This window comes from Marinomonas aquimarina (genome assembly GCF_900089755.1).
GTDB classification, from domain to species: Bacteria; Pseudomonadota; Gammaproteobacteria; order Pseudomonadales; family Marinomonadaceae; genus Marinomonas; species Marinomonas aquimarina.
In genome coordinates this window covers 1-56889 of the sequence record NZ_FLOC01000001.1, presented here as the reverse complement: position 1 = coordinate 56889, position 56889 = coordinate 1, and the positions used below count along the sequence as shown (strand labels likewise).

Below are 56889 nucleotides of genomic sequence, written 5' to 3'. Positions count from 1 at the left end.
GGTGTCTAACGCGCAGGCAAAAGAAGCCGTGATCGTGTCGACTTGTAACCGTACCGAACTGTATTGCGCAGTGGAGGACGGTGCCGGTGAAGAACAAATTATCCGTTGGCTCGGTCAATACCATAAAGTGGCCCCTGAAGAACTGGGGCGCTTTTGTTATGCCCATCGTGGCGACGAGGGGGTGCGTCATGTGATGCGTGTCGCAGCCGGGCTGGACTCGCTGATTTTGGGTGAGCCGCAGATTCTTGGTCAAGTGAAATCTGCTTACGCCGTCTCCCAAGAAGGGTGCTGCATCGGTTCAGAGTTGCAATCCCTGTTTCAGCAAACCTTCTCCGTTGCCAAACGTGTCCGTACCGACACCGCCATTGGCGAAAACCCAGTATCCATCGCGTTCGCAGCGGTCAGCTTAGCGCAGCGTATTTTTGCTGATGTAAAACGCAGTACGGCGCTGTTAATCGGTGCAGGACAAACCATTGAACTGGTTGCTAGGCATTTAAAAGAGGCAGGCATTAAGCGCATTATCGTGGCCAACCGTACCCTCGAACGTGCCCAGATATTAGCCGATGAACTGGGCTCGGAAGCCATCTTGCTAGGCGATATTACCGATTATTTGCATCAAGCAGACATTGTCATTTCTTCAACTGCCAGCCAATTACCGATCATTGGTAAGGGGATGGTGGAACGCGCCACCAGTAAGCGTCGTCATAAGCCGATGTTGCTGGTGGACATTGCCGTGCCACGCGACATTGAGCCGGAAGTGCAAGAAGTGGAAGACGCGTACTTGTATACCGTGGACGATTTGCATTCGGTGATCGAAGAAAATGTGCGTGCCCGCCAAGAAGCGGCGGAAGCCGCAGAAAAGATCATTGAACAGGGCATCGCAGAGTTCAAGCGTAAACAAGAGTCTCGCAAAGTTGCCGATCTAATTGTAAGCTACCGCGCCCAAGCAGAATTAATCAAGCAGTCCGAGCTAGAGCGAGCGCTCAAAGGTCTCGAATCTGGTCAGACACCTGAACAGGTAATGGCCAAATTAGCACATGGATTGATGAACAAACTGATCCATTCCCCAACCCAGTTTTTGCGCCAAGCCGGAGCAGAAGCTGATCAAACAGCCCTACAACAAGCGGCTGAGGTGTTGGGCATAACCGATACGAAAGAATCCCAGAATGAAAGAATCGATTAAATTTAAGTTAGAGAGTCTAGCTGAGCGTTACGAAGAACTAGCGGCGCTGCTAAGTGATGCCGATGTCATCATGGACCAAGACCTGTTCCGTAATTACAGCAAAGAGTACGCAGAGCTTGAGCCGGTGGTGAAATGTTTTGAAGAGTACCAACAGGTACTGGAAAACATTGAAGAAGCAGAGCTGATGCTGAGTGATTCCGATCCAGATATCAAAGAAATGGGTCAAGAAGAGCTGAAATCGGGCAATGAGCAGAAAGAAGAGCTGCTTCTTGATCTGCAAAAGCTATTGCTACCAAAAGATCCGAACGACTCGAAAAACGTTTTCTTGGAAATTCGTGCCGGAACCGGTGGTGATGAAGCCTCTATCTTCTCTGGTGACCTGTTCCGTATGTACTCGCGTTATGCCGAGACACAGCGTTGGAAGGTAGAAGTGGTCAGCGCCAGCGAAGGCGAGCACGGTGGCTACAAAGAAGTCATCGCACGAATCGTAGGGGATGGCGCTTACTCGAAACTGAAATTCGAATCTGGTGCGCACCGCGTGCAACGCGTACCAGCGACCGAATCACAGGGCCGTATTCATACTTCGGCTTGTACAGTAGCGATCCTGCCAGAAATGGACGAAGTGGAAGCGGTTAATATCAACAAAGCCGATCTGCGTATTGATACCTTCCGTGCTTCGGGTGCCGGTGGTCAGCACGTCAACAAAACTGACTCGGCGATCCGTATCCTACACATCCCAACGGGTGTCGTTGTAGAGTGTCAGGACGAGCGTTCGCAGCATAAAAACCGTGCCAAAGCGATGGCACTGTTAGCGTCTCGTCTGCAAGCGGCGGAAGAAGAAAAGGCCGCTTCTGAGCAATCGGAAGCGCGTCGCTCTTTGGTCGGTAGTGGTGATCGTTCGGAGCGTATCCGTACCTACAACTACCCACAGGGTCGTGTGACGGATCACCGTATCAACCTAACCTTGTACAAGTTGGATGAAATTGTACAAGGCGACCTAGATGTGCTGGTGAACCCTCTGGTAAACGAATACCAGGCTGAGCAATTAGCAGCCTTGAGCGGCGATAACTAAGCGCCACTTCCTATCATTAAGCGTGACCGTCCATGACCATTGAATCGTTATTAAAACAGGCCTATGGGCGGCTCTCCGCGCTGTCCGATACCGCGCAGCTGGATGCCCAGCTGCTGCTGGCACATGTACTTGATGTTTCTACCACCTATTTCTTTACTTGGCCCGATAAAGACGTCTCTGAAGTACACCAAGCTCGCTTTGAAGCCTTCCTTAAACGCCGTGAAAACGGTGAACCGATCGCCTATATCTTAGGTGAGCAGGATTTTTGGAGTCTGTCCCTGGAAACATCTCCGACGACACTGATTCCACGGGCTGACACCGAGCGCTTGGTGGAGGTGGCACTGGAGTTGATGCCCCATGGCGCCCGTAAGCTGGTGGATTTGGGGACAGGTACGGGAGCGATTGCCTTGGCGCTGGCGAAAGAGTGGCCTGCCGCTATGGTAATCGGCGTGGATTATCAAAGTGAAGCCGTTGCCTTGGCTGAGCGTAATGCGGTACGCAACGGGGTTGCGAATGCTTCGTTTTGCCAAAGTAACTGGTTTTCAGCTTTAAAAGACGACGCGCCCTTTGATCTGATTATCTCCAATCCGCCTTATATCGACCCTGAAGACGAACACTTGTCGCAAGGCGATGTGCGCTTTGAACCTTTGACTGCCTTGATTGCTGAGGAGCAGGGCTTAGCTGATATTCGTCATATCACCGAGCAAGCCAAGCAGTACCTGACGGAGCAAGGCTGGTTGATGTTCGAGCATGGCTACGATCAAGGGCAAGCAGTGCGAACGCTGCTACAAGAAAGAGGCTTTGGCGACGTTGCCACCTATCAAGATCTAGGTGGCAACGACCGCGTGACGGTGGGGCGCTTAGCGAGTTATTGAGCCGATTCAGGGCGGATAAACACTGGCTCCAATGGTTTGGAACGCTCCGCATCGTAGCGGTAACCCGCTAGGTTAAAGCCTTTGATGTCGTCAATGGATTCTGCGCCGCTCTCAATGAGGTAGCGTACCATCAAGCCACGTGCTTTTTTGGCGTAAAAACTGATGACCTTGTACTGACCGTTTTTCTCATCCAAGAAATTTGGGGTGACAATGGTGTTGTTAATGGCTTTTTTGTCGACCGCCTTGAAATACTCTGTCGATGCTAGGTTCACCAGTAGCTCATCTTCTGCCAATTCTTCATTCAACGCCGGAGCAATGGTGTCAGCCCAAAAGTGGTAGAGATTATCCCCTTTGGGGTTTCCAAGCTTAGTGCCCATTTCCAAGCGGTAAGGCTGCATTAAGTCCAACGGCTTTAGCAAACCATACAAGCCACTTAGAATACGCAGATGGGATTGTGCGTATTGAATTTGTGCCTCGCTCAGTGAGTAAGCATCCAGCCCAGTGTAAACATCCCCCATAAAAGTAAACATGGCAGGGCGACTGTTTTGAGCGGTATGATTTTTCTGCCACGCTTGGTAGCGCTCAACATTCAATGTGGCCAACTTATCACTCAGTTTCATCAGCGAAGCAATATCGGCCGGTGAGTACGGCTTAATGGTGTCAATAAGGGTTTGTGCCTGATCGAGAAAGCTTGGCTCTGAAGCATCGGCAACAGGAAGCTGGCTGTCTAAATCCAGAGTTTTCGCGGGTGAAATCAAATATTTCATTATCTTACCTTGGCATATCGTTGCGTTTTCATAGGATTATCCATAGAGTGTTCATAGATATCTACTCATTGTCTTAATAGAGAAACTGTATGAAAGACAACATTATTCCATTTCCAGTAGCATCCAAAGCACGCGGTGATGATACGGCTGTGGAACAAACAGTGGATACCACTTCAGTAAAACGCCTGCATGAATTGCGTCACGCATTTGATGAAGCGCGTAAACTTTGGCCGCTCGAATTGTCAGAGCTGCCAGAGCAAAATCGTAAACAGGTTGCCTCTCGCAAGAGATAGTAAAACTCAAGGAAGACCATTCTGTGCTAGCGTTTCTGGTCAAGCATTCTCTTATTGGTATGTTTGTTTGTGCTCTGCTTGGCTTTGCCTTTCCAGTGGCATCGAACACCTTATTTCCGTTTTTACCTTACGTGCTGTTCACGCTAATGTTGCTGACTTTGGTCGGTATGCCCATGGAGCAACTGGTGAAGCGTTTATGTCATGGGGCGCTATGGTTGTATGCCTTGTGGCACAGTGCGGTTTACATGCTTGTTTTCAGTGTCGCTGGCTGGCTGCTGGGGGTGTCCGACGCGCTATTGTTGGCCATTTTAGGCGTTGCCGCGACGGGCTCTTTGTTTGCCACCCCAGCCATTGTTCGGGCCCTTGGATTTGATGCCCTAGAAGCCATGGCAATGACCATTGCCACGACCCTATTACTGCCGCTGGCCTTATATATTCCGATTCACTTCTTACCCATGAGCCAAGGTAGCTTGGATTTCGTGACCTATGGCTTGCGTTTGTTGATCTTTATTGTCGGGCCGATTTTGATCTCCTTTAGCTTGCATAAGCTAGTGCCGAAAGAGCGGTTACAAAGAGCCTTACTGAAGATTTCACCGTACACGATTTTGTTGGTGTTTGCCTTTCCCTTCGGCTTGATTGGCAGCTATCGTAACCTATTTGATCAAAGCGTCACACAGGCCCTAGTGTACTTGCTGATTGCTGTCCTGTTGGTGGCCCTGTTTTTCTGCGGTACTTTTTTATGTTATCGCAAACAAGGGGTTCAAGAAGCCTTAACGGCTGCCATTACTTCGGGAAATCGTAATGTATTGTTGACCTATTCTATTGCTGGGGCCTTGCTCGGTCCCGCCTTCCTGCCGCTTGCTGGGGCCATGCAAGTGCCGACTTACATTCTCCCTGTGGTCACGCGCCGGCTCGCTCATTATCTTAGTAAGACGCCATAAAAACCTCTGCTATATGCAAACTGTCTAACCTTTGACTAAGCTTCATTCGAGTGTTTCCAAAAAAACGGTCTTGATTAGGCTGTTCAAACCGTAGGTTATTGATGACTTTTAACGGATGAACATGAGGGAGCTATGAGAAAAAATCTGCCTGTAACGACAGTGGAAAGAGTGGTCCCTAAAGATGTTCGTTTGGTTACCACTACGGATTTAAAAGGGAAAATTTCCTATTGTAACCAAGCGTTTATTGATATCAGTGGCTTCGCTTATGAGGAGTTGCTGGGGGCGCCGCATAACTTGGTGCGCCACCCTGATATGCCATCAGAAGCTTTTGATATCATGTGGTCCCATTTGAAGGCGGGGAAGCCTTGGATGGGGCTGGTTAAAAACCGTAGTAAAAATGGGGATTACTATTGGGTGGATGCCTACGTCACTCCGATCACAGAGAACGGTCAAGTAGTGGGCTACGAGTCGGTTCGTTCTACACCGAATCGCAAAGCGGTAGAGCGTGCTGAAAAGCTGTACCGGAATATTCGTGAACAACGAAAGTCATTCACCATCCCCATGCATGTGGCGGTGCCTGCCATCGTGATGTTAGCTTGGTTGGCCTCGCTATTGATGTACTTATTGGGGGTCGATTACGCCGCCACACCAGCCTTATTATCTTCTTTGTTACTGGCGGGATATTGCAGTACCCAGCAGCGTAATATGCGTCTCGCGCTGGAAAAATCCTTAGGCAATGCTTTTACCCACCCTTTGGCAGCGAAAACCTACTCCGATCACAGTCTTGCCTTGGCCAAGCTGGAAGTGGCCGTCAAAAGTCAAAATATGCACATTGATACCATTTTGACTCGCATTGAGGCCGAGTCAAAAGAGGTCTCCAATAAATCCGCCTATGGCCTAAAGCAGACCCAGAATGCGGCGGATAAAATTCAGCAACAGCTGTACGAAACTCAAGAGGTCGCTGCCGCCATGCAGCAGATGACGACCACCGTCTCAGACGTTTCCAAGCATGTACAGCAAACCGCATTGAGTGCCGAAGAATCTAAGGACCTTGCTGGGCAAGGTAAGCAGACGATTGAGCAGACCATGCAGGCCATTACCGAGCTGGCGGACTTGGTTGAGCAGATCACTCAATCGGTCACTAACCTATCGGCCCAATCAGAAAGCATTGCTGAGGTCGCAGTGATGATAGACCAGATTGCCGAGCAGACTAACTTGCTGGCGTTGAATGCGGCGATTGAGGCGGCACGGGCGGGTGAGCATGGTCGAGGGTTTGCGGTGGTGGCCGACGAGGTGCGCCAGTTAGCACAGCGCACTCAAGGCTCGACCCAAGAAATCCACAGTATCATTGAGCGGTTACGCAATGGGGCACAGGAAGCGGTTCATGTGGCAAGCGATGGTCGTGAGAGTGCTAAGGTGGGGTTGAATAAGATGTCAGATGCGCAGCAGTCACTGGATACGATCGTTTCATCGGTCAGTGATATTTCGCAGATGTCGATGCAAATGGCTACGGCAGTAGAACAACAGGCTCATGTTTCAGAAGACATTAATCAGCAATTGGTACGGATTTCGAATTTGGCCAATGCCAGCAAAGATGGTGCGGAGGAAGCGATGCAAAGTTTGGTTACCTTGCGTGGTGTTGCATCGGATATGCATGAATTGGTGGTGCGCTTTAAAACATAAGCAAAGCGTTTGTCAGAATGAAAAATGCCGAGCAATTGCTCGGCATTTTGGTTTTCTCTAGCTGTTAGCGTGGCAGCGGTAGCGCTTTGACCGCTTGGCTTTCATGGCGCAAGCGTTTGACGATAAGCTGCTGTGCTTCCTCTAGGTCGCCCATGGATTCAAGTAATAAGCTGAGTTCCACGATGGCTTCCGAAGATGAGTCAATGCGTAGGGCTTTTTCGTAGTAATCACGAGCCTTACCCCATAGTTGCAAGCGCTGACAGATACGTCCGGCGGTTAGGTAAAGTGGAGCGCTGTCTGGGTGGCGACGGATCCAAGTTTCAGCATTGCCTAACGACTTCTGCATCGATACATTGGTTAATTGGCCATAGACGCCGGCAAGCGCATCCGACCACTGGTCGTTAAGAGACGTGCGCATAAAGGCTTCTGCTTTATCTTCACTGCCGAATTCCATCAGCGTGGTCGCGTAAAGTACCTGCATCTGCTCGTCTTTCGCCAAGCCATCTAGCTTTTTCCAGATGCCTTGTAGCTCGTCTAGCAGTACTTCTTTGCTAAGGCCGGTTTTCTCACGGAAACGCAGCTTTTCCAATAGCGCTAAGAAGGAATTCTTTTCCAGTTCAAGCAAGTTGCTCTCGTCGAAGATACCTTGCTTTTTCAGAACCGGCGTCAGCTCTTGTAGGGCTTCCCAGTCTTTTAGTTGCGTGTAAGCATTGACCAGCATCTTCAAGGTTTGGCGGTGCTTTGGCTTCATATCGTGCAGACGCTTCAATGTCGCTAGGGCACCTTCGTAATGGCCTTGCTTAAGTTGCAGTTGGCTCTGTACAAAGCTAATCGCGAACTCAGCATCAGGTGAGGTTTGATGCGCTTTGCGTAGCAGCTCTTTAGAGCGCTCATGCTCTTCTTGCTCGCTCGCAGCATAAGCCGCACCGATGTAATTAAGCAAAGGGTAAGAGACTTTGTTGGCCGAAGTGGTCAGTAGCTTTTCAGCTTTGCCCCAGTTGCCGCCCGCCAGTTCCAGCATACCTCTAATGGTCGATTTCAAGGCACGTTTATGTGACATGGTGCCTGTCAGTCTGGATAGGGACGAGTTTGGATGCATTAAAATCCAAACCAGTCTTAAAGCGATCATAATGGCGGCATAGCCAAGTGCCATAAATAGCAACATCACCCAAAGGCTCATTTCAATGGTGACTTCTTTAAAAGAAATCATCACATAGCCTGGGTCTTGTTTCATGATCAAACCAATGGCGCCGCCGATGAGCAGCACAATGATGATGGAGAGGAGAACTTTTCTCATAGAGCTTGTTCTCCTTGGTTGTTGCTAGGTGCTGTTGGGGCGCCGCTTTTCCAGTTTTGCATCAAATTGCGCATGGCTTGTAAAGACGCACGCGGCATCGGCACATCTGGATTTGGGTTCACTTGCTGCAATGACGTGAGTGTGGTCATAAACGCAATGGTTGACTGAGCGGTGGTGTCAAAGTGTTGATTAACTGCTGTCGCTACACGGCTTAAAGATTTTTCGTAGATTGCTGGCTCAGCTTTCAGTAGAGCCACTTGTGCTACGTCGAGCTGAAGCTGGATGCCGGTCACCAATTCTTGATATTCGGCTGGCGGCAGCAACGGTTTGATTGGCTTTTGGTTGTAGTTGATGACCACCAAAGATTTCAGACCTTGCCATGCTTCATTAAATAGTTGTTTAAGAGCTGATCGGCTAGTTTGTGGTACTTCAGGCTCAGCGTCTTGTTGCTCTTGCCATTGTTTAGATGGCTCACGCTGCGGCAGTTCCGCTACTTGGTTGTAGAGTGCAGACAGTTGCAGGTAACGACCTTCTAGGTCAAAGCTTGCCACCGATTTAAGAGCTTGCATGTCTTGCGCAATGGCTTTACGGGTGTCGAACATCAGTGGGTCTTCAAGGCCCGCTAGGATGTTGTCTGCGCTGGCCAGCAATGACAGACTGCTCTTAGTGTCTTTCTCAAGTAGTAGACGCTGGTTGGCTAGGCGAATCAGGTACTCGGCTTCCGCCAACAGCCAATCGTCTTTGTCAGCATTGTTGAGTTTGTTAAGTTTGCTAGACAAGTCGACCAAGGCTTGTTCAGTGTTTGCTTTGAGCTCGTCGGATTGGCTCTTGGCGGCAGCCAGAATGCTGTCCATTTCGCTCAGTTGGTTGGCGGCAGCAGCATTGCTTTCCACGGTGCCAGACAATTGGCTCACTTGCTGTTCCAAGGCGATGACTTTGTTTTGCGCCTCAGTCAATGCTTGGTTATCAGGGCTAGCGTATTGATTTTGGTAGAATTGCCAACCACTTAAGCCTAAGGCTGCCACACCAAATAGGATAGCGACGGCAGGTAAGGTTTTGTTGCCTGAAGAAGAGTCTTTGCTCTCTGGGGCTACCTTGGCGGTGTTTACTGCTTCACCTGTTGGCGCGGAAGCGCTTTCTTTAGCGGACTCTAAGGACGTAGTGTCTACGCTGTTTTCCGTGTTGTCGGTTAAAGCCTTGTCGTTTTTGTCAGTCATGTTGTCGTCCTAAATGCTGCTGTGTGGCTGCGATTAAACGTTGGTCGTCAGCACCTTGTGCACAGATTACCTGATTCCAGCGAAGGGACTTTGCTAGTTGCGCCACTCTTTCGCTTGGAACAAATAAGGCAGTGTTTTTTAGATCTGGGTCAAACTGATCAACATAGGTTGTCAGATTTGTCACGCTTTCACCACTTGTCGCCCATATTACGTCAGGACGCTCTAAGAATAAAAAAGTTTGTGCCGTATATTCTGGAGTATGTCGCTTATAGAGTTCTAAATAGTCGACAATCGCACCACGTTGCTGCAATCCTTTGGCCAAATCTGGCCGGCCCCCAGCGCCCCGCACAATCAAGACTTTTTGATCGCGCATTTTCACGGGTTTAAGCCAGTCTAGCATGGCCTCGGTATTGTTGCCGGGGTTGCTGATCGCTGGGATATGCAATTCATTTAGAGTTTGTGTGGTGCCTTGGCCGATACCGAGCCAATGCATACCCACCGGCAGCATAGGCCAACACTCATCGATTAACTCGACCGCCAGCCGTGCGGCATTTTTACTGACGAAGATAACAAACTGGTACAGATCAAGGTTGTACAGCTGTGAGCGCAGTGCAGCTAGCTCCGCGTCACTAGAAAGTGGGCGAATGTCTAGCATTGGTAATGAGATGGGCGTTGCCCCAAGCGCAGACAGCGCTTGGCAGGTCAACGTATTTTCGGGTTCTGGTCGAGTGACCAAGACTTTTACACCTTGCATGGTGAGAGCATTCCCCATCAGGTCGTCAGATTAGTGTTGGTAGACTTCATCTAGCAGCGCTTGCGCACCATCGGCCAGTAATTGATCCGCCAATTGGATGCCTAGCGCTTCGGCGTTGGCTTTATCGCCACGGATCTCACCACGTACCATGCGTTTGCCGTCGGTGCTGCCGACTAAACCGCGCACAAACAGCTCATCACCTTCGAGCAGAGCAAAACAGGCAATAGGGGCCTGGCAGCCACCGTTTAGGCGCTTGTTCACTGCACGCTCGGCAACCACGCGGTAAGCGGTTTCTTGGTGCTGCAGGGGTGCAAGCAGCTCAATCAACTCAGCATCGTCGCTGCGACACTCAATGCCCATGGCCCCTTGACCGCCTGCTGGCAATGAGAAAGTATCGCTGATGCGTGCTTTGATGCGATCAGCCATCTCAAGACGCACAAGGCCTGCTGTCGCAAGGATGATGGCATCGTATTCGCCATCGTCTAGCTTGCGTAGGCGAGTATTAACGTTGCCACGCAGGTTTTTAATGACCAGATCAGGGCGGTGCATTTGCAACTGGCACGAGCGGCGTAAGCTTGATGTGCCGACTACTGCGCCTTGAGGTAATTCGTCGATGCTGTTGTAGGTGTTGGAAACAAAGGCATCGCTTGGGTCTTCACGTTCACAAATGACGCTCAAGCCTAGGCCTTCAGGAAACTCCATTGGTACATCTTTCATCGAGTGCACAGCAATATCGGCGACGCCATCAAGTAGAGCTTTTTCGAGCTCTTTTACAAACAGACCTTTACCGCCAATTTTCGACAGGGGCGAATCTAAGATTTGATCGCCTTTGGTGGTCATGCCCATCAGTTCAACATTGATCTCTGGGTAGAGCGCTTCCAGTGAGGCTTTGACATTGTTAGCTTGCCAAAGGGCAAGTTGGCTTTCACGGGTTGCAATGACGATTTTATTTCTCACATTCTCTCCTAGAGTGACATCAAGCACGAAAATAACGATAAAATTTCGCTATATCATACTCCCTTGCCTAGTAAGCGTCATCCCAGAGCCCTTTATAAAGGGCGCGTCATCAGGTAATCTTGCCGCAACATTGATCTCACACTGGGAAATGAAGAAATGACTGATACCAACAAAACCACTAACCAGCAATGGGGTGGCCGTTTTTCTGAGCCTGTTGATGCGTTTGTCGCACGTTTTACGGCGTCTGTTGAATTTGACCAGCGTATGGCGAAGCAGGACATTCAAGGTTCGATCGCACATGCCACCATGCTTGCAAAAGTGGGCGTTTTGACAGAAGACGAGCGTGACCAAATCATCCTAGGTCTAACGGAAATCGAGCAAGAGATCGCTCGTGGTGAGTTTGAGTGGTCAGTTGAACTTGAAGACGTGCACATGAACATCGAAGCGCGCCTGACGCAAAAGATCGGTATCACGGGTAAGAAACTGCACACGGGCCGTTCACGTAACGACCAGGTGGCAACGGATATCCGTCTGTACATGCGTGACGAAATCGACTTCCTACTAGAAGAAGTAACACGCCTACAACAAGGCATCTTGTCTCTTGCTGAGCGTAATACTGATACCATCATGCCAGGCTTCACACACTTACAAACGGCGCAGCCAGTGACCTTTGGACACCACCTAATGGCGTGGTACGAAATGGCACAACGTGATTACGAGCGTCTTGCTGACTGCCGTAAGCGTGTCAACATCCTACCGTTGGGTGCGGCGGCGCTTGCCGGTACCACTTACCCAATCGACCGTAACATGACCGCTGATCTACTGGGTTTTGAGCGTCCTACTTATAACTCGCTAGATTCTGTGAGTGATCGTGACTTTGCGATTGAATTCACAGCAGCAGCATCGATCACCATGATGCACTTGTCACGTTGGGCTGAAGAACTGGTAATGTGGACGTCGGCACAATTTAACTTCATCTTCCTTCCTGATCGTTTCTGTACTGGCTCTTCGATCATGCCACAGAAGAAAAACCCAGACGTACCTGAGTTAGTGCGTGGTAAGACCGGCCGAGTGTATGGCCATCTAATAGGTTTGCTAACGCTGATGAAGTCTCAGTGTTTGGCGTACAACAAGGACAACCAAGAAGACAAAGAGCCTCTGTTTGATACCGTGGATACGCTACGCGGTTCTTTGCGTGCCTTCGCCGATATGATCCCTGCCATCGAAGCACGTGGTGAGTACATGTACGAAGCAGCACGTCGTGGTTTCAGTACCGCCACTGACCTTGCGGATTACCTAGTGCGTAAAGGTGTTGCCTTCCGTGATGCCCACGAAATCGTTGGTAAAGCAGTAGGCTTTGGTGTGCAAGAAGGTCGTGACCTTTCTGAAATGTCACTAGAAGAGCTACAAGGCTTTGGTGATATGATCGAACAAGACGTGTTTGAAGTGCTGACACTGGAAGGTTCGGTTGCGGCTCGTGATCACATTGGTGGTACTGCGCCGGCACAAGTGAAAGCGGCCATTGAACGCGCTAAAACAGAGTTAGCTGCTCGCTAATCGCGCTGGCATAGTGTTTTTTAAAGGCCCGCTTTTAAAGCGGGCCTTTTTTATTCGTGTGAACCAAAGTGTAAATCTTCGAACAGGTCACTCTGCAAAATATCGGTGGTGATATTCAACTCAAAACGAAACGTCTGTTTTTGCCCCGAGCAACCCGATAGCACCACTTGCCATTCCTCGCGTGAGCCAGGCTTCGGCAGCTTCCAGCAAATTCCCTTGATGTTGACATAGCGAGTGCCGTCCGCGTCTTCGGTGATGGGGTATTCGGTTGCTTCGATAATACCCTTGGCGTATTCATCTTGGACGCGCTTGGCTTGGCGGATCGCTTGGCGAAATTTGGGCGAAAACGGGTCCTTGCTCGGGTCGAGTTTAGGGCGTTCAGTGGTTACCTGCCCGATGTCCAGTAAGCCGTTGTTTTTCCATTGATTGGAGTCCTCTGTGGTGCTGATCACCTCTGTGATTTCAGATAGTGAGAAAGCCTGAGTCACAGGCGGACTTGAAGTCGTCGCCGTAGCTGTCGGAACTGCCTCTTCGGTTGTTGCTGGTTGAGCCTTGCTAGGGGCGATCGCCGCTGGCTGTGTGGATGGCTCAGCAATAGTGGCGGGTGCTGGCGTCTGCGCTGTTTGCGGCTCGGGCTTAGAAGGCGTGGTGCTTAACTTCTCAGGCAGTAACGACACTTCAAAATTGGGGGCTTGGGCAGGCGGCGTGATCGTTGACCAGTGACGATCCTTAAACCATAGAAAGACGCCAGCGTGAAGGCAAAACGCTGCAATCAAAGCAAATATCCATGGTTTGAGCAGGCGTCTCATTGTTTCGATTACAACCTTTTTTGCACAACAGTAGCCGAGCGACACTTCGCATTCTTATGGCTTCACTATAGCAAAATCAGAAATTTTAAATACAGCTCGAAAGTAAAGATTTTTGGTCAAAGTGGGTAGTGGGGGTGGGAATAAAATAGGGGATCAGTATACTGTCAACAAATTGTATTAATGGATGGTCGTCACTGTGTCTAAGCTTGTTTTAATGTTGCTTGCCACTCTTACATTGGTGGGGTGTGGCAACAAAGGTCCACTTTATTTACCTGATCAAGCACTACCGAGCGACACGGTGACATCTTCCGCGGAATATTGAGGAATACCCCTTGGATTTTTTTAACTACTCTGGCCACCAGCTACATGCCGAAAACGTCTCTTTAACAGACATTGCTGAGCAATATGGCACGCCAACTTACGTATACTCTCGTGCGACATTTGAGCGTCACTACAAGGCCTATGCGGATGCCTTCGCAGCGCACCCAACATTGATTTGTTACGCTGTAAAAGCGTGTTCAAATATTGCCATTTTGAACGTCTTAGCACGTCTTGGTTCAGGCTTCGATATTGTCTCTGTGGGCGAACTTGAGCGTGTGCTACGTGCCGGTGGTGATCCAAGCAAAGTCATGTTCTCAGGTGTTGCAAAACAAGAACACGAAATGCGTCGTGCGCTGGAAGTGGGCATTCACTGCTTCAACGTTGAGTCTGAGTCTGAGCTGTACCGTCTAAACAAGGTGGCGGGTGAAATGGGCAAAGTCGCGCCTGTATCTTTGCGTGTGAACCCAGACGTGGATGCGAAAACGCATCCATACATTTCAACGGGTCTGAAAGACAATAAATTCGGTATCGACATTCAAGATGCAGTGCGCATTTACGGTGTGGCTCACTCACTGGAAAACCTAAACGTGATGGGGGTTGACTGTCACATTGGTTCGCAGCTGACAGAACTGCAGCCGTTCTTGGATACCTTTGATCGTCTAACCGCTTTGATCGATCAGCTGGCCGAGCAAGGCATCGAAATCAAACACCTAGATTTAGGTGGTGGTTTGGGTGTGCGCTACCGTGACGAAGTGCCACCAGAGCCAAAAGATTATGCAGAATTGATTTTGGAAAAAGTCAAAGGCCGCAACTTGTCGTTGGCTTTTGAGCCAGGTCGATCGATCGCTGCCAATGCCGGCATTTTGATGACTAAAGTTGAGTTCCTAAAGTGCACGCCGCATAAAAACTTCGCCATCATCGACGGTGCTATGAACGATATGATTCGTCCATCTTTGTACGGTGCTTGGATGGATATCGTACCGGTGAGCTTAGAGCCGACGTCTGAAGGCAAGCGAGTGTACGATCTAGTTGGTCCAATTTGTGAAACAGGTGACTTCCTAGGCAAAGAGCGTGAGCTGGACATTCAGCCAGGTGATTTGTTGGCGCTGCGCTCAGCTGGGGCTTACGGCTTCACGATGGCGTCAAACTACAACAGCCGCGGTCGTGCCGCAGAAATCATGGTCGATGGCGATAAAACATACTTGATCCGTGAGCGTGAAGACATTGATCACCAGTTAGCTGGTGAGCAATTGTTACCTGCTTAAGGAGCGCTGGGTATGTTGTTAAAATTTACTAAGATGCATGGCCTAGGCAATGACTTTGTAGTGGTCGACGCCGTGTCTCGTAAGGTCTATTTCAACAAGGCGCAAATTGAGCGCCTTGGTGACCGTAACCGTGGTATTGGTTTTGATCAGCTGCTAATCGTTGAGCCACCGTCCAACCCAGATATGGATTTCCGTTACCGTATTTATAACTGTGACGGTTCGGAAGTTGAGCACTGTGGTAACGGTGCGCGCTGCTTTGCCAAGTTTGTACTGGATCGTGAGTTAACGCATAAGCGTGTGATCGATGTGGAAACTAAGCGTGGCCAGATTCAATTGAAAGTGCAAGACGATGGCCAAGTGTGTGTCGACATGGGTGAGCCAAGCTTTGTGCCTGAGGACTTGCCATTCGTTGCCCCGGGGTTAGCAGATCTGTACCCGATCGATGTGGCCGGTGAAACGTATGAGTTGACGCCAGTGTCGGTGGGGAATCCACATGCGGTGATTCGTGTTGATGACTTAAACGATGACATCGTAGAAGGTGTGGGACCCATCGTTGAAGGTCATGAGCGTTTCCCGAACAACGTCAATGTTGGTTTTCTGCAGGTGCTGTCTGCGGATGAAGTCAACCTACGTGTATACGAGCGTGGTGTGGGAGAAACTCAAGCGTGCGGTACGGGTGCCTGCGCCGCAGTGGTCGCGGGTATTAAGCAAGGTTGGTTAGCCGAAGAGGTATTAGTGCATCTACCGGGAGGCGATCTACGTATTGCATGGCAAGGCCCTGGTCACTCCATCCAAATGACTGGCCCTGCAGAAAAAGTCTTTGAAGGCCAAATCTACCTATAAGAGAGGTACCATGACGGAAGAGGAAGTAGTCCAATACCTGAAATCGACGCCTGATTTCTTCGAGCGAAATCCTGCGTTACTGGAAGAGTTGAGGATTCCTCATCCTGTTCATGGTGGCGCGATTTCGTTGCTTGAGCGGCAGGTATTACAGTTGCGCAAATCAAGCGCCGATTACCGTGGTGAGTTTGACCGTCTCGTGGCCGTTGCCCGAGAAAACGAAGCCATCATGAAAAAAAGCCGTCGCCTGGTGCTCAAGTGCCTCAGCTGTGAATCGTTAGACGATTTTGCTGGGGTGGTCGAGGAAGTCATGCGTGAAGACTTTGCCGTTAACTATCTGTCGATGGTGCTGTTTACTGAGCAGGACCTTGATACCTCGATCCGTACGGCCAGCTGGGAACAGGCTGAGCCTATCTTAAAAGAAATGCTGGCGCAGTCTGGTTGTTATTGTGGCGTGTTGTCGGTCGCTGAGTCGGAATTCTTATTCCAATCCCAAAGCGATTCGGTGATGTCCTCTGCGATCATGCCGTTGGTATCACGTGAAGGCGGTCAGGTGGTGTATCACGGTGTGTTGGCATTAGGTTCCAGCCGTTTAAGCCATTTTGATAAAGAAAAAGGCCTGTTGTTTTTAGACTTCTTGTCAGACCTGCTGAGCACGTTACTACTTAGGTTATTACCATGAAAACCCTTATTTCGTTCGATCTCGATAACACCCTTTGGGATGTGGATCCGACTCTCACGCGTGCTGAGCATGCTATGGAAAAGTGGTTCGAGGACAACTTCCCAGGATTTGCTGAGCGTTTTTACACGCCGACCATGGATCCGATCAAATACGAGATCTACGAGCTGTACCCAGACATCAAACACGATGTGACGAAAGTACGTTTGGCGCAATACAAATTGGCGTTACAGCGTTATGGCTTGCCCGCGGAAGAAGCGGCAGAGCGCGCTGAACAAGCGTTTAATGTGTTTTACGATTGGCGCCAACGTATTGACCTATACCCAGATGTGCACCCAACGCTGACTAAGCTGGCTGAGCGCTATGAGTTGGCGGCGCTGACCAATGGCAATGCCGATGTCTATCACCCTTATATTGCCCTAGAGCACTACTTTGGTACTGTGATTCGTGCCGATAAAGAAGGCATCGCCAAGCCAGATCCAGAGATTTTTACGCGTTTATCTGAGCGTACCAAGACGCCTATGGATCGTATTATCCATGTGGGTGATCACCCCATCGATGATGTGCAAGGGGCCGTCAATGCTGGCGCGCGTGCGGTGTGGTTTAACCGTCATGGTGCCCGTCGTTGGCGCTCAGAGTGGGCCACGACACCAGACGCTGAAGTGCATTCGTTACCTGAGCTGATTACATTAATTGAGAACATGAACTTATAGCGTTTTGCTATCGTTCTAGTTAAGTATTCTGATTTTGCCGTTACGAGATTAGTGTTACACTAGCTCTATTAACTGAATAACCGAATTTAAGGAAATTGCGATGAGCGAAAATATTATCAACGTAACAGATGCTCAGTTTGAAGAAGAAGTTCTAAAATCTGATCTTCCAGTGATCGTAGACTTTTGGGCGCCATGGTGTGGTCCTTGTAAAATGATCGCCCCAGTGCTTGAAGACGTAGCGGAAGAGTTCGCTGGCCGTGTAAAAGTGGTTAAGATCAACGTTGATGAAAACACTGAAACAGCACCAAAATACAACGTTCGTGGTATCCCAACACTGCTTGTTATTAAAGGCGGTGAAGTGGCAGCAACGAAAGTAGGCGCGGTATCTAAGTCTCAGCTAGTAGAATTCGTTGTTAGCGCGCTTTAATTAGCTGCGAACAACATTAAAAAGGCCGCTATGCGGCCTTTTTTTGTTTTTGTACTTGTCCAAGTTCAGCGATCTAAACGAGCTAAGTACTCAGAGAAGCCGCGTGAGTGCGAGCCTCTTAGTCGCTTTGACAGGATTTGTGCGTAGGGCAAAAAGGCCATTAGCTCCTCTTTACTCATGGGGCTATCGTAAGGGATGTCCACCGTCTCGGGGTTCTTGTAAGCGCCGTTAATGCGAAACTCATAATGCAGGTGAGGTCCAGTGGCCCAGCCGGTTTGTCCAACATAGGCGATGGTTTCCCCTTGGGATACGTTGCGGCCTGCGATCAGGTTGTCCGTAAAGCCGTTAAGGTGGGCGTAAAGCGTGGTGTAGCCTTGGCCATGATCGATGATCACCGTATTGCCATAGCCTTTCATTTCGCCAACGAAAGAAACCTTACCGTCCCCAGCACTTTGGACAGGTGTATTGGTCGGCGCGGCGTAATCGACACCTTGGTGCGGGCGTGTGGTTTTAAAGATCGGATGCAATCGGTTCGGGTTAAACTGCGACGAGACCCGAGTGAAATCGACGGGGGAACGAATAAAAGCACGGCGCAGTGATAAACCATCGCGGGTAAAGTAGTCGGTGCGCTCTCCAGCTTGGTAGCGGATGGCTTCAAACACACGGCCATTGTTGACGAATTGCGCCGCGATGATGTTGCCCGTAGCGACTTTTTCACCATCAATGTATTTCTCTTCGAATAACAAAGCAAAGCGGTCGCCTTTACGTACATCTAGGGCAAAGTCGATATCCCAACGAAAAATGTCCGTTACCTGTGCCAGCAACTTATCGCTTAGGCCAGCATTCACTCCGTCGACAAATAATGAATTTTGAATGACAACTTCTTTATAAGCCAACAGGGTTTCCATGGGCGTAATCTGGAGTTGGTAGCGAAAGCCTTGATCCGTTTGGGTGAACACATGGGACTGTTCGCGAGTTTCCGATAGCGTTAGGCGTTGCAGATCGTTGGCTGGCGTCAGAATTTCTGCAGTCAGTCGTTGCCCGGGTTTTAGGCTGCTCAGTACCTGTTCCTCATCCACCTGTAGTAACTCGGCAATCTGGCGATTGTTCACCCCTAAGCGATTTAAGGTACGCGACAGAGAATCCCCTGCCTGTAACAGAGCCGTAGTGGATTGCAGTGTTTGCGGCTGATTTCTTTCTTGTAAATGCTCAGGGGATGGCACATCGGCTTTGTCGGCAATGGGGCCAGCAGATTGGCGCGTAGGGCTGCTCTGCGCGACTGGGGCGTTGCTCTGCCATGAGGTTGGCCAAAGCAGGAGACCAGCGCCAACGACTAATAATGTGAATGAAGCCCCAAGCAGGCTTTTAGAAAGCAACGATTTGTCCAATATACAGGTCCAATTTTCAACAGAAAGCCGTGTAATCCTATCAACTAAGTGGCTATAATTGAACGCCAATTTATTTTCACTCAATTAGGATTTGGATCGTAAAAATGACACAACAAAACATCGACCTATTAGCTGACTTACAGGCTCGTGGGCTTATCGCTCAAATGACAGCAGAAGAGGAGCTTCGCGCTCACTTGTCATCCGGTCGTCGTACTTTGTATTGTGGCTTCGATCCAACCGCCGACAGCTTACACCTTGGTCACCTTGTACCACTATTGGTGCTAAAGCGTTGCCAAGACGCAGGCCATAACCCAATTGCCCTAGTGGGTGGTGCAACGGGCATGATCGGTGACCCAAGCTTTAAAGCCGCGGAGCGTTCACTGAACACTTCTGATGTGGTGGCTGGCTGGGCCGACAAAATCAAAGGCCAAGTAAGCCAGTTCGTAGCATTCGAAGGGGTTGATAACCCTGCGCGTGTGGTCAACAACCTAGACTGGACCGGCAACATGAACGTGATCGATTTCCTACGTGAAATCGGTAAGCACTTCTCTGTTAATGCCATGATCAACAAAGAGTCGGTACAGCAGCGTTTGAACCGTGAAGGCGCAGGTATCTCTTTCACTGAGTTCTCTTACGCCTTGCTACAAGGTATGGACTTCGCTGAGCTGAACCGTCAGTACGACTGTACGCTGCAAGTGGGCGGTAGTGACCAATGGGGCAACATTGTTGGTGGTATCGACCTTTCTCGTCGTCAAAACCAAGCACAGGTATTCGGTCTAACGGTACCGCTAGTAACGAAGTCGGACGGTACGAAATTTGGTAAGACAGAATCCGGTGCGGTATGGCTTGATCCTAAAAAGACCAGTCAGTACTCGTTCTACCAGTTCTGGTTGGGTACCGCGGATGCGGACGTGTACAAGTTCCTTAAGTACTTTACTTTCTTGTCTGTGGAAGAAATCGAAGCGATTGAAAAAGCCGACCAAGAAAACGGTGGTAAGCCACAAGCACAAGCGATCCTTGCCCGTGAAGCAACGCGTCTAGTGCACAGTGAAGAAGGTCTAGCGGCAGCTGAACGTATCACTCAAGCATTATTCAGTGGCGAAACTGACCAGCTAAGCGAGCAAGACTTAGAGCAAATCCAACTAGACGGCCTGCCAAGCAGTTCTCTAGCAGGTATTGATCTGGCAGAAACACCACTGACTTCTTTACTAGCAGATGCAGGTCTTGCGGCCAGCGGTAAGCAAGTAAAAGACGCGCTACAGCGTAACTCTGTATTCGTAAACGGTGTTGCCAAAGGCATGGAAGATAACATGGCTGCGGCGGATATCTTCACAGCGGAGAACGGCTACTACGGTAAATACTTCCTAGTGAAACTGGGTAAGAAAAAACACCACTTGTTTGCACTGTAAGCCATCCGGTTTATTCTTCTAAAGGCGCTTCGGCGCCTTTTCTGTTTTCTAAAATGGCAAATATTTCAGAGAATCGTGCATGATTGGCATTGATTGGCAACGACTAGAAAGCTTGCTCGGTGAGCAGGGGAAAGTGTGGCTAGCGCTCAGTGGCGGCATGGATTCTATCGTGCTGCTGCATTTGCTCAGATATCAGGCACCAGCGTCAATTTATCAACGGCTGGCAGCACTGCATGTCCATCATGGGTTAAGCGTTAATGCAGATCAGTGGCTGAGGCATTGCCAAGCGGTTTGCCAAGAATGGGATGTGCCGTTTTATTGTGAACGGGTACAGATTGATCAAACGGCTTCCATTGAGGACCAGGCACGGCAAAAACGCTATCAAGTGTTTGCGTCTTATCTTGCAGCTGGGGATGTTTTGCTGCAAGGGCATCATGCGAATGATCAAGCAGAGACCTTGTTGTTTCGCTTAGAACGTGGCTGTGGTTGGCGCGGTATACAGGGGATTCCTGAAGCTCGAGCATTGGGCCTAGCCAATATTTATCGACCGTTGCTTAAAACCTCACGAGCTGAGATTGAGGCCTATGCGCAGCGGCATCAACTGAACTGGCTAGAAGATGAGTCCAATCAAGATGTGCATTTTCGACGTAACTTTTTACGCCATCAAGTGATCGCTCCTTGGCAGAAAAATACGGCTAATATCGCTAAGCAAATTGCCCAAAGTGCAGAGCGCATCCAGGCGGAAAGTCGTGTCTTGGGGCGGTTAGTAGAAGAGGCGCTGGCGAGCTATATTCATGCAGATGGTGGTCTATTGTTAAGCGGGCTACCTGAGTCCGAACGGGGCTTTTGGTTGTCGGCTTTTCTAAATCAGCAAGGGATTTCATTGACTCAGCAGCAGCAAACGGCGCTGGTTGAGATGTTCTTTAGTGCACAAGATAAGCAGCCAGAATACCGCAGCCAAGGCTATCGTTTGGTGCGCTTTAAAGAGGTGCTGTATCGCTTGCCCCAGGTGCCACCCGTGATGGAACAGTGCGTGTCTGCTGGTGTTTGGCTAGAGCGGGCGTTTGATCGTATTTGGTGTGACCAAGAGGTGGTTGTGAAGTCTCGCCCAGAAAATACGCAACTGCGCTTGAGTAACGGGAAGCATCGCTGGTTGAAAAAATGGCTGCAAGGTCAGCAAGTGCCTAGTTGGTGGCGTGAGCAATTGCCGTATTTGTATGCAGAGGGGGAGTTGGTGGCGATTGGCGACCTTTGGCAACACCCAGATTGGCCTGGTCAAATCAGATGGCAACGTAACACCCAGTTACCTTGGCCCAGTAGCCAAACCGTCAAATAAAAATGCCCAGCGCCAGCTGGGCATGTGTATCCTACTCAGTGCTTAGAATGAACGGCTGTACTGCAGTCCCAGTAACAGTGCATCCGCATGGGTTGTGCCGCTGATACTGGAAGCGCTGTTGCTCTCCATCACCGCCACGTCTTCCCCAATTAAGTAGGTGGCACCAAAATCGATGCTGCTCTGGTCATCAGGTTTATAGGTCACCCCTGCCGACAACCATTGACGGTCGGAATCCGGAACCGAGATGGAGCGTCGTTGTGCTTGAGCACTGGTGTCGTACAGGTAGCCAGCGCGCAGCTCCCATTGATTGTCCATATAGTAGGTGCCGCCGATAGAGTAGTGCCAGGCATCTTGCCAGTTATAAGTGTTGATGGTGCCGGCATTGTTGGCGCTGAGTGTTTTGAACTCAGACCAGCGAATAAACTGAATGCTGTAATGTAAGGCATATTCTGGTGCCAAGCGATGATAGCCCGAAAACTCTGCAATGTCCGGTAAGGGCATGATCACTGTGTCTGACTGTTTTGTGGCGGTGGCCCCAAAGCGATAGACTTCACCGTCGGCATCAATGTCTGGGCTAAAGTGATAATCTAGACCAAAGCGATGCTGCTGATCCAGTTCAAACAATAGCCCTAAATTGTAACCAAAGCCCCAGCCATCGGCTTCGATTTCGAGTACATTGTCAATGCCATACACGCCAGCAATGGCCGGATTCGCAGGACGGGTAAAGGTGCCTTCGCCATAGACGGCATCAATACCAGCGCCCAATGTTAACTGCTCACTGACTTTATAGGAGCCTACCACGCCAAAATTAGCGCTGGTGACATCGGTTTTACCACCATATTCGTAGCCCGCATAACCGTTATCAAACTTTGTTTTAGTGCCGAAGTTTGAGTAAGCGTTCACCCCCCAAGCAAATTTATCGTTAACGGGGTGAATGTAATAAAAGCTTGGTACGACGGAGGTGTCGCCAATATTGTCAGTGTTTGCTGAGGCACTGCTGGCGCTCAGATTATTAACATAGGTGGCGTCTTTCACTTCTATGTCGGTAGTGATGGTTTCTACGCCAACCGATAGGGCTGGGCGATCGAACAGTGACATGCCGGCAGGGTTACGGGCAATGATCGAAGCGTTGTCGCCAATGGCGGCATCCCCCGCAAAGGCACGTCCTAGCCCTGTGGCAGACTGTGCATTGAGCTGGAAGCCAGCGGCATGAAGTTGAATAGCAGATAAGGCGATGGTTGAGGCAATGAGGGTTCTCTTGTATAGAAAAGACACGATCATAAATTGCTGTTCCTTCTTGTTATAATTGGGTGGATAGGCCTTGGCATGCAGTGCCACAGAATGAATGTTACTAGACCATAGTCCGATCCCAAATGAGATTCCATGTAATATTGTCGCGATTTCGCTGGCAAAAACGCTCACCCAACACGAATGATATGGTCAGCAAAGACTCGGCTTTGATCGGCAATTTGGGCGTTCAGCGCATCATTTTGTGCAATGCGTTGCCGTGCCTCGGTTTCGCTTATCCCCCATGCTTGCTGGTGGCGTTTTGCTAATTGTAGCATGGCCGTGTCAATGTCTAGGTCGATATACCAGCTCTCATCGATCCATGCTTGTGCCTTTTCAAAGCCATGCTTCTGATGCAGTACATATAGCCCCTCAACAATTAAAACCTTGGTATCGCTGGTAATGCGAATATCATTTTCAATAGGGTCCCCATGGCTATGATCAAAGCTTGGCCAATACAGCGTTTGCTGTGGCTGTTGTTTGAACTGGGCTAGGCGCAGACAGAATTGTGCGCTGTCGAAGGTCCAGGGAGCACCACGGCGAGCAAACGCCGCTTCAGGGTCGGCAAAGCGTTTTAACTGAGCTTTACTATAATGAAAGCCGTCTAGGCTTACACTGATCACCTGCTCGCAATGCTGTTGCTTAAGGCGTTGGCTGATGTAATCTGCCATAGTCGATTTGCCGGAGCCTGGAAGACCTGCAATAGCAATGATTAAACGGTCGCTGTGTTGCTCAATGAGTTGCTCTACCTTCTTCAGCAGTGTCTGATAAGAAGGAGATTGGTCGAGTTGATTCAGTAATTTTTCTGGGATCATCTTAAAAGTCCACATCCGGCCAGCGAATTGTTGCGTATTAACAATGGGCTAATGATAGGAGGTTAGCGAAATGACTTTGTCCGAGCTAGCAAAAATATCGACCATTGAGAAAGTCTGTATTCATTCTCTTGAGTCAAATCTATACCAGTTATCGATCATATCTAATGGCGAGGAACACTACATTACCGATCAAAAGGGTAAGTTCGTTACCAGTCACAATAAGCTCGATTTGCAGCACATGTTCGATGATAAACACGTCGATGAAATGGTGTTATGTCATCAAAGTGCTTACGACGAAATGGTGGGGCAACCGATCGGGGAAACCAATGTCTTGGAAGTACCGTTAGGAGAGCCCTTTAATTAGTCGCTAAACGAGGGGGTGAATGCCTTCCACCAGCAAGGGGCTTTATATTAAGCTCGATGGTAAAGATTTAGGGAAGGAGATCGTGTGAAGGCTGTTACCTTGGATTTGATAGTAAATCGCATCATTCAAGAAACCGATGATGTGATTCGTTTAGAGTTGGTCAAGGAGGATGGTTCTCCTTTACCAATTTATCAGGCGGGGGCGCACATTGAGTTGCAGCTACCTAGTGGTAAGTTACGCCATTACTCATTGTGCCGACTGGCAAAGAGTTTGAGATTGCGGTCCTGCTCGAAAGGGAGTCACGCGGAGGGTCGACTGAATTGCATGGTCTTAAGGTAGGTGACCGGCTGCAGTCCAAGCTTCCTCAGAACCATTTTTTATTAAAAAATCCCCGTGCCTCAGCCCTATTGATGGCGGCAGGGATTGGCGTCACGCCGTTGATTCCGATGGCGCAAATGCTGGCCAAAAGCGGCGCGGATTTCGAGTTACATTATTCGGCCAAAAATCCCTCACAGGCACCCTTCTATAACACGTTAAAACAGGCGCCATTTGCCGATAAGGTAACCTTTCATTTTAGTCAAGAGCAGGGCACCCGCGCAGACATCAAAGCCATACTGGAGTCATTACCGGATAAACGTGAACTGTATGTCTGTGGCCCCAGCGATTACATCAACCATGTACTCGACACAGCCCGCAGCCTAGGTTGGCCTGAGGTCAAACTGCATCGTGAGTTCTTTGCTGCGCCGCGCTCACCGGAAATGGACAGTGCGCCGCGCGAAGCTTTTCAAGTGAAATTGGCCAGCACCGGTGAGGTGTTTGACGTGCCAGCGGGACTCAGCATTACCGAAGCGTTAGAGATGAACGGCATCGATATTCCGATTTCATGTGAGGAAGGCTGGTGTGGCACCTGTTTAACACGGCTGTTGGAAGGGGTGCCAGATCATCGCGACACCTTTTTGTCCAATGATGAACGCGCGGCCAACAATTTGATCATGCCCTGTTGCTCCCGTGCCCGCAGTGAATGCTTGGTGTTGGATATTTAAACGGCTCATTTATCGGGCTATTTCGCGCCGTTCACAGTCCTTGCTTGCAAAAGGCACAAATCTTGTCCCCTTTTACGTTGAGTGAAGGGGGGTCTGATGCTATTATTTGCTCCCGTCCTAAGGTGCTTTTTTAAGTGCCTTTTCTCATTTCGATCATACACATTTAAGGCGGGCTTAACACTCATGGCGACACGATATATTTTCGTCACAGGCGGCGTGGTTTCATCACTTGGTAAAGGATTGGCATCAGCTTCATTAGCGGCGATCCTAGAATCCCGTGGTCTGAAAGTCACCATGCTTAAACTGGATCCATACATCAACGTTGACCCAGGCACAATGAGCCCATTCCAGCACGGTGAAGTTTTCGTAACTGAAGACGGTGCTGAGACTGACCTAGACTTAGGTCACTACGAGCGTTTCATCGATACTAAGATGAATAAGCTTAACAACTTCACTTCTGGCCGCGTTTATCAGCACGTGCTACAAAAAGAGCGTCGTGGTGACTACCTAGGTGGTACGGTTCAGGTGATCCCGCACATCACTGATGAAATCAAACGCCGTGTCTTGAAAGGCGCAGAAGGTGCAGACGTAGCCCTTGTTGAAATCGGTGGTACGGTAGGTGATATCGAATCACAACCATTCCTAGAAGCGGTACGTCAGCTGAAAGTTGAACTGGGCTCACACCGCGCCTTGTTTATGCACCTAACGCTTGTGCCTTACATCCGTACTGCGGGTGAAACCAAAACCAAACCGACGCAACACTCTGTGAAAGAGCTGCGTTCAATCGGTATCCAACCTGACATCCTAGTATGTCGTTCTGAAGTGTCTATCGAAGCACCTGAGCGTAAGAAAATTGCCCTATTCACGAACGTGGACGAGCGCGCGGTTATTTCTCTTCCGGATGCAGACACTATCTACAAAATCCCACAAATGTTGGCAGACCAAGGTCTAGACAGCCTGATCGTGCAGCGCTTCAACCTAGACTGCAACATTGCTGACTTGGAAATCTGGAACAAGGTAGCGCAAGCGAAACTGAACCCAGAGAAGCAAGTAAACATCGCCATGGTAGGTAAATACATGGAGTTGTTGGACGCCTACAAGTCTTTGATTGAAGCAATGGATCATGCCGGCATTCACGCACGTACCAAAGTGAAATTGCACTACATTGACTCTGAAAAAGTCGAAGAAGAAGGCACTGAAGTGCTAGAAGGTATGGATGCAATCCTAGTACCTGGCGGCTTTGGTGAGCGTGGAGTAGAAGGTAAGATCCGTACGGCGCAATTTGCCCGTGAAAACAAAATCCCTTACTTGGGTATCTGTCTAGGTATGCAGGTAGCGGTTATCGAATTTGCTCGTAACGTAGCAAATCTAACCGGTGCGCACAGCACTGAGTTTAACTTAAAAACAGAGAACCCTGTGGTTGGCCTAATTACTGAATGGGTTAACACTGAAGGTTCCAAAGAGATTCGGTCAGAGGAATCCGATCTAGGTGGTACGATGCGCCTAGGCGCGCAAAACTGTAACTTGATCGCTGGTACAAAAGCACACGCTGCGTACGGCGAAGATGTGATCAGTGAGCGTCACCGTCATCGTTACGAAGTAAACAACTACTACGTGCCAGCGCTAAAAGAAGCCGGTCTAACCATTTCTGGTTTGTCAGCGGATAACTCACTAGTAGAAATGGTGGAAATTGCCGACCATCCTTGGTTCGTTGCGTGTCAGTTCCACCCAGAATTTACTTCGACGCCTCGATATGGTCACGGCCTGTTCAGCGCGTTTGTACACGCTGCGCTGAAATATGCAGGAAAAGAAAAATAGATTTAACAAACAGATGTTTGTGAATTTTTCATCTACGAAAAGGGGTTTGTTATGAGTCAAATCGTTGATATCAAAGCCAGAGAAGTTCTGGATTCACGTGGTAACCCAACTGTGGAAGCTGACGTAATCCTAGCGGATGGCTCGTTTGGATCAGCGTGTGCACCTTCTGGTGCCTCTACCGGTTCTCGTGAAGCTTTAGAACTACGTGATGGTGACAAGAGTCGTTACCTAGGCAAAGGTGTATTAAAAGCCGTTGCAGCGGTAAACGGTCCAATCCGTGAAGCGCTACTAGGCAAAGATGCAACAGCGCAAGCTGAGCTAGATAAGATCATGATCGATCTTGATGGCACAGAGAACAAATCTCAATTTGGTGCGAACGCGATCCTAGCGGTTTCTTTGGCAGCAGCGAAAGCGGCGGCAGTATCTAAGAAAGTTCCTCTGTACGCACACATTGCCGACATCAATGGCACATCTGGCGAGTACTCTATGCCAGTGCCAATGATGAACATCATCAACGGTGGTGAGCACGCGGATAACAACGTTGATATCCAAGAGTTCATGATTCAGCCAGTTGGCGCGCCTAACTTCCGTGAAGCGCTACGTTACGGTGCTGAAATCTTCCACGCTCTTAAGAAAGTACTCAGTGCACGTGGTTTGAACACTGCGGTAGGTGACGAAGGTGGTTTCGCACCGAACCTAGCATCAAACGCTGAAGCACTAGCGGTAATCAAAGAAGCGGTTGCTGCTGCAGGCTACGAGCTAGGTAAAGACATCACCCTAGCGATGGACTGTGCATCGTCTGAGTTCTACGAAGACGGCAAGTACAACATGAAAGGCGAAGGCAAAGTATTCACGTCAGAAGAATTCTCTGACTACCTTGCTGAGCTTTGCAACGAGTACCCAATCGTTTCGATCGAAGACGGTCAAGACGAGTCTGACTGGGACGGTTTTGCATACCAAACTAAGATCCTTGGCGACAAGATCCAGCTTGTAGGTGACGACCTGTTCGTAACCAACACTAAGATCCTTAAGCGTGGTATCGATGAAGGCATTGCTAACTCTATCCTGATCAAATTCAACCAAATCGGTTCTCTAACTGAAACGCTTGAAGCGATCAAGATGGCTAAAGCGGCGGGTTACACTGCAGTCATCTCGCACCGTTCAGGTGAAACAGAAGATGCGACGATTGCTGACCTTGCAGTGGGTACAGCAGCGGGCCAAATCAAGACTGGCTCTCTATGTCGTTCTGACCGCGTGTCTAAGTACAACCAGTTGCTACGTATCGAAGAGCAATTGGGCGGCAAAGCACCCTACAAAGGTCGCTCTGAGATCAAAGGCCAAGCATAATTTTCGGCCTCTTTATCAAAGGGAGAACATTCGTTCTCCCTTTTCTATTTTTTTTTCCGTCATTTCGCGAAATAATGGACGTTCATTTGTCCAGAGTCTGAATCGTCCAACATGATGTTGCGTATTTTCCTAGCCGTCTTCGTGAGCGTGTCTGCCTATTTCTTTTACCAAACCTATTGGGGAGAACAGGGGGTTAAGCGTGAAGAAGAGCTTGCCAAGCAGATTGAATACCAAGAGCAAATCAATAAGCGCCTCAAAGTGCGTAATGATGCCCTGCGCGCGCAAATCAGTGACCTGCGTCGTGGTGAAGATGCCATCGAAGAACACGTTCGGACCGAACTCCAATACATTAAAGACGGCGAAGTCTTTTATCGAATAGTAGAAAAGTAATGACACAGTTTTGGGTGATTATTCCAGCCGCTGGCGTTGGCAAACGCATGGCCAGTGCACAGCCTAAGCAATACCTAATGCTTGATGGCAAAACCATTCTTGATAGCACCATTGAGAAATTTATCGAGCACCCGCAAATCGCTGGGATTGCTGTGGGGGTAAGTCCGGAAGACGAATATTGGCAACACTCAGAGTGGGCTGGTAATACGAAAGTAGTGCGTTTTGATGGTGGCGATGAGCGCTCGGAGACCGTGCTGAACGGCCTACAGGTATTGATGGCGATTGGTGTGGCGGATGAAGATTCAGTCTTGGTACACGATGCGGCACGACCATTGGTATCCGTCGAGGCGTTAACTCGCATTATGGCGCACACGGGAGACCAAGGCGCTTTGCTGGCCATACCTTGTAAAGACACACTGAAACTGGCAGAACAGCAACGTTCAACCGCTACCGTGGATCGCAGTGTTATCTGGCAGGCACAAACGCCACAGAAATTCCCCTTGATGGCGCTCTACCAAGGCATCGCGAGTGCGCTGGAAGAAGGCATTGCCATTACCGATGAAAGCTCAGCGATGGAATTGATCGGCTGGCAGCCAGATTTGATTGAAGGTGAGCCAAGCAATCTTAAAATTACCGTGCCGCAAGATCTGGTCATTGCGCAGGCGCTTTTAAGTCTTCAGCAAACAGTTAATTCATAGGAGAGCTTCATGTTTCCATTTCGAGTCGGTCATGGCTTTGATGTCCATAAGTTTGGTGAAGGGGATCACATCGTTATAGGGGGGGTGACCATTCCCTATGAACAAGGCCTAGTGGCGCATTCTGACGGTGATGTTGCCCTGCATGCGTTAACGGATGCTTTACTGGGAGCGGCAGCGTTAGGTGATATTGGTAAGCACTTTCCCGATACGGATGCGGAGTTTGCTGGGGCAGACAGCCGTGGTTTATTACGTCAAGCCTTTGCGGAAGTGAAAAAACTCGGTTGGCTTGTTGGTAATGTGGATGTGACCATTATTGCTCAAGCGCCGAAAATGCGACCACATATCGATGCCATGCGCGCTAACATCGCCGCTGATCTAGAGATCGAAGTGGACGCCACCAATGTCAAAGCCACCACCACCGAGAAGCTGGGCTTTACCGGCCGTAAAGAAGGCATCGCCGTTGAAGCGGTGGCACTACTGTATCGAGATAATGCATGAATACCCAGTGGCAATACGCTTGGACGGCACCCCAGGCGAGTGCGGATTTGAAGACCTTTACCAGTGACTTTCTGGTAGAAGAAGTACTTGGTTATGAGCCGGAGGGTAGGGGCGAGTTTGTCTATCTTTGGGTAGAAAAGCAGGGGGTAAACACCGATTACCTGGCCAAGCGTTTAGCGCAAGCGGCGGATATTTCGCCCAGTCGAGTGACCTACGCTGGCGTCAAAGACCGCCATGCCTGTACCCGTCAATGGTTTTGCCTGCATATCATTGGCCAAGCACCGGATCTGGCGCAGATTGAACAGGTGTTTCGTGAGCCGGAAGTGGTTCGAGTATTGCGCCAAACGCGCCATTCGAAAAAACTGCGTACCGGTGGTCTGCAAGGAAACCGCTTTGTTTTACGGCTGCGCAACCTGCAAGGTGAGCGAGACGAAATCGAGCAGCGTTTAAGCCTGATCGAGCGCTTTGGTGTGCCGAATTATTACGGCGAACAGCGTTTTGGCATTCAAGGCAATAACCTTGTCAATGGCTACAAGTTTGTTATGCCTGGGCGCAAGGGCACTCACAAGTTAAATAAAACTCAGTCGTTTTGGCTGTCGGCGATTCGCTCATGGTTTTTCAATGAGGCACTATCGCAATTTGTCGAGCAGGGCAGTTGGGATACCCTAAGTGTGGGTGACATTGCGCAACCACGAAATGGCGCTCAGTCCTTTCGTATTAAAGAACATTCTTTAGCGAATCTTGTGCGCCATCGCAATGGTGATATTTCTCCGGTCCTGCCTCTCATTAGCGACGGCTGGCCGATGGGCACGAACCTTGAGCGGGCCCAAGCCATGCAGCTGCTGTATGCGGATCAGGCAGATCTGCTGGATGGACTGATTAGCTTCGGCTTTGCTCGGGATAGTCGAGCCACCCGTATTGTGCCTGAAAACATGGCGTGGGAATTGCTATCCAATGGGGACAGTGCGGATCAGTTGGTGTTGCAGTTTGAGTTACCTAAAGGTGCCTTTGCCACCAGTGTCCTGCGTGAGCTTTTCAATATTAATGACCGATCACAAGAAAAACACAATGAGATTACTTCTATCGAATGATGATGGTTTGGATGCATTAGGCATACAAACCTTGGTGCAACAGTTACAGCAAACCTTTGATTGTACGCTGGTGGCACCGGACCGTGATCGCAGTGGCGCCAGTAATTCTCTGACGTTGACGCGCCCGCTGCGTCCGACGTTAGTACGTGAACAACAGTACAAAGTCGATGGCACGCCAACCGATTGTGTCAACCTTGCTTTATCTGAAGTCATCGATGGTAAGTTTGATGCGGTGATTTCTGGGATTAATCATGGTCCTAACTTGGGCGATGATGTGCTCTATTCCGGTACCGTGGCGGCGGCGATGGAAGCCCGTCATTTAGGGCGGCCAGCCCTTGCCGTTTCTTTGGTTGGCAAGCGCCACTTTGAGACCGCTGCGCAGGTCATCGCTCAGCTGTTGTGCGACTCGCACACACTGGCTTTACCACCCAAAGTGCTACTGAATATCAACGTGCCGGATGTCCCCTACGGTGAGCTGAAGGGCATCAAGGTGACCCGATTAGGCTATCGCCATCAGGCGCACCCTGCGATTCCTGCGAACCACCCTAAGGGCATTGACTGTTACTGGATTGGTGCTTTAGCGGAGCCGAATGATGCGGCGGAGGATACCGATTTTCACGCCGTGGCCAATGGTTATGTGTCGATTACGCCAATTCATACCGACATGACCTGCCATTCGGCGTTACATCAACTTAATCAATGGGTGAACGATCTAGCACCATGAGCATTGTATTGGATGACCTTGTAAAACGCTCATCACCTCGTTCTAGCCAGATGTTAGAGCATTTGGTCAGTGAAGGGGTTAGCCATAAAGAGTTATTGCAGCTCATGGCCTGTTTGCCACGCCATGAGTTTGTCGAACCGGCTTTTTCGCACCTTGCCTACAGTCCCACGCCGCTGCCGATAGGGCGCAATCAAACCATTAGTCAGCCTTTGACAGTGGCCAAGATGACCTCTTGGTTGTTGCAGTATGCCCGTTTAGGAAGAGTGCTGGAAATAGGCACAGGCTCGGGTTATCAAACCTGCTTGCTGGCGCACTTTTTTAATAAGGTGCACACCATTGAACGCCAGCAGAGCTTGTATGTCCAAGCACAGCAGCGTCTGCGGGAAATGCAGGTTAATAATGTCGAATTTCTCCATGGCGATGGCCATTTAGGCTGGCCGCAGAAAGTACAAATGGACGCCATTATCGTGACGGCAATGGCCAGTAAGGTACCGTCTGCTTTGACGGACATGCTAAAAGAAGACGGTATTCTCATTATGCCGATTGCCGACGAGGTCCCAAGCATTGGTTGTTGGCGTCGTGTGGGCGATAAATGGAAACGCTTGGAGTCTTCTCCGGCGCAGTTTGTGCCGTTACTAGAAGGAAAAGTTGATGCCTAAATGGCTGAAAATTTATTTGAGTGGCGTACTAATGGGCGCTGCAGATGTGGTGCCAGGGGTCTCTGGTGGCACCATGGCATTTATCGTCGGCATCTATGACCGTTTGATTCATGCCTTGAGTGGCGTGAATGGCACCAGTTTGAAGATGCTTTGCAAAGGAGATGTAAAAGGTCTCTGGCAGCATTTTGATGGCGCCTTTCTTTTGACATTATTACTCGGCATTGCCACCAGTATTTTTGGTATCGCGAGCATTGTGACCACTTTATTGCTGGAATACCCAGTTTGGCTGTGGAGTTTCTTTTTTGGTTTGATTTTGTCCTCCGCCTATATTCTGATTCATGAAATGAAACGCTTTAAATGGCAGCATGGCGTGGTGATGTTGCTCGGCATTGCTGTTGGTGCGGTGCTGTCGATGCTGGTGCCGACACAAGTGGATACCGGCCTTGGGATGGTGTTTGTCTCCGGTATGATCGCCATCTGCGCGATGATTCTTCCGGGGATTTCAGGCAGTTTCATTTTGCTAATGATGGGCATGTATGGCTTTATTATTACAGCGGTGAAAGATTTAAATGGTGTGGTCATGGCGATCTTCGCTTTGGGGGCATTGCTTGGGCTGTTGAGCTTTTCTAAGCTGTTAAACTGGCTATTACAGCATGCCAAATCAATCACGCTTGCCTTGCTAACAGGGGTTATGTTGGGAGCCTTAGTCAAAGTCTGGCCCTGGAAACAGGCCATTTCTTATATCGAAATTGGCCACAAGCGCGTGCCAAGCGAAGAGCAATTATTGCTACCTTGGCAAATGCTGAATTACGATTTGGTGGATGGGCTGTTGATTCCTTGCGCTTTAATTTTTTTAGGAGCGGCACTGGTTTACAGTGCTCATTACATCTCCTTACAAAAAGCATACGCTCGAATGATTGAGTAATAGAAATGTAAATGGGGCGCCGCTGGATGTTGAATGTAGGTCAGTTGAGAACATTTACCAACATAATGGCATCACTGACAAGGAATATCAGTGGTGCTCTGCTGTTATGTCTATTTGTCACTGGCTGTGCGCATGACAGTTTTCATTACTCAGATGTCGGTAGTTATAGCAGTAGTCCTAAAACAAGGTCGATTCCCAGCTCTGGGCTTCATCGAGTGAAATCTGGTGACACTTTGTTTTCTATAGCTTTTTCATATGGACTCGATTATCGCAAGGTGGCGGGCATCAATGGTATTGATGCGCCGTACACCATCTATCCTAATCAAAAAATTCGTTTAACTGGTACGCCAAAGCGAACCGCAAAAACAACGACAAGCGTTGCTCCAAAACGACCTGCTGCAGCAGTAACAAAAAGCGCCACAGCAAAAGTGAACTCTTCCTCGAAGTCTGTGTCGACTGTAAAAATACCTGATAGAAAAGTGTCTTCTTGGCATTGGCCTGTGATAGGTTCTGTTACAAAGGGCTTTTCAAATGCCGGCGTTAGTAGTAAAGGTATAGATATACGAGGAAAGGATGCCGAACATGTTAAGGCGGCTGCGGATGGTGTGGTTGTGTATGCCGGTAATGGTTTGATTGGTTACGGCAATTTAGTCATAGTGAAACATAACGACGTATATCTTAGTGCTTATGCTTACAATGAGCGTATCTTAGTCAAGGAAAAACAAAGTGTTCGGGCGGGTGACTCGTTAGCCATCATCGGCGGTAAAGGTACAGAGCGACCCTTGCTGCACTTTGAGGTCAGGCGTGATGGTCAGCCAATTGATCCGCTAAAAGTGCTACCCAAAAAATAATAATCATAATTTGGGAATTGAGGAGGGCTATATGAAATCGGTAGAAATAAATAAGTCTGGACAAGAGATTGTTCAAAATACTGATGATTTTGATTTCGATGATATAGAGGAAATGACGGAGGGTGAGACTTCAAATGAAGATTTTGAGTCCGCAGTCAATGCTCGCTATGCGGATAGTGATGCAAAATCCCTTGATGTGACTCAGCTGTACCTAAGTGAGATTGGTTATTCTCCATTGCTGACCGCAGAAGAAGAGGTTTACTTTGCGCGCTTGGCTTTAAAAGGTGATGAGGCCGCTCGTAAACGCATGATAGAGAGTAACTTACGTTTGGTCGTTAAAATCTCTCGCCGCTATCTCAACCGCGGATTAACCCTGTTAGACCTGATCGAAGAAGGTAATCTAGGCCTGATTCGTGCAGTGGAAAAATTCGACCCCGAAAGAGGCTTTCGCTTCTCTACTTACGCGACTTGGTGGATTCGTCAGACCATTGAACGGGCCATTATGAATCAAACGCGTACCATCCGCTTACCGATTCATGTGGTGAAAGAGCTCAATGTGTATTTACGAGCGGCCCGTGAATTGACGCAAAAATTGGATCATGAACCAAGCCCTGAAGAAATCGCTCAGATGCTGGATCGTCCGGTGGAAGATGTACAGCGTATGCTGAGCCTAAACGAGCGTGTCAGTTCGATCGATTCTCCGGTAGGGGGATTGGACAATGACAAGAGCTTAGTGGAGGTGCTGGCGGATACGCAACATGCCGGTCCAGAGAGTGAGCGTCAAGAAGGGGATGTGCACCACAATATCGAGCAGTTGCTAGATGAGCTGAACGATAAGCAACGTGAGGTGATTGCGCGTCGCTTTGGTTTACGCGGCTATGAACCCAGTACCCTAGAAGATGTCGGGTTTGAGATTGGCTTGACTCGCGAACGTGTGCGTCAAATCCAAGTGGAAGCTTTACGTAAGCTGCGAGTACTGCTGCAGAATCGAGGCTTATCACTGGCGGATGTGGTCGATTTAGATCACTGAGTGATATCCACATAAATGAAAAAGCCCTAGCAATGCTAGGGCTTTTTTGTTGTCTGTCTCATACTTGTGCAGTGTTCTAGGCTTCGGAATCTGCGGCTTGTTCTATGTTTAACTCGTCCATGTGCTCTTGGATTCGTGCTCGGTATTTGTCCGACAGTCCCTTAACGGCGTAAGCCAGTACTTCACCTTGTTCAAGTTCAATGATCTCAGGCAGGCTGAGAATAATGCGGTTTTGAATCTCAGGGACCGTAATCACGTCTTCCGTTAACACCAGCTGGTTATGGGACTCTGACATGGCTAACGCGTCAGCGGCTTCGATTAAGCCGGTAATGCCCTCGGCATCAATATGATTTGCCTCATACATTTTTGCTAGGGATTCATCGCCCTTATGTAGGCCCATATGATAAGCGATCGCGGGTACATCTTCGTATAAATGGGTGTCCATTAGCTGTTTCAACAGTTCTTGAATGAGCTGGGCGCAGCTGGCCGCGTTCATATACAGGTTGTCGTCACAGTTCTTAGCTTGGAACAGCATTAACACGCAGTCTTTATCATATTGATGCACTTGGCCGTTGTAATATTCACTGGCCAAGAAAATCGTGCGGTAGATGGGTGTTAATAAGTTGGCCACCTGCAGTGGTGGCAGTTCGTCACGCCATGCATTCAGGTGTTTAAGTTGGATAAACAAAGCACAAGATTCGCGCTCAGTATCCTGAATGATTTGCTCAAAGTTGATTTCAAACTGACCTTCTTCGTCCACAGGTGGGGCATCGCTTTCAATCGCTTCAACAGCTCGAGGAAGCGGCGCGGTCAATTCAAGTGTTTGTAATGTGCGGACATGGCCAATCAGTTCGTTGGCTTCTAGGTAGCCTTGCTCCGGCAAAGGCGCGTTGTTGGTGCCATTGGTATAGGCTTCCAGTGCATCCGTGGCGCGAGCGATAGGCTGGTACAGGCGCTTCACCGTCAACAATAAGACTAAGCTGGTGACGGCGGCCAAGAAAATGCCTAAACCGACCACTAGATTACTGATGTGGCTAAGAGTCGATTGTACGGAAGTTCTATCTAAAGTAATGAGTACATGCCCGACCACATCATCCCGAAAGCGGATTGGCGAGCTAAAAATACGGTGGGTATCGCTGGGGCGTACTTCGGTATCTGTAGCTGTTTGGGTGCCGTTGCGGTTGGCCTCAGCAAGCAATTCGTCTTTGCGGTTATAGACTCGGGCGCTCAAAATGTTATCACTGACGACAAGGCGATTAAGCAAGACATTCAGGCTTAACAAATCATTGGTAAGAATCGACTGGGTCGCATTGAATGCCGCTTGTGTGGCAAGGCTACTGCCTAAAACGTCGGTTTGCTGATTGAGATGTTTATTAACCGCTGAGTTAACAGAGAACCACACAACGGCCAGCGTGATAAAAATCAGGGCTAAATAGGTGCCCATCAGGATGCTCGCTGCCGAGCATTTTCTGAGTAGCTGGTAGTAACCGGATGAGAGTTTTTTTAAGGTGTCCATCGACGTCCTGGTGTGTTCTGTATTTTGGTATCTCGTTGATATACCGGAATTAGTACAAGTTCTAATCTGTTGTCGGTTCGAATGCTTATTTCTTTAGAGGGTTGTAGTGGTTAGCGTCAGCATGGGGATTTGGTATAGTAAATGTTCCCATTATCAGGAGTTTGTATGACAGCTTCGATCACCCTTATTGGCGAGCATCTCGCCCAATATGAGCCAAGCTTTCAGGCTTGGCTAACAACACAACAATTAGAGACTTCCCGAAAAATTCTCACGAATCCGCAAGATGCCTTTTCCGTTCTGCGCTATGACCTTAGCACTCCGCTTGCAGATGGTAAATATGAAGCACTGCGGGCAGAGTTATTAGCGCTTGCAGATCAGACCAGTATTGATCATGTTCTGCAGTGTGCCACCCCAGAGATTCGACAAGTCGGCCTGGCGGTATTCGACATGGATTCTACCTTAATCAAGGCGGAAGTGATGGATGAATTGGCCGTCGAAATGGGCATTGGTGAACAAATTGCTGCGGTGACGACGAGTGCCATGCGCGGCGAAATTGACTTTGTCGAAAGCTTTACACAACGTTTATCTTTGTTGGATGGATTAAGCAGTGGTGTTATGGATACGGTCTACCAGCGCATTGAGCATATGGATGGTATTTCCAAGCTGATGAAGGTGTTGCATCATTTTGGTTGGAAAACGGCGATTCTATCGGGCGGCTTTACCTATTTTGCAGACCGTGTACAAAGCGACCACGGTATGACCGAAGTGCATGCCAATGTGTTAGAGATCTTTGACGACAAGTTAACTGGTAACTATGTCGGCCCCATCGTTGACGCTAAACGTAAGCAAGTGCTGCTAGCCGAGTTGGCACAAAAGTACGCTGTTCCAAGCAGTCAAACCATTGCCTGTGGTGACGGTGCCAACGACCTGCTGATGCTGAAGGATGCGGCCCTAGGCGTAGCGCTGCATGCCAAGCCTATTGTGCGTCAGCAAGCTCCGTGTCCGATGAGTCAATTAGGTTTGGATGGAGTCCTGTACCTGCTCGGTATGAGTAGTGATGAGATTGCTGAGATCGTTAACGCTTAAAACAAAAAAAAGGCCTAGCATTGGGTGATGACTAGGCCTTATTTTGATCGGTAAACTTGTTGTTCACCAGTGGCTAAAAGCTATTGAATGGGTAGAAGTCGAACTGGCTATCTAAGGTCACATCTTGTTGTGCAGGGATGTGTAAGTAGCCATCGGTTTGACTGGCCGCCAACAGTGCTCCTGAGCTTTGCTGAGCATGGGGGGTTGCTACGCCATGGTTGACATGCACACGCACAAACTCATCACGAGACTTATTACTTTTTCGTTCAAAAGCACAGGTCACTGGAATGGGATCAGGCAGATCCAATTGTTCGCCCGCGGCTTTGGCCAGTGCAAGGCGCGCAAATAAGTGGAAGGTCACCAATGTCGAGCTTGGGTTGCCTGGCAGGCCAATAAAAGGCGTGTCAAACACGTTTGCAAACACCAATGGCTTGCCTGGTTTAATGGCGATTTTCCACAAATGCAGCTGGCCATTTTGTTCAATGGTGCTTTTAACATGATCTTCTTCGCCTACTGACACACCGCCAGAGGAAATGATCACATCTGAGCATTCACTGAGGTTTTTTAACGCGCTTTCAGTGGCTTCAACGGAATCCATCGCATGGGTGCGCAGACTCACCTGGTGGCCAGCGCTGATCACGAGGGATTCGATTAATGGACCATTCGAGTTATAGATTTGACCGGCTGCCAGCGGCTGACCTGGGACTTGCAATTCATCACCAGTGGTTAACACCCCCACACGCAATGGTGTAAAGCTTTGCGCCTCGGTAATGCCAATGCTTGCTAGCACGCCAATATCAATCGCACTTAAACGTTTACCTTTGGCTAACACAGTGGCGCCAAGAGCGATATCTTGTCCGGCTGGGCGGATATTGTCGTTCAGTTTCACCGGATTGATAAAGCGAACCTGTTCAGCAATCTGTTCGGTGTTTTCCTGCATTACTACGGCATCAGCCCCTGCAGGAATTTCTGCGCCGGTAAAAATACGCGCACAGGAACCTGCGGCTAATGGTGTCGGGGCACAGCCTGCGGCAATGCGTTGTGATACGAACAGGGTATCGGTATTTTCCAAGTCTCTGAGGCGCACTGCGTAGCCATCCATCGCACTGTTATCGGCTGGCGGTACTTGGATGTTGGAGATCACATCTTGTGCTAGCACTCGACCAAGCGCTTGGCCGAGTGGAGTCGTCTCTACTTGCGTGGTGCACTCAAGCGCGCTTTTGATGTGCGCAATGGCTTCTTTAAAAGACAGTAAAGACGCCATATCACACCTCGTGAATGGGTGGCTGGTAAGGGCCTAGTAGCATGGTAACGAAGTTACATGGGCGATGGCGCGCATCTAGCTGCTCTTTGATAATGCCGTTCCAAGCCGTGCGACAGGCGCCCGTTGAGCCAGGTAGGCAGAAAATCAGTGTCTTATTCGCTAGGCCTGCCAAAGCGCGCGACTGAATCGTCGAAGTACCGATTTCTTGGTGTGAGATTTGGCGGAACAATTCACCAAAGCCGTCTACTTGCTTATCTAGTAGCGGAATAATGGCTTCTGGGGTGCTGTCACGTGAGTAAAAGCCAGTACCGCCGGTGATCAACACGACGTGAGCATTTTCATCGGCGATCCAGTTTGATACCACAGCACGCATGGCGTAAACGTCGTCTTTGACAAGAGCGCGATCGTTTAGAGTATGGCCTGCTTCTTTTAGTATTTCGATCAATGCCTCGCCCGAGGTGTCTTCTGCCAAACCACGGGTATCAGAAACGGTCAGGACATTGATGTTCAATGGACGAAAAGGCGAAGGGGTTTTAGCCATAATGAAATCCTTTATTAACCACCGGTTGCGCTCATAAAGCGCAAGATTTGAGGTTCTTCTTCTAGATTGAAATGGTGTTTCTCTGGTTTTAATACCAAAGAATCAATAATGGTCTGTTTAAGTAACTCAACATTCTCAGGATGAGCGCGCATCACAGCCTTCAAATCTTTCGAATGCTCGTTGCCCAAACACATGAGCAATCGGCCTTCCGCGGTTAAACGCACGCGGTTGCAGGTGCTACAAAAGTTGTGGCTGTGTGGCGAAATAAAGCCAATCTGCTGTGTTTCACCAGCGATATTGAAGTAGCGTGACGGGCCACCGGTAGAACGTTCACTGGCGCTAAGTTGCCAACGTTGGCTTAAACGCTCACGGAGTTCGTCGCTGGAAATATACACTTTGGCGCGGTCATGATGGGAAATTTGACCCAGCGGCATCTCCTCGATGAAGCTAATGTCCATCTTGTGAGCTAGGGCGTATTCCACCAGATCTTCGATCTCATCGTCATTGTGACCACCTAGGATCACTGCGTTGAGTTTAAGTTGTTTAAACGGCAGGGCGCTGACGGTTTCGATGCCACGAAGCACTTGTTCAAGTTTATCGCGACGGGTCAGTTCTTCAAAACGCTCGCGCTTTAGGGTATCTAAGCTGATGTTAATGCGTGACACACCGGCATCGAACAGCTGTTGTCCCATCTTTTCCAGTTGCGAGCCATTGGTTGTGATGGTCAGTTCGTCCAAACCAGGCAATGCGGCAATTTGTTCTAGGGCCCAAAGAATGTCTTTGCGTACCAGCGGTTCACCACCGGTAATGCGAATCTTGCGCGTCCCCAGTTCTACAAAAGAGGTAGCGACCTGTACGATTTCTTCTAACGAAAGAATATCACGACGTGGCAAAAAGTTGGCATCTTCGTCCATGCAGTAGGTGCAACGGAAATCGCAGCGGTCCGTCACTGAAATCCTAAGATAGTCTATGGTTCGACCGAACGGATCGATTAGCATGGAATTGGACACTTGAATTGGCCTCTCTACAATTTTCTAATAGAAGCAAAATTACCTTACAGAGGCAAAACTCTGTACTGACTACGGATTGCGTTACGCTCAAATAACGCAATATTGGCGTGCAGTTTAAGCCACTATCGAGATAGGGGGAATGCAGTGCATAGTGTTATACATAATTTGATAGATTTACTCACTTTGAATCGGCTATCTGACACTAAATTTGTCGGTAAGAGTCAAGATTTAGGGTTTCCTAAGGTCTTTGGCGGTCAAGTGGTCGGACAAGCCTTGAGTGCCGCCGCGCAAACGGTCCCTGATGAGCGCATGCCCCATTCACTACACAGCTACTTTATCCGTCCTGGGGATGCGACGCAAACCATCGACTACGATGTGGAAGTGATTCGTGATGGAGGAAGCTTCAGTGTGCGTCGTGTGATTGCTTCGCAAAAGGATGGCCCGATTCTATTAATGACCGCCTCGTTTCAAAAATTTGAAGATGGCTTGTCCCATCAAGAAGCGATGCCCAATGTGCCAGGGCCTGAGAATTTCAAATCGGAGCTAAGTCTGTTTCAAAAGCATGCGCAAGAAATCCCCGCCAAGATTCGCAGTTTATTGACCGCTGAGCGCCCGATTGAATATCGCATCGTCGAGAATCAAAATCCGTTCCGACCGCGTCCTGGTTTACCCACTCGCCATATGTGGATCAAGAGCGTCGCACCCTTACCAGACAATGAGTTAGTGCATCAATCGATGTTGGCGTATACCACCGATTATGGTTTTCTGGAAACCGCGCTTCAGCCCCACGGTATTTCCATTGGTAATCCGAACTTGAATATTGCCAGTCTGGATCACTCGATCTGGTTTCATCGTCCTTTTCGCTTAGATGAATGGTTGCTGTACGTAGCAGACAGTCCTTCCGCATCGGGGGCGCGTGGCTTTGTGCGTGGTAAAATATTTGATCGCAGTGGCCAATTGGTGGCGTCTACCGCACAGGAAGGTTTGATTCGGATGGTGGCTCGCTAGCTTTGTAACTTTGTGTAAGTTTAAGAGGTGGTTATGCCTATTTTAATACCAAAGCAGCGGGATTTTAGGCGGTAGGGAGTGTCTTTGTAATAAAATGTAATGGGGTAATTTATTTCGTTATGTTTGTGTTAATTTCGGGTGTCTTTTGACAAACATTAATGCTTTCACATTTAGGTAATTCTTATTAACGCTGGGTCTATCGGCTCTGGCAAGGATTTATAAGGGTCTAGCGTGATGCCTCGTAGAAGTGCGGTTCAGTTTATCCTAACTAAGGTTGTGGCTTGTTATATTGCTATGGCCGTAGTCCTGTTAGGAGGACTGATCATTTGGTCTTATCAGCAGGTTGTGGCCCATAGAGCAGACATGACTGCTCAACTGCAAACATCCGTTGTAGAAGCTATAACGCAGGCGCCCGGTAACGAACAGCAAGCATTGCAATGGTTGACCCTAGGCATTCAGCTCAGTGAAAGCGATAGTGTGGCATTTCAGAGCATTGCTCTGTTAGGAGAAGACGGCCATGTTGTGTTTGCTTGGCCAAGCTCAGTAGAGTTGGCCGCGACAGCATCGAGCGCTTTTAATCTGCTCGACCTCCAAAATTCTTCGTTTACGCTTGCCGTTACCTACTCAGACACACTGCTAGAGCATGTTTTTAAGCATGACCTACTGCCAGTGATCGCCTTGCTAGTGGGGCAGCTAATGGTGCTGATGTTGTTGCTGAATTATCTGGTAAAGCGCGGCATTTATCGCACCTTCAGTAGCTTTATGCGTGAGTTAAGCATGGTCAACTTGCGCCAGCCTGCCGCGCTGCAAGCGGACTCATTTCTCGGGCAGTTCAAAGAATATCGGCAGGTGTTGGTTGGTGTGAACCGCGTCATTTTGTCTTTGGCCAAGTCCCGTGAGCAGTTAGCTGAAAGCAACCAAGGGCTGGAGCGCCATATTCACGCTAAAACAGCGGCTCTAGAAGAGCGTAATGAAGAGTTGTTGATTCTTAATAAGCAGCTTTCGATCATTGCCAATACCGATTCGTTAACTCAAGTCTATAACCGTACCCGCTTTGATGTGCTGTTTAAGGAGCATGTTACGCTGTCTAAGCGTCGCGCAACGCCCCTGGCAATTTTGCTGGTGGACTTGGATGACTTTAAAAAGGTGAATGACCGCTTTGGGCATCAAACAGGGGATCATGTGCTGAAGCATGCTGCCCATGTGATCCAGCGTGAGATTGGCGCAGAGGGTGTGGTGGCGCGCTGGGGAGGAGAAGAGTTTGCTGTGCTATTGCCTTACTTTGATCTGGCAAAGGCCGAAGAACAAGCTGAAACGCTGCGAGCGGCCATTGCCAAGGCGCGTTTCGAAGAACAGGCCATTAAGATCACCACCAGCATTGGAGTGGCGCAACTGGGAGAGCAAGAAACCGCAGGGCAGCTACTGAAGCGTGCGGATGATGCCTTGTACGACGCCAAAGGGTTAGGGCGTAACCGAGTGATCATTGCTTCTCTAGAACAAAGTCATACTCAGCTCGAGTTGGCGGATGGTGAATTTATTGAGGTGCTTGATGTTGCTTCAGAGCCCACTCAAGGTGAACCAGAAGTTTCGGAGAAGCTTCCAACCTAGCTTGTTCTAACACCTCAATGAGGTCGACCCGCGTTGGTGCGTTCCCCAATGCAACGGCGATGTTGCGCCGCCAATTTTCATAGCCGGTACGACGGATAGGCGAGCCTTCGGTATTTTTCAAAAACGTCGCCTCATCCCAGCTAAAGAGTGTTAATAGGTCTTCACTGTCTAAGTTGTGGCGCGGTTGAAAATCTGGCTCTTGAGTGTATTTTGCAAACTTGGTCCAAGGGCATACCAGCTGACAATCGTCACAGCCAAAAATTCGGTTGCCCATTTTGGCGCGTAATTCTTCTGGGATGATGCCATCGTATTCGATGGTTAGGTACGAAATGCACTTACTGGCGTCTAATACCCAAGGCTCAACAAAGGCATCGGTTGGGCATTTATCCAGGCACGCACTGCAGCTGCCACAATGGCGCTTTTGCGTGGCTTGATCGACGGGTAAAGGTAGGTTGGTGAAAATTTCTCCGAGCAGAAACCAGCTGCCCGCTTTGGGTGAAAGTAAGAGGGTGTTTTTACCTATCCAGCCCATACCCGCTTGCTCTGCTATTTGCCGCTCTAAAATCGGCGCACTGTCGACAAAAGCACGGTAGCCATGCTCGCCAATGGCTTGCTCAATACGTTTTGCGAGCTGAGTTAGGCGTTTGCGAATCAGTTTGTGGTAGTCGCGGCCAAGGGCGTAACGGGCAATGTAGCCTTGGTCCTTGGTCTGTAGCCGTTTAATGGTTTCAACTGACTCTGGCAAATAGGCCATGCTCAGGCTCAGTACGCGCTGCGTGCCTTCATGTAAATTGGCCGGGGCAAAGCGTAAATCGCTGTGATTGGCCAAATAGTCCATTTCACCGTGATAGCCTTGCTCTAGCCAAGCTTGAAATTCTTCTCGATATTGTTCTAACGACGGGTCGACAATACGGCATTCGCTAAAGCCAAACTCATGGGCCCATTGCTTAATATCTTGGGCAAGTTGGTGTAATTCAGAATCAGAAAGGGAAGACACAATAAAATCGTTGCTTAGCAAGTGCAGGGCAATGCGCCCCTTTAGAAAGGTAAAGTAGGAGTGCGACACCCCTACTTTGAAGAAAGAGCTTAGTAAAGGTTGCTGTCGCTCTTCACCGTGTCCATCAGTAACTTGATGAAAAGACGGTCGGCGTCAGAGTGCTCTTCAGGAATTTTTAAAGTGGTTTGGCTAGAAACTGCTTCGGCAATCACTTGGTAAGCATTCGGCTCGTTAATGTGTTCCTTGGCAATGCGTACCAGTTCACCTGATAGTTCAGGCTCCATCAGCATCTTGCGGAAGCAACGCAAAAATTCATCGATAATACGTTGTTGATTTAATTCTGAAGCCATAGTGGTAACTCCTTATTTCGTAATATAAGTATGACACCATGAAAGCCCTATCAGAGCAAGAAGAATGGCGATAATTCGGGCTTTTTAATTGACACATTATAGTGCGCCTGACAAAATGGTCGCTTACGTCGGCAATACCCCGCTGACTAACTCTTCTGATGGTGGCCAACAGCCCCTTTCAATACGACTCAGTATAGTCGTTACACTAAGTGTTGTAGGTAGAATTTTGACCGGCAATGCTTCCCCTCGCGAAAAGACGCGGGCAGTGTCAAAACTGCGATTTCTTGCGTTTGAGTGTTCCTTGGTAACAGGCATCTCATTTGTTTTGCAAACATCGTTTTATCAACTTTTATCTGACCTTGGTATGCGGTTACAATAGGCGCACCAAAATAGCAGATTGATGAACACTATAGAGGTTTACAAGGTGGAGTTACTATCCGGTGGTGAAATGATCGCCCGCTTCCTCAAAGATGAGGGAGTAGAATACATTTATGGTTATCCAGGTGGTGCAGCATTGCACATTTACGATGCACTGCATCGCCAATCTGATGTCAAACACGTTCTTGTCCGTCATGAACAAGCGGCAACGCACATGGCTGACGGTTACGCGCGTGCGACAGGCAAACCTGGGGCCGTCTTGGTCACCTCTGGTCCTGGCGCGACCAATACTGTAACTGGTATTGCGACAGCATTCATGGATTCCATCCCTATGGTAGTCATCTGTGGTCAGGTAATGAGTTACTTGATCGGTGAAGATGCCTTCCAAGAAACTGACATGATTGGTGTGTCTCGTCCAATCGTGAAGCACAGCTTTACGGTTAAACACCCTTCAGAGATTCCTGCAATACTGAAGAAAGCCTTCTACATTGCAAGCTCAGGTCGTCCTGGTCCAGTGGTTGTCGATATTCCAAAAGACATGACCATGCCGAACGAAAAGTATGAATACAGCTACCCAGAATCGGTATCGCTGCGTTCTTACACGCCACCAGCGAAAGGTCACAGCGGTCAAATCAAGAAAGCCGTGGATCTGTTGTTGGCTGCTAAGCGTCCAATGATCTATGCCGGTGGTGGTGTCATCATGGGCGGTGGCGCTGAGCTACTAACGAAATTGGCGCAACAACTTGAATACCCAGTAACGAATACCCTAATGGGCCTAGGTGGTTACCCTGGTACCGATAAGCAGTTCGTTGGTATGTTGGGTATGCACGGTTCATACGAAGCCAACCAAGCGATGCACCACAGTGATTTGATCCTTGCGATCGGTGCGCGTTTTGACGACCGTGTGACTAACGATCCAGACAAATTCTGTCCAAGTGCAAAAATCATTCACGTGGACATCGATCCTGCGTCAATTTCTAAAACGATTCGTGCCGATGTGCCAATCGTAGGTCCAGTGATTCAAGTACTGGAAGAAATGATGGCCTTGATTGACGATGCTCCTGCGCGTTCTAACCAGGATGCGATTGGCAACTGGTGGAAGCAAATCAACGAATGGCGTCAAGTTCACGGCGGTCGTTACGACACCAGCAGTGATAAGATCAAGCCACAAGCAGCGGTTGAAGCTTGTTGGCGTGCTACCAACGGTGATGCATTTGTGGCATCAGACGTTGGTCAACACCAGATGTTCACGGCGCAGTACTACAAGTTCGCTAAACCGTACCGTTGGATTAACTCCGGTGGTCTTGGCACAATGGGCTTTGGTCTGCCTGCGGCAATGGGCGTTAAGATGAACTTCCCTGAAGAAACCGTAGTGTGTGTAACAGGTGAAGGTAGTATCCAGATGAACATTCAGGAGCTATCGACTTGTCTACAGTACGGCTTGCCAGTGAAGATTCTATGTTTGAACAACGGTTACCTAGGCATGGTTCGCCAATGGCAAGACATGAACTACGAAGGCCGTCACTCAAACTCTTACCTAGATTCATTGCCTGAATTTAAGACACTGATGGACGCCTACCGTCACCAGTACGTTGAAATCCGTACTAAAGACGAGCTAGATGCGAAGATGGAAGAAGCGTTCGCGATGAAAGATCAGCTTGTATTCATCAACTGTTATGTAGACCCAGAGGAACACGTATACCCAATGCAAGTACCACGCGGTTCGATGCGTGATATGTTCCTAAGCAAAACGGAGCGAACTTAATATGCGACACATTATCTCAGTTTTAATGGAAAACGAACCGGGTGCATTGTCGCGTGTTGTAGGCTTGTTTTCACAGCGTAACTTCAACATCGAAACGCTAAACGTTGCCCCAACAGATGACCCAACTTTGTCGCGTTTAACGCTGACCACGTTTGGTTCGGATCAAGTGGTTGAGCAAATCACTAAGCAACTGAACAAGCTAATCGATGTGGTGAAGCTGGTGGATCTGACAGAAGGTCAGCACATCGAGCGTGAATTGATGCTGGTGAAAGTGCGTGCTTCTGGTGCCCAACGTGCCGAAGTAAAGCGTACCGTGGATATTTTCCGTGGCAACATCATCGACATGACGCCTTCGATCTACACTGTGCAGATCGTGGGTGAGTCAGACAAGCTAGATGGCTTCCTACAAGCGCTAGGTGGTATGCACATTCTTGAAGTGGTTCGTACCGGTGTATCTGGTATCGCCCGCGGTGAGAAAACGCTGTCACTGTAAGGTCTACCTTGCATAAGACGTTAAAAACGCGCCTCATGGCGCGTTTTTTTATGCCTGCGATTTTTACCTGTAAGCGTTTATTTCCCGGATGTCTCTTGGCATTTTATTGACAACTGTTGAGTGAATTGTCATCTCGGACAACATTTAGTACATACTGGGAGTAAAAGCGTAAGCGACTGATTCTAGGTTTATTTTTTCTCATCAGTGGCCACAATGAAAGGACACATTCATTGGAACAGGACGGAACTATGAACACTTCAACAGCACTTAAGAATACCGCGACCATGGTCAAGAATGGCGCTCTAGTATCTGCTTTAGCAGCCGCAAGCTTGGTGGGGACTTCCGCTTATGCCGACGATCTGGCCTGTGCACGAGTCGCTGGTAACGAAGCAGCAGTAGAAATCGCTAAAGCGCAGGAAGACTGGAGTGAGATATTTAAAGCTCAAGCGGCCTTAGCCTCAGCAAAAACGGAATGTTTCATTGATGAGCACATCACCGCGAACGATGCCGAAGAAAACTGGGAGCAGGTCAAAGCAGACTTCCAAGAGGGTATAGCAGACTTGCACGACGAGTTTGAGCATCAAGTAGACAATGCGCAAGAGGCCTTAGAGGACGCTAAGGAGGAGGCCAATAGCGATGCCGCGCTTGCCGAAGCACAAGATACCTACGATGACACCATGGAAAAAATCACAGATTCGTACCAGCGTTCCGTCGCGGCACTGAAAGATAAACTGGGCATCAACGAATCGTAATTTAATTTCATAAATCGGTTTAATTCGTAAGAGAGCGGCCACTTTTAAGTGGCCGTTTTTTTGTGTGCTAGATAACCTCATGCTATCGTGCTGAGGTTTTTTAAACGCTAGGTGGAACATGGATAAGATTAATTGGAAGTTGCTGAAGGCATTAGAAGAAAATGGTCGTCTCAGCTATTCCGAGCTCGCTAAGTTGGTGCATCTGTCGGCGCCTGCCGTGGCTGAGCGCATTAAAAAGCTCGAAGAGCAGGGCGTCATCACCGGCTACCAAGCCAAGATTAATCTTGAGAAAGCGGGCATTCCGATTACCGCATTGGTGGAATGTGAGGTCTATCGCACCAAGGAACGCGCCTTCAAAGATTTGGTGTTAAGCCTTGATGAAGTGGTGGACTGCTACAATGTGACTGGTCCATCGGCGTTTATTTTGCGAGTGGCTGTGTCCTCTATGTCTCGCCTAGATGTGTTGTTAGAGCGCTTAATTGATTTGAGTGACACCAAGACCATGATGATTCTATCGCAACCAGTCGAACGTGAGATGCCACTCAATATCGAGGAAACGACTAGCTCGTTTCCTTAGTGGTTGCCGTGGTTAACGCCACTTCCTTGCGTGGCCATTGGCTGACAATCATCCCTGTGAAAATCAAGGCACAGCCAAATAAAGCACGATCACTCAATATTTCTCCCATAAAGAGCCAGCCACCGATCACCGCAAACACCGCTTCCATCGACAGAATTAATGCCGTGGTGCTCGGCGTCACTTGGCGTTGCCCTAGAGTTTGCAAAGTAAAGGCGATACCTGAAGAGGCGACACCGGCATAAACCAATGGCCACCAAGCGAGCTCAATGCCGGACAAGGTTGGCGTTTCAAGAGCAAAGGCGGCCAAGCTGGCCCATACGGTGGCCACCGCAAACTGCATGATGGAAAGTGGTAACGCAGGCAGAGAGCGTGATAAGAAGCCAATCAATAAGACGTGCAGCGTCCAAAATAAGGTGCCGGCAAACTCTAATGCGTCACCTTTATTAATCGTGAGGTTGGGGCCGATAGTTAAGACATAAAAGCCCGCTAAAGCCACAGCTATCCCTAGCCAAGTGAGTCGATCCACGGCGTGTTTAAATAACAGTCCGACCAGTGGCACCAGCACAATATACATACTGGTAATAAAGCCTGCATTGCCGGCGGTGGTATATAAGAGTCCGGTTTGCTGAAAGGTAAAGCCACAAAACAGCAAGGTCCCCGCCGCTAAGCTGCCTTTGATGAGCCCTTTCATGTCATAGGCTTGTTTGCTCTTAAAAATAAACAACAGCGGAATCAGTGACAGCGTCGCCAGTAGGAAGCGAACCGCATTAAAGGTATGCGGACCAATGACGTCCATAGCCGTGCTTTGCGCGACAAACGCAAATCCCCAAATGATGGCGGTCAACCATAAGAATAAATGTGCAATAGACATGACAGGCTCTCAATTTGTCGTTACAGTTGCCGCTTATTTTACGGTCAATAACAGAATTTCGAACAGCGTTATACCTTTGAAAACAAGGTTGGAATCCTTAATTTATAAGGTAATTATTGATTTATGCTTTGGAATCTAAAGTCATTCATTTTTGTTGCGGCCAGCGCGTTTTTGGCCACTGCAACTCGATAGTTGAGCACCGGTGAGAGATAAAAAAAGAGAGCCATTTGGCTCTCTTTTTATTTCTAATCAATCAGCACGAAGTGATTAAGAATGTTCCGCTAGAAACTCTTCGCTTAGGTATAGTTCAGAGTTGCTGTTAATTTGCACGTCACGGTCGATCACCATTTCAGCAATTTCTTTCGCGTCTTCTAGTGAGTGCATCGTGTAAGTACCGCACTGGTACTCATTTAACTCTGGAATGTCTTCTTTTGCTTGTACGCTGATGACATCATGCATCGCGGCTTTCCATGCATCGGCAACTTGTCGTTCACTAGGTGTGCCGATCAGGCTCATGTAGAAGCCAGTGCGGCAACCCATTGGCGACAAGTCAATGATCTCAACTCCGTCACCGTTTAGGTGATCACGCATGAAGCCGGCAAAAAGGTGCTCTAGCGTGTGAATGCCTTTTTCAGACAAGATCTCTGAGTTAGGAATGCAGAAGCGTAGGTCAAAAACCGTAATGGTATCGCCTTTTGGTGTTTCCATCGCCTTGGCAATACGAACTGCTGGGGCGTGCATGCGTGTATGGTCTACTCGAAAGCTGTCTAGTAGTGGCATGAGTGTTCTCTCCTATTATCTCGCGTTGAATGTTAAGCGAGGTGAATGTTCATGTGCTTATTGTACATGAATTTTTTCTTCCGCAATGGGCTGTTTAAGAGATTTTAAATGTTCCCAAACCAGTGCCAAAGCGAAAGCAACACTCGCAAACAGCATGTTTTGACCAATGAATAGTGCCATGATGAGACAACTGATCGAGGCCAATAGGGCTATCCAACGCAGTGAGTCATTCAAAGATTTGATAGCGGTGAGGCAAGTCAGTAAATAAATCAGCAAAAACGCACCGTTGGTCATTTCAATTAGCCACTCCATTTGCGTGCCGAAGAGCTCAATGCAAAGCAGCGACAGCAAACAAACGCCACCTACAAAACTCACCGCACGAATAGGTGTGCCATGTTTAGAAAGCATAGCAAAATACTGCGGTATTGCCTGTTGTTGCGCCATGGATTGCACCATGCGCGCGAAGCCTAAAATATAAGCACCAACGTTGGAGAAGGCGATGATGTAAGCACCGACAGCAAACCAGCGCTGGGTCTGTTCACCTAGCAATGAGCCCACTAATAAAGCGAGCGATTGACTGTTGGTAAACTCATCACCAAATACTTTATGTTCTGCAATCATGAGCACGGTCGCCAAATAGAGCAGCACCACAATGACAATGCCGCCCAGTAGAGCCATCGGAAAGTCTCGCTTCGGGTTCTTAAACTCCGCCCCCATATGGGCCATGACTTCGATGCCTAAGAAACACCAAAAAATCGTGCCGGTGGCCAATAGTGTGGTCTCAAGTTCCGGCCAACTGTTGGGCTGATCAATGATTTGACTCGACATTGGCGTACCACTGAGTAGGAACAGTGCTACCACAGTAGCGATTAGGCACAGCACGACCATGGTTTGGAAGTTCGCAGAGTTTTTCATGCCAGCAATGGAGAACAGCAGCATACCCATTAGGGTGACAAGGCTGAGTAGAAAAATCGACTGCTCCGATAAGTTCAGCAAGACCGCTAAGTAGGCAGCAGCGACCTTGATGGCCACCGCAGGCCCAACCAGCAAAATACTCAGAAATAGCCAGCCAATGGCGCGTTCCACTTTTTTGCCCAGCACTTTGCCTATGTAATGAGAAGCGCCACCCGCAGAAGGAAAACGCCCTCCTAAAAAGGCAAACACAAAGGCGATCGGTACAATCGCGAGTGCAGTGATCAGCCAGGCATAGAAAGCGAAGCTGCCAGCTTGAGCGACCGACATGGCGGGCAGAATCATTAAGCCTGTGCCGACAAAGGTTGTCACTGTCATGGCCATGCCCTGCAATGGGCCTAAGGTGCGTTGATATTGCATGGTTTTATCCTAGAGAAGATGCTGTGATTTCATGACTTAAAGGATAAAATGGACGGCCTACTTTATCTGCTCACAAAGTGCGTGCATTGAGGCGCAAAGTGCGGGTTTCACCCGACAAAATGTCGGTACATAAGAAGAAAAGGTTCGAAAATGACTTTAGACCGTTATGACGAGAAAATTTTGGCCATGTTGGTGCAGGATGCACGCTCGTCGGTTTCTGATATCAGTCGTCAAGTAAACTTGTCGCGCTCAGCGGTGTCAGAGCGTATTAAACGTATGGAAGAGCATGGCAAAATTACGGGGTATCATGCCCACGTTGCGATCTTAGAAGAGGACCTTATCTCGGCTTATTTAGCGCTGACGTTTCGCCCTTTATCTTGTGAATTGGTGCAGCCTTACCTAGAGAAAATCCCTGAAATTAAAATGGCGCACTCGATCAGTGGCGACATTGATCTTATGTTACTGGTACAGGTTACCTCAATGAAGCGTCTGCATGAGATTCGCTTGGAAATGGACAGTTGGCCCAACATTGATAAGGTGATGACTCATATGTGCTTGGCGACTAGGGTGGACCGACTTTAGTCATCCCTTGCGGTTGTTATACGCAATGTCATTGTATTGCTGTGCACTAGGTGCTTCAATTAATAGACGAATATCATCTGCCTAAATAAGGAGGCGAGTCTGAAGGGATTGGATTTCATCGCACGTTGGCGTAATCGAGAATTAGCCGCGGATGATTTGTTGTTACTTTCGGGCCTGGCATTAGTCTGCGGGGTGTTGAGCAGTCTGACCATGACCGGCATGATTGAGTTGCTGTATTGGTTTTCCTCCTCCTTGTTACCTTCCCATAGTGAAAACTATGAAGAACTCTCTCCAATGGTGCGTTTTAGTTTGCCGGTGGCCGCGTGTGCGGTGCTGACTCTGATTTGGATGTTTACCCCAGCGCGCTATCTCAAGGTTGGCATTCCTTACGTGGTGGAACGGTTAAATTACCATCAGGGCAATTTACCTGTGCTTAATGCTGTGCTGCAGTTTTTGGGGGCTTTAATTGGTTTGTTAGGCGGCCTTTCAATTGGTAAAGAGGGGCCTGCGGTGCATATTGGTGCGACCTTTGGTAGCCAATTGGCGCAGCGCTTTCGACTTTCTTATCTAGGTGTGGATACGCTGATCGCTTGTGGGGTGGCGGGGGCCATCGCCGCCGCCTTCCAAACACCACTGGCTGGTGTGTTATTTGCCTACGAAGTGATTTTTCATGAATACCGTTTGCGCTTAGTGCTACCAGTGTTGTTGTCTGCCATTGTCGCAACCGCGATCAGTCAGCTGATCCTCGGACGTATCGAAATTTTTGAGCTGGAAACCGTTTTTCTACCGCTTTATCAGCTTGATGTTTTAGCCGCCTACGCTGTGTTGGCGCTTTCTATTATTGTGTCATCAGGGCTGTTTTACCAAGTGCAGCGATTGCTATGGCGCCTAGGCTATTTGCCTTTAACGTTGCGTTTTATGTTTGTCGGTGTGCTGACAGGGTGTGCTGGATTGTATTTACCGCAGGTCATGGGCAGCGGCTATGACACGCTCAATGGTTTGTTATCAGGGGAAGTGATTTTAACGTCTCTGATCGTCTTAGTGCTGGCAAAAGTATTGCTCACCTCCATTTCCATTGGCCTTGGTATTCCCGGGGGAATGATTGGCCCGACCTTTGTCATTGGTGGCATGTTGGGTGCGCAGGTGGCGTTTTGGTTTGATACCGAAATTCCCGCGACCGCGGAACTGGCATTGTTTGTGTTGCTGGGCATGGCGGGCATGATGGCCACCGCATTTCAGGCACCCTTAACAGCGATTGTGGCGATGGTGGAAATGACTCACACCTCGGTGACCATAGCCCCTGCCATTTTAGTGATTGTTATCTCCTGCACCGTAGTGCGTTTGCTGTTTAATCAGGATTCGATCTTTGTGGAGCGTATGAATGACCTCGGCTTGGTGTCCGAGTGGAGCCCCGTCCAGCGTTTGTTGCGCCAACATGATGTGCGTAGCGTGGCTAATAAAGTAGAGCTCTTTCCTGAATTACTCCAACTTGAGCGAGTCCGTGATTTGGCTTCAAGTATGATAGACTACGTGGTGATCCAAAAAGATGGAGAGCACTTCATTGTTTCAGTATCTGAAATGGTTGAGAAGCTAAAGGGGCTCGACTTAGGGCCACAGCCTTGGTTGATGGAGGACCAAGGTCGGCAAGCGATGGATGTATTATGTGCTGTTTCCAGTACACAGGTGAGCGCCGTGGATGCGTCACTGTCTTTGGCGGAGTTGTTAAGTTGGCTGCATCGTCATGAGCAGCACCAAGTTTTAGTCAGCTTTGCTCAGCAACAAGAGTTGTGGCTGGTTACATCACGACAACTCGATCAAATGTTAATGAAGGGGTAGTTATGCTTTGGGTTAAGGCATTTCACATTGTGGCGGTAGTGTGTTGGTTTGCGGCCTTATTTTACTTGCCGCGTTTATTTGTCTATCACGCGGATGCTAAAGACCGTGAGAGCATTGAGCGCTTCAAAATTATGGAGCGTAAACTGTATCGCGGTATCATGACGCCATCGGCGATCGCGACAGTCGTGCTGGGCTTTTGGCTTGTCTCGTATGGAACCGATTACTATTTTAGCTCTGGCTGGTTCCATGCCAAAATGTTACTAGTGGCGATGTTGCTTGGTTATCATCATGCTTGTGGCAGATTATTAAAGAAATTTGCCAACGACGAGAATACTCGCAGTCATGTGTTTTATCGTTGGTTTAATGAATTTCCTGTATTAGTACTCATCGGCGTTTGTATACTCGTCGTTGTGCGTCCTTTTTAATTTTTATCGTATTTATGGATCCTATTATGAGTCGTTCTGAAGAATTGTATTCCCGTGCCCAGAAACACATTCCTGGTGGTGTTAACTCACCAGTTCGAGCTTTTAACGGCGTGGGTGGGTCGCCAGTTTTCTTCCAGAAAGCAGAAGGCGCGTATGTGTACGATGAAGATGGCAAGCGTTATGTCGATTATGTAGGGTCTTGGGGGCCGATGATTCTAGGTCACTCACATCCTGATGTGATCGACGCAGTGCGCAAGCAGTTGGATTTTGGTTTAAGTTTTGGTGCGCCAACCGAAGTTGAAATCACCATGGCGGATAAAGTGTGTGAGCTTGTACCTTCTATGGACATGGTACGCATGGTGAACTCGGGTACCGAAGCGACCATGAGTGCCATTCGTTTGGCGCGTGGCTACACTGGTCGAGATAAAATCGTCAAGTTTGAAGGCTGCTACCACGGCCACTCTGATTCACTACTAGTGAAAGCCGGTTCGGGTGCCTTGACTCTGGGAGTGCCTAACTCTCCTGGCGTTCCAGCCGATCTTGCTCAACACACCATTACTTTGCAGTTTAACGATATTGAAGAAGTAAAATCTTGCTTCGCAGAAATCGGCGACCAAATCGCGTGTATTATTGTTGAGCCTGTGGCGGGTAACATGAACTGTATTCCGCCAGTAGCAGGTTTCCTCGAAACGTTGCGTGAAGTGTGTGACCAGTCTGGTGCGGTACTGATTTTTGATGAGGTGATGACTGGCTTCCGTGTGGCGCTAGGTGGCGCACAAGAGAAATACAACATCAAGCCTGATCTAACGACGCTTGGTAAAGTCATCGGTGCCGGTATGCCGGTAGGGGCTTTTGGTGGTAAGCGTGAGATCATGGAATACATTGCGCCGCTTGGTCCTGTTTACCAAGCTGGTACCTTGTCTGGTAACCCTGTTGCCATGGTTGCGGGCTTGGCGGTGCTGGATAAAATCAGCGAACCAGAATTTCATAAAACATTAGAGGCAAAAACCGTTGCACTGCTGGATGGGATTCAAGCTGCTGCGGATGAACTTAATATCCCTCTAGTTACGGTATGCGCTGGTGGTGGTATGTTTGGTATGTTCTTTACCGATCAGGAAAAAGTAACGACGTTTGCCGATGTACAGAAATGTGATACAGAGAAGTTCAAGTTGTTCTTCCACTACATGCTAGAAGAGGGCGTCTACCTAGCTCCCTCTGCGTTTGAAGCTGGCTTTACTTCGCAAGCGCTTAGTGAGGAAGACATTGCCTCTACTGTAGCGGCAGCTAAACGCGCGTTAGCCAAACTTGTATAGGTTGAGATCTTCAATGAAGGAAGAAAATATGCCTGTCGAAGAGACCGAGAAAGAAATGTTGAAAGAAGACGTAGACGGTGGCGACGATACCGCTACGACTCAGAAGCAACCCCATCGTGGTGTTTACTTGTTGCCAAACTTGTTTACCACTGCGGCCTTGTTTTCGGGTTTCTACTCCATCATTGCTGCAATGAATGGCAACTTTACCCAAGCGGCTGTGGCGATCTTTATCTCCATGGTACTTGATGGGTTGGATGGACGTGTGGCGCGTCTAACCAGAACACAAAGTGCGTTTGGCGCAGAATACGATTCCCTTGCGGATATGGTGTCCTTTGGTATTGCGCCAGCGTTGGTGGCCTTTACTTGGGCCTTGGCACCTCTAGGTAAGGTAGGCTGGATTGCAGCCTTTATCTATGCAGTGGGGGCAGCCCTTCGTTTGGCTCGCTTTAATACCATGATTGGCAGTCAGGATAAGCGTTACTTTACCGGTCTACCAAGCCCATCCGCTGCCGCCATTGTCGCGGGTGTGATTTGGGCCTCAGAAAGTGCGGGTGTGTCAGGCGAGCAAATCGCCAGTGTGATGGCATTACTCGTGCCGATCACAGGTTTGCTAATGGTGAGCAATGTTAAATACCGTAGCTTTAAAGATTTAAACATCAAAGGTCGTGTGCCATTTGTTGTGCTTTTAATAGCGGTATTGGTATTGGTATTGATTGCCCTTGAGCCAGCTTTGGTTCTAGCCGGCATTTTCTGTGCCTACGGTTTATGGGGGGTGTTGGGTATCTTTATTAAGCAGCTACGTTAATAAAGACCTTGCATCGCTTTCTAAAAGCCCGCTACTGATATCAGTAGCGGGCTTTTTGGTTTTTAGGCTTAGTTCCCAACCCTAGGATCAGGGGTCAGATCCCTTCTAAGTAGCAGCTTCCAATGCCTTCTATCTGTTAAGGGATCTGACCCTGAGGTATCCCCACAAATTTACTCATGATCAGACTCTTTTCTCCAGCTGTTGGAGCAACTGCCTGATGCCGTCCCGCCATTCATTTTTTGATATCTCGAAACGAGTCATAACGGCTCGTTTTCCA

At 48.9% G+C, this 56889-nt stretch carries 58 protein-coding genes (1 of these 58 only partly in view); 40 read left to right on the top strand and 18 right to left on the bottom strand.

Translation table 11 applies throughout. The features are described from left to right. The 3 genes in view from hemA to prmC are tightly spaced (at most 32 nt apart) and all read left to right on the top strand, a layout consistent with a single transcriptional unit that may run on beyond the window. Positions 1 to 1183, top strand: partial view of a glutamyl-tRNA reductase gene (gene hemA / locus MAQ5080_RS00285; protein WP_067212544.1) — the 3' portion only. The gene continues 104 nt to the left of window position 1, outside the view; 1183 of the gene's 1287 nt are visible here — the last part of the coding sequence; its start codon lies beyond the left edge, outside the window; the stop codon is at positions 1181 to 1183. Next, complete coding sequence (prfA, locus tag MAQ5080_RS00280; RefSeq protein WP_067212547.1) at positions 1167 to 2255, top strand: peptide chain release factor 1; 1089 nt, start codon at positions 1167 to 1169, stop codon at positions 2253 to 2255. Before hemA ends, prfA begins: the two co-directional genes overlap by 17 nt. A 32-nt stretch (positions 2256 to 2287) precedes the next feature. Further along, on the top strand, positions 2288 to 3130 hold the full coding sequence (gene prmC, locus MAQ5080_RS00275) for a peptide chain release factor N(5)-glutamine methyltransferase (RefSeq protein WP_067212551.1): 843 nt from the start codon (positions 2288 to 2290) through the stop codon (positions 3128 to 3130). On the opposite strand, the gene yaaA is transcribed toward prmC, so the two are convergent. Beyond that, positions 3124 to 3897, bottom strand: a complete 774-nt coding sequence (gene yaaA, locus MAQ5080_RS00270) for a peroxide stress protein YaaA (protein ID WP_067212554.1) — start codon at positions 3895 to 3897, stop codon at positions 3124 to 3126. The genes prmC and yaaA overlap by 7 nt on opposite strands. An 89-nt stretch (positions 3898 to 3986) precedes the next feature. Between yaaA and MAQ5080_RS00265 the strand changes: the two genes are divergently transcribed. From MAQ5080_RS00265 to MAQ5080_RS00255, 3 genes are all read left to right on the top strand, one after another. Beyond that, positions 3987 to 4190 carry a hypothetical protein gene (locus tag MAQ5080_RS00265; protein WP_067212557.1) on the top strand — a complete coding sequence of 68 codons (204 nt, stop codon included), beginning with the start codon at positions 3987 to 3989 and terminating at the stop codon, positions 4188 to 4190. A 23-nt stretch (positions 4191 to 4213) separates the two neighbouring features. After that, a complete protein-coding gene (locus MAQ5080_RS00260) occupies positions 4214 to 5131 on the top strand; it encodes a hypothetical protein (protein WP_067212561.1) in 918 nt (305 codons plus the stop codon). Between the two features lie 132 nt (positions 5132 to 5263). Beyond that, on the top strand, positions 5264 to 6814 hold the full coding sequence (locus tag MAQ5080_RS00255) for a methyl-accepting chemotaxis protein (RefSeq protein WP_067212564.1): 1551 nt from the start codon (positions 5264 to 5266) through the stop codon (positions 6812 to 6814). Between the two features lie 64 nt (positions 6815 to 6878). Here the strand turns inward: MAQ5080_RS00255 and MAQ5080_RS00250 are convergent, their stop codons facing one another. Genes MAQ5080_RS00250 through hemC form a run of 4 tightly spaced genes read right to left on the bottom strand, consistent with a single transcriptional unit; the run spans position 6879 to position 11039 of the window. Next, positions 6879 to 8111 (bottom strand): heme biosynthesis HemY N-terminal domain-containing protein, encoded by a 1233-nt coding sequence (locus tag MAQ5080_RS00250; protein ID WP_067212566.1) that lies wholly within the window; start codon positions 8109 to 8111, stop codon positions 6879 to 6881. Then, positions 8108 to 9328 carry a uroporphyrinogen-III C-methyltransferase gene (locus MAQ5080_RS00245; protein WP_067212570.1) on the bottom strand — a complete coding sequence of 407 codons (1221 nt, stop codon included), beginning with the start codon at positions 9326 to 9328 and terminating at the stop codon, positions 8108 to 8110. The genes MAQ5080_RS00250 and MAQ5080_RS00245 overlap by 4 nt, the downstream gene beginning before the upstream one ends. Next, a complete protein-coding gene (locus MAQ5080_RS00240) occupies positions 9321 to 10082 on the bottom strand; it encodes a uroporphyrinogen-III synthase (RefSeq protein WP_067212573.1) in 762 nt (253 codons plus the stop codon). Before MAQ5080_RS00240 ends, MAQ5080_RS00245 begins: the two co-directional genes overlap by 8 nt. A gap of 30 nt (positions 10083 to 10112) precedes the next feature. Then, on the bottom strand, positions 10113 to 11039 hold the full coding sequence (gene hemC, locus MAQ5080_RS00235) for a hydroxymethylbilane synthase (RefSeq protein ID WP_067212576.1): 927 nt from the start codon (positions 11037 to 11039) through the stop codon (positions 10113 to 10115). A gap of 156 nt (positions 11040 to 11195) precedes the next feature. Between hemC and argH the strand changes: the two genes are divergently transcribed. After that, on the top strand, positions 11196 to 12596 hold the full coding sequence (gene argH, locus MAQ5080_RS00230) for an argininosuccinate lyase (RefSeq protein ID WP_067212579.1): 1401 nt from the start codon (positions 11196 to 11198) through the stop codon (positions 12594 to 12596). 50 nt (positions 12597 to 12646) lie between these two features. Here argH and MAQ5080_RS00225 read toward each other — a convergent pair whose 3' ends face one another. Then, the gene (locus tag MAQ5080_RS00225; RefSeq protein WP_067212582.1) at positions 12647 to 13372 is read right to left on the bottom strand and encodes a hypothetical protein; all 726 of its coding nucleotides are present in this window, start codon (positions 13370 to 13372) and stop codon (positions 12647 to 12649) included. Positions 13373 to 13589: 217 nt separating this feature from the next. Here MAQ5080_RS00225 and lptM point away from each other — a divergent pair, with 217 nt between their 5' ends. The 6 genes from lptM to trxA all read left to right on the top strand — a co-directional run bounded on the left by lptM (position 13590) and on the right by trxA (position 17650). Continuing rightward, entirely contained in the window at positions 13590 to 13727 is a 138-nt protein-coding gene (gene lptM, locus MAQ5080_RS17705; protein WP_082861146.1) for an LPS translocon maturation chaperone LptM, read from the top strand. 10 nt (positions 13728 to 13737) lie between these two features. Further along, entirely contained in the window at positions 13738 to 14991 is a 1254-nt protein-coding gene (lysA, locus tag MAQ5080_RS00220; protein ID WP_067212585.1) for a diaminopimelate decarboxylase, read from the top strand. A gap of 12 nt (positions 14992 to 15003) precedes the next feature. Continuing rightward, a complete protein-coding gene (gene dapF / locus MAQ5080_RS00215) occupies positions 15004 to 15834 on the top strand; it encodes a diaminopimelate epimerase (protein WP_067212588.1) in 831 nt (276 codons plus the stop codon). A 10-nt stretch (positions 15835 to 15844) separates the two neighbouring features. Continuing rightward, complete coding sequence (locus tag MAQ5080_RS00210; RefSeq protein ID WP_067212592.1) at positions 15845 to 16513, top strand: DUF484 family protein; 669 nt, start codon at positions 15845 to 15847, stop codon at positions 16511 to 16513. Continuing rightward, positions 16510 to 17223, top strand: coding sequence for an HAD family hydrolase (locus MAQ5080_RS00205; protein ID WP_067212596.1), 714 nt, complete (start codon positions 16510 to 16512; stop codon positions 17221 to 17223). Before MAQ5080_RS00210 ends, MAQ5080_RS00205 begins: the two co-directional genes overlap by 4 nt. Before the next feature lie 100 nt (positions 17224 to 17323). Beyond that, positions 17324 to 17650 (top strand): thioredoxin TrxA, encoded by a 327-nt coding sequence (gene trxA, locus MAQ5080_RS00200; protein WP_067212599.1) that lies wholly within the window; start codon positions 17324 to 17326, stop codon positions 17648 to 17650. Positions 17651 to 17715: 65 nt separating this feature from the next. Here the strand turns inward: trxA and MAQ5080_RS00195 are convergent, their stop codons facing one another. After that, positions 17716 to 19038: a peptidoglycan DD-metalloendopeptidase family protein gene (locus tag MAQ5080_RS00195; protein ID WP_067212602.1), complete on the bottom strand. Its 1323-nt coding sequence runs from the start codon at positions 19036 to 19038 to the stop codon at positions 17716 to 17718. Positions 19039 to 19142: 104 nt separating this feature from the next. Here MAQ5080_RS00195 and tyrS point away from each other — a divergent pair, with 104 nt between their 5' ends. After that, complete coding sequence (gene tyrS, locus MAQ5080_RS00190) at positions 19143 to 20447, top strand: tyrosine--tRNA ligase (protein ID WP_067212605.1); 1305 nt, start codon at positions 19143 to 19145, stop codon at positions 20445 to 20447. Between the two features lie 79 nt (positions 20448 to 20526). Next, a complete protein-coding gene (gene tilS, locus MAQ5080_RS00185; protein WP_067212608.1) occupies positions 20527 to 21783 on the top strand; it encodes a tRNA lysidine(34) synthetase TilS in 1257 nt (418 codons plus the stop codon). Between the two features lie 42 nt (positions 21784 to 21825). Here tilS and MAQ5080_RS00180 read toward each other — a convergent pair whose 3' ends face one another. Then, on the bottom strand, positions 21826 to 23064 hold the full coding sequence (locus MAQ5080_RS00180) for an outer membrane protein transport protein (RefSeq protein ID WP_067212611.1): 1239 nt from the start codon (positions 23062 to 23064) through the stop codon (positions 21826 to 21828). Positions 23065 to 23201: 137 nt separating this feature from the next. After that, positions 23202 to 23885 carry a nucleoside/nucleotide kinase family protein gene (locus MAQ5080_RS00175; RefSeq protein ID WP_067212614.1) on the bottom strand — a complete coding sequence of 228 codons (684 nt, stop codon included), beginning with the start codon at positions 23883 to 23885 and terminating at the stop codon, positions 23202 to 23204. A 70-nt stretch (positions 23886 to 23955) separates the two neighbouring features. On the opposite strand from MAQ5080_RS00175, the gene MAQ5080_RS00170 reads away from it, so the two are divergent. The 13 genes from MAQ5080_RS00170 (at position 23956) to rpoS (ending at position 35323) form a co-directional block, all read left to right on the top strand. Next, a complete protein-coding gene (locus MAQ5080_RS00170; RefSeq protein WP_067212617.1) occupies positions 23956 to 24249 on the top strand; it encodes a DUF6482 family protein in 294 nt (97 codons plus the stop codon). A 251-nt stretch (positions 24250 to 24500) separates the two neighbouring features. Further along, positions 24501 to 25292 (top strand): PDR/VanB family oxidoreductase, encoded by a 792-nt coding sequence (locus MAQ5080_RS00165; protein WP_231870859.1) that lies wholly within the window; start codon positions 24501 to 24503, stop codon positions 25290 to 25292. 183 nt (positions 25293 to 25475) lie between these two features. After that, positions 25476 to 27110, top strand: coding sequence for a CTP synthase (gene pyrG / locus MAQ5080_RS00160; RefSeq protein ID WP_067212621.1), 1635 nt, complete (start codon positions 25476 to 25478; stop codon positions 27108 to 27110). 51 nt (positions 27111 to 27161) lie between these two features. Next, positions 27162 to 28457 carry a phosphopyruvate hydratase gene (eno, locus tag MAQ5080_RS00155; protein ID WP_067212625.1) on the top strand — a complete coding sequence of 432 codons (1296 nt, stop codon included), beginning with the start codon at positions 27162 to 27164 and terminating at the stop codon, positions 28455 to 28457. Positions 28458 to 28568: 111 nt separating this feature from the next. Continuing rightward, the gene (locus tag MAQ5080_RS00150; protein ID WP_231870860.1) at positions 28569 to 28847 is read left to right on the top strand and encodes a septum formation initiator family protein; all 279 of its coding nucleotides are present in this window, start codon (positions 28569 to 28571) and stop codon (positions 28845 to 28847) included. After that, positions 28847 to 29545 (top strand): 2-C-methyl-D-erythritol 4-phosphate cytidylyltransferase, encoded by a 699-nt coding sequence (ispD, locus tag MAQ5080_RS00145; RefSeq protein WP_067212629.1) that lies wholly within the window; start codon positions 28847 to 28849, stop codon positions 29543 to 29545. The genes MAQ5080_RS00150 and ispD overlap by 1 nt, the downstream gene beginning before the upstream one ends. 9 nt (positions 29546 to 29554) lie before the next feature. Continuing rightward, positions 29555 to 30043 (top strand): 2-C-methyl-D-erythritol 2,4-cyclodiphosphate synthase, encoded by a 489-nt coding sequence (gene ispF / locus MAQ5080_RS00140; protein WP_067212632.1) that lies wholly within the window; start codon positions 29555 to 29557, stop codon positions 30041 to 30043. Further along, complete coding sequence (gene truD, locus MAQ5080_RS00135; protein ID WP_067212635.1) at positions 30040 to 31134, top strand: tRNA pseudouridine(13) synthase TruD; 1095 nt, start codon at positions 30040 to 30042, stop codon at positions 31132 to 31134. The genes ispF and truD overlap by 4 nt, the downstream gene beginning before the upstream one ends. Then, positions 31112 to 31858 carry a 5'/3'-nucleotidase SurE gene (gene surE, locus MAQ5080_RS00130; protein WP_067212638.1) on the top strand — a complete coding sequence of 249 codons (747 nt, stop codon included), beginning with the start codon at positions 31112 to 31114 and terminating at the stop codon, positions 31856 to 31858. Before truD ends, surE begins: the two co-directional genes overlap by 23 nt. After that, the gene (locus MAQ5080_RS00125) at positions 31855 to 32517 is read left to right on the top strand and encodes a protein-L-isoaspartate(D-aspartate) O-methyltransferase (protein ID WP_067212642.1); all 663 of its coding nucleotides are present in this window, start codon (positions 31855 to 31857) and stop codon (positions 32515 to 32517) included. Before surE ends, MAQ5080_RS00125 begins: the two co-directional genes overlap by 4 nt. Continuing rightward, on the top strand, positions 32510 to 33442 hold the full coding sequence (locus MAQ5080_RS00120) for a DUF368 domain-containing protein (RefSeq protein WP_067212646.1): 933 nt from the start codon (positions 32510 to 32512) through the stop codon (positions 33440 to 33442). The genes MAQ5080_RS00125 and MAQ5080_RS00120 overlap by 8 nt, the downstream gene beginning before the upstream one ends. A gap of 215 nt (positions 33443 to 33657) precedes the next feature. Next, positions 33658 to 34293: a peptidoglycan DD-metalloendopeptidase family protein gene (locus MAQ5080_RS00115; RefSeq protein WP_231915726.1), complete on the top strand. Its 636-nt coding sequence runs from the start codon at positions 33658 to 33660 to the stop codon at positions 34291 to 34293. 31 nt (positions 34294 to 34324) lie between these two features. Beyond that, positions 34325 to 35323: an RNA polymerase sigma factor RpoS gene (rpoS, locus tag MAQ5080_RS00110; protein WP_067212649.1), complete on the top strand. Its 999-nt coding sequence runs from the start codon at positions 34325 to 34327 to the stop codon at positions 35321 to 35323. Positions 35324 to 35399: 76 nt separating this feature from the next. Here rpoS and MAQ5080_RS00105 read toward each other — a convergent pair whose 3' ends face one another. After that, positions 35400 to 36839 carry an AhpA/YtjB family protein gene (locus MAQ5080_RS00105; protein ID WP_067212652.1) on the bottom strand — a complete coding sequence of 480 codons (1440 nt, stop codon included), beginning with the start codon at positions 36837 to 36839 and terminating at the stop codon, positions 35400 to 35402. Positions 36840 to 37004: 165 nt separating this feature from the next. Between MAQ5080_RS00105 and serB the strand changes: the two genes are divergently transcribed. After that, positions 37005 to 37925 (top strand): phosphoserine phosphatase SerB, encoded by a 921-nt coding sequence (serB, locus tag MAQ5080_RS00100; protein ID WP_067212656.1) that lies wholly within the window; start codon positions 37005 to 37007, stop codon positions 37923 to 37925. Between the two features lie 73 nt (positions 37926 to 37998). Here the strand turns inward: serB and MAQ5080_RS00095 are convergent, their stop codons facing one another. From MAQ5080_RS00095 to moaA, 3 genes are read right to left on the bottom strand one after another with little or no spacing between them, the layout of a single operon-like run. Continuing rightward, the gene (locus MAQ5080_RS00095; RefSeq protein WP_067212659.1) at positions 37999 to 39189 is read right to left on the bottom strand and encodes a molybdopterin molybdotransferase MoeA; all 1191 of its coding nucleotides are present in this window, start codon (positions 39187 to 39189) and stop codon (positions 37999 to 38001) included. A 1-nt stretch (position 39190) separates the two neighbouring features. Beyond that, complete coding sequence (gene moaB / locus MAQ5080_RS00090) at positions 39191 to 39730, bottom strand: molybdenum cofactor biosynthesis protein B (protein ID WP_067212663.1); 540 nt, start codon at positions 39728 to 39730, stop codon at positions 39191 to 39193. Between the two features lie 14 nt (positions 39731 to 39744). Continuing rightward, on the bottom strand, positions 39745 to 40740 hold the full coding sequence (gene moaA / locus MAQ5080_RS00085; protein ID WP_067212666.1) for a GTP 3',8-cyclase MoaA: 996 nt from the start codon (positions 40738 to 40740) through the stop codon (positions 39745 to 39747). A gap of 183 nt (positions 40741 to 40923) precedes the next feature. Between moaA and MAQ5080_RS00080 the strand changes: the two genes are divergently transcribed. Beyond that, positions 40924 to 41748, top strand: coding sequence for an acyl-CoA thioesterase domain-containing protein (locus tag MAQ5080_RS00080; protein WP_438501660.1), 825 nt, complete (start codon positions 40924 to 40926; stop codon positions 41746 to 41748). 234 nt (positions 41749 to 41982) lie between these two features. Beyond that, complete coding sequence (locus MAQ5080_RS00075) at positions 41983 to 43356, top strand: GGDEF domain-containing protein (RefSeq protein WP_082861148.1); 1374 nt, start codon at positions 41983 to 41985, stop codon at positions 43354 to 43356. Here the strand turns inward: MAQ5080_RS00075 and queG are convergent. Beyond that, on the bottom strand, positions 43283 to 44353 hold the full coding sequence (queG, locus tag MAQ5080_RS00070) for a tRNA epoxyqueuosine(34) reductase QueG (protein ID WP_197464640.1): 1071 nt from the start codon (positions 44351 to 44353) through the stop codon (positions 43283 to 43285). The genes MAQ5080_RS00075 and queG overlap by 74 nt on opposite strands. 89 nt (positions 44354 to 44442) lie before the next feature. After that, on the bottom strand, positions 44443 to 44703 hold the full coding sequence (locus MAQ5080_RS00065) for a hypothetical protein (RefSeq protein WP_067212676.1): 261 nt from the start codon (positions 44701 to 44703) through the stop codon (positions 44443 to 44445). A 424-nt stretch (positions 44704 to 45127) separates the two neighbouring features. Between MAQ5080_RS00065 and MAQ5080_RS00060 the strand changes: the two genes are divergently transcribed. The 4 genes from MAQ5080_RS00060 to MAQ5080_RS00045 all read left to right on the top strand — a co-directional run bounded on the left by MAQ5080_RS00060 (position 45128) and on the right by MAQ5080_RS00045 (position 48668). Continuing rightward, a complete protein-coding gene (locus MAQ5080_RS00060; RefSeq protein ID WP_067212680.1) occupies positions 45128 to 46846 on the top strand; it encodes an acetolactate synthase 3 large subunit in 1719 nt (572 codons plus the stop codon). Position 46847: 1 nt separating this feature from the next. After that, positions 46848 to 47339 (top strand): acetolactate synthase small subunit, encoded by a 492-nt coding sequence (gene ilvN / locus MAQ5080_RS00055; RefSeq protein ID WP_067212683.1) that lies wholly within the window; start codon positions 46848 to 46850, stop codon positions 47337 to 47339. Between the two features lie 248 nt (positions 47340 to 47587). After that, complete coding sequence (locus MAQ5080_RS00050) at positions 47588 to 48091, top strand: hypothetical protein (RefSeq protein WP_067212686.1); 504 nt, start codon at positions 47588 to 47590, stop codon at positions 48089 to 48091. A 118-nt stretch (positions 48092 to 48209) separates the two neighbouring features. Continuing rightward, complete coding sequence (locus MAQ5080_RS00045) at positions 48210 to 48668, top strand: Lrp/AsnC family transcriptional regulator (RefSeq protein WP_067212689.1); 459 nt, start codon at positions 48210 to 48212, stop codon at positions 48666 to 48668. Here the strand turns inward: MAQ5080_RS00045 and MAQ5080_RS00040 are convergent. The 3 genes from MAQ5080_RS00040 to yjeH form a co-directional block, all read right to left on the bottom strand. Further along, positions 48652 to 49539: a DMT family transporter gene (locus MAQ5080_RS00040; RefSeq protein ID WP_067212691.1), complete on the bottom strand. Its 888-nt coding sequence runs from the start codon at positions 49537 to 49539 to the stop codon at positions 48652 to 48654. The genes MAQ5080_RS00045 and MAQ5080_RS00040 overlap by 17 nt on opposite strands. A gap of 267 nt (positions 49540 to 49806) precedes the next feature. Next, entirely contained in the window at positions 49807 to 50319 is a 513-nt protein-coding gene (gene luxS / locus MAQ5080_RS00035; RefSeq protein WP_067212694.1) for an S-ribosylhomocysteine lyase, read from the bottom strand. Positions 50320 to 50376: 57 nt separating this feature from the next. Further along, positions 50377 to 51651: an L-methionine/branched-chain amino acid transporter gene (yjeH, locus tag MAQ5080_RS00030; RefSeq protein ID WP_067212696.1), complete on the bottom strand. Its 1275-nt coding sequence runs from the start codon at positions 51649 to 51651 to the stop codon at positions 50377 to 50379. 150 nt (positions 51652 to 51801) lie between these two features. On the opposite strand from yjeH, the gene MAQ5080_RS00025 reads away from it, so the two are divergent. The 5 genes from MAQ5080_RS00025 (at position 51802) to pssA (ending at position 56612) form a co-directional block, all read left to right on the top strand. Then, complete coding sequence (locus tag MAQ5080_RS00025) at positions 51802 to 52233, top strand: Lrp/AsnC family transcriptional regulator (protein ID WP_067212700.1); 432 nt, start codon at positions 51802 to 51804, stop codon at positions 52231 to 52233. 108 nt (positions 52234 to 52341) lie between these two features. Then, positions 52342 to 54069 carry a chloride channel protein gene (locus MAQ5080_RS00020; protein WP_082861150.1) on the top strand — a complete coding sequence of 576 codons (1728 nt, stop codon included), beginning with the start codon at positions 52342 to 52344 and terminating at the stop codon, positions 54067 to 54069. Positions 54070 to 54071: 2 nt separating this feature from the next. Next, positions 54072 to 54494, top strand: a complete 423-nt coding sequence (gene hemJ, locus MAQ5080_RS00015) for a protoporphyrinogen oxidase HemJ (RefSeq protein WP_067212706.1) — start codon at positions 54072 to 54074, stop codon at positions 54492 to 54494. Positions 54495 to 54520: 26 nt separating this feature from the next. Beyond that, on the top strand, positions 54521 to 55807 hold the full coding sequence (hemL, locus tag MAQ5080_RS00010) for a glutamate-1-semialdehyde 2,1-aminomutase (protein WP_067212709.1): 1287 nt from the start codon (positions 54521 to 54523) through the stop codon (positions 55805 to 55807). 28 nt (positions 55808 to 55835) lie between these two features. Beyond that, positions 55836 to 56612: a CDP-diacylglycerol--serine O-phosphatidyltransferase gene (pssA, locus tag MAQ5080_RS00005; protein ID WP_067212713.1), complete on the top strand. Its 777-nt coding sequence runs from the start codon at positions 55836 to 55838 to the stop codon at positions 56610 to 56612. Positions 56613 to 56889: the final 277 nt, after the last annotated feature.

Coding starts and splice junctions, on each gene's coding strand:
- prfA (WP_067212547.1), top strand. CDS start 1,167: ATGAAAGAATCGATTAAATTTAAGTTAGAGAGTCTAGCTGAGCGTTAC.
- prmC (WP_067212551.1), top strand. CDS start 2,288: ATGACCATTGAATCGTTATTAAAACAGGCCTATGGGCGGCTCTCCGCG.
- yaaA (WP_067212554.1), bottom strand. CDS start 3,897: ATGAAATATTTGATTTCACCCGCGAAAACTCTGGATTTAGACAGCCAG.
- MAQ5080_RS00265 (WP_067212557.1), top strand. CDS start 3,987: ATGAAAGACAACATTATTCCATTTCCAGTAGCATCCAAAGCACGCGGT.
- MAQ5080_RS00255 (WP_067212564.1), top strand. CDS start 5,264: ATGAGAAAAAATCTGCCTGTAACGACAGTGGAAAGAGTGGTCCCTAAA.
- MAQ5080_RS00250 (WP_067212566.1), bottom strand. CDS start 8,111: ATGAGAAAAGTTCTCCTCTCCATCATCATTGTGCTGCTCATCGGCGGC.
- MAQ5080_RS00245 (WP_067212570.1), bottom strand. CDS start 9,328: ATGACTGACAAAAACGACAAGGCTTTAACCGACAACACGGAAAACAGC.
- MAQ5080_RS00240 (WP_067212573.1), bottom strand. CDS start 10,082: ATGCAAGGTGTAAAAGTCTTGGTCACTCGACCAGAACCCGAAAATACG.
- argH (WP_067212579.1), top strand. CDS start 11,196: ATGACTGATACCAACAAAACCACTAACCAGCAATGGGGTGGCCGTTTT.
- lptM (WP_082861146.1), top strand. CDS start 13,590: ATGGTCGTCACTGTGTCTAAGCTTGTTTTAATGTTGCTTGCCACTCTT.
- dapF (WP_067212588.1), top strand. CDS start 15,004: ATGTTGTTAAAATTTACTAAGATGCATGGCCTAGGCAATGACTTTGTA.
- MAQ5080_RS00210 (WP_067212592.1), top strand. CDS start 15,845: ATGACGGAAGAGGAAGTAGTCCAATACCTGAAATCGACGCCTGATTTC.
- MAQ5080_RS00205 (WP_067212596.1), top strand. CDS start 16,510: ATGAAAACCCTTATTTCGTTCGATCTCGATAACACCCTTTGGGATGTG.
- trxA (WP_067212599.1), top strand. CDS start 17,324: ATGAGCGAAAATATTATCAACGTAACAGATGCTCAGTTTGAAGAAGAA.
- tyrS (WP_067212605.1), top strand. CDS start 19,143: ATGACACAACAAAACATCGACCTATTAGCTGACTTACAGGCTCGTGGG.
- tilS (WP_067212608.1), top strand. CDS start 20,527: ATGATTGGCATTGATTGGCAACGACTAGAAAGCTTGCTCGGTGAGCAG.
- MAQ5080_RS00180 (WP_067212611.1), bottom strand. CDS start 23,064: ATGATCGTGTCTTTTCTATACAAGAGAACCCTCATTGCCTCAACCATC.
- MAQ5080_RS00175 (WP_067212614.1), bottom strand. CDS start 23,885: ATGATCCCAGAAAAATTACTGAATCAACTCGACCAATCTCCTTCTTAT.
- MAQ5080_RS00170 (WP_067212617.1), top strand. CDS start 23,956: ATGACTTTGTCCGAGCTAGCAAAAATATCGACCATTGAGAAAGTCTGT.
- pyrG (WP_067212621.1), top strand. CDS start 25,476: ATGGCGACACGATATATTTTCGTCACAGGCGGCGTGGTTTCATCACTT.
- eno (WP_067212625.1), top strand. CDS start 27,162: ATGAGTCAAATCGTTGATATCAAAGCCAGAGAAGTTCTGGATTCACGT.
- MAQ5080_RS00150 (WP_231870860.1), top strand. CDS start 28,569: ATGATGTTGCGTATTTTCCTAGCCGTCTTCGTGAGCGTGTCTGCCTAT.
- ispD (WP_067212629.1), top strand. CDS start 28,847: ATGACACAGTTTTGGGTGATTATTCCAGCCGCTGGCGTTGGCAAACGC.
- ispF (WP_067212632.1), top strand. CDS start 29,555: ATGTTTCCATTTCGAGTCGGTCATGGCTTTGATGTCCATAAGTTTGGT.
- truD (WP_067212635.1), top strand. CDS start 30,040: ATGAATACCCAGTGGCAATACGCTTGGACGGCACCCCAGGCGAGTGCG.
- surE (WP_067212638.1), top strand. CDS start 31,112: ATGAGATTACTTCTATCGAATGATGATGGTTTGGATGCATTAGGCATA.
- MAQ5080_RS00125 (WP_067212642.1), top strand. CDS start 31,855: ATGAGCATTGTATTGGATGACCTTGTAAAACGCTCATCACCTCGTTCT.
- MAQ5080_RS00120 (WP_067212646.1), top strand. CDS start 32,510: ATGCCTAAATGGCTGAAAATTTATTTGAGTGGCGTACTAATGGGCGCT.
- rpoS (WP_067212649.1), top strand. CDS start 34,325: ATGAAATCGGTAGAAATAAATAAGTCTGGACAAGAGATTGTTCAAAAT.
- MAQ5080_RS00105 (WP_067212652.1), bottom strand. CDS start 36,839: ATGGACACCTTAAAAAAACTCTCATCCGGTTACTACCAGCTACTCAGA.
- serB (WP_067212656.1), top strand. CDS start 37,005: ATGACAGCTTCGATCACCCTTATTGGCGAGCATCTCGCCCAATATGAG.
- MAQ5080_RS00095 (WP_067212659.1), bottom strand. CDS start 39,189: ATGGCGTCTTTACTGTCTTTTAAAGAAGCCATTGCGCACATCAAAAGC.
- moaB (WP_067212663.1), bottom strand. CDS start 39,730: ATGGCTAAAACCCCTTCGCCTTTTCGTCCATTGAACATCAATGTCCTG.
- MAQ5080_RS00075 (WP_082861148.1), top strand. CDS start 41,983: ATGCCTCGTAGAAGTGCGGTTCAGTTTATCCTAACTAAGGTTGTGGCT.
- MAQ5080_RS00065 (WP_067212676.1), bottom strand. CDS start 44,703: ATGGCTTCAGAATTAAATCAACAACGTATTATCGATGAATTTTTGCGT.
- ilvN (WP_067212683.1), top strand. CDS start 46,848: ATGCGACACATTATCTCAGTTTTAATGGAAAACGAACCGGGTGCATTG.
- MAQ5080_RS00050 (WP_067212686.1), top strand. CDS start 47,588: ATGAACACTTCAACAGCACTTAAGAATACCGCGACCATGGTCAAGAAT.
- MAQ5080_RS00045 (WP_067212689.1), top strand. CDS start 48,210: ATGGATAAGATTAATTGGAAGTTGCTGAAGGCATTAGAAGAAAATGGT.
- MAQ5080_RS00040 (WP_067212691.1), bottom strand. CDS start 49,539: ATGTCTATTGCACATTTATTCTTATGGTTGACCGCCATCATTTGGGGA.
- luxS (WP_067212694.1), bottom strand. CDS start 50,319: ATGCCACTACTAGACAGCTTTCGAGTAGACCATACACGCATGCACGCC.
- yjeH (WP_067212696.1), bottom strand. CDS start 51,651: ATGCAATATCAACGCACCTTAGGCCCATTGCAGGGCATGGCCATGACA.
- MAQ5080_RS00025 (WP_067212700.1), top strand. CDS start 51,802: ATGACTTTAGACCGTTATGACGAGAAAATTTTGGCCATGTTGGTGCAG.
- hemJ (WP_067212706.1), top strand. CDS start 54,072: ATGCTTTGGGTTAAGGCATTTCACATTGTGGCGGTAGTGTGTTGGTTT.
- hemL (WP_067212709.1), top strand. CDS start 54,521: ATGAGTCGTTCTGAAGAATTGTATTCCCGTGCCCAGAAACACATTCCT.
- pssA (WP_067212713.1), top strand. CDS start 55,836: ATGCCTGTCGAAGAGACCGAGAAAGAAATGTTGAAAGAAGACGTAGAC.